We start from the raw sequence: 56,148 nt of genomic DNA, 5'->3' as shown, positions 1-56,148 counted from the left end.
CACCACTGCCGGCAGACAGGCGAAGCCCCCCGCAACACCGCAGTCGCCCACGACACCGGAAGTGGCCAGCCACCTGCAGTCGACCGCGAAGCTGCAGTCACGCGCGACACTGAAGTCGCCGCGGCGCGGAAGACGACAGCACCGCTGAAGCCGGCCGCGGCGCTGGACCAGGTCGCGGCAGCGACACTGAAGTCGCCCGCGGCGCGGAAGATGACGGCACCGCTGTAGCCGGCCGCGGCGCTGGACCAGGTCGCGGCAGCGGCGCTGGAGTCGCGCGCGGCGGGAAGGGGACGGGGTGGGGAGTTCCCGCCCGCAGTGGCCGGCGTCGGGTGGGCAGGACGGCATGAGAGACAGCAGCGCCGGTCCGAGGACGGGGACTTCCCGCCCCGGCACCGACCCACCACCACCCGTAGGCGCTACGCGCACCCCCACCGAAGCCGCGGATGCGCCGCAGGCACACCACGAGAGGTTGGACGACGACCGTGCACGACGATCTCATCGCCCGGGCCCGAGCCTGGCAGACCGAGGACCCCGACCCGGAGACCCGCGACGAGCTGGCCAAGCTCATCGACTCCGGTGACCTCACCGAACTGTCGGCCCGCTTCAGCGGCACGCTCCAGTTCGGCACCGCCGGCCTGCGCGGCGAACTCGGCGCCGGCCCCATGCGCATGAACCGCTCCGTCGTCATCCGCGCCGCCGCCGGCCTCGCCGCGTACCTGAAGACCCACGGCCACGGCGCCGGCACCGTCGTCATCGGCTACGACGCCCGCCACAAGTCCGCCGACTTCGCCCACGACACCGCGGCCGTCATGACCGGCGCCGGCCTCAAGGCCGTCGTGCTCCCCCGCCCCCTCCCCACCCCCGTCCTCGCGTTCGCCATACGGCACCTCGGCGCGGTCGCCGGCGTGGAGGTCACCGCCAGCCACAACCCGCCCCGCGACAACGGCTACAAGGTCTACCTCGGCGACGGCTCCCAGATCGTCCCGCCCGCCGACGCGGAGATCGCGGCCGAGATCGACGCCATCACGAGCCTGAACGACGTCCCCCGCCCCGAAACCGGCTGGCAGACCCTCGACGACAGCGTCCTGGACGCCTACCTGGCCCGCACGGACGCCGTCCTGGCCCCCGGCTCCCCCCGCACGGCCCAGACCGTCTACACGGCCATGCACGGCGTCGGCAAGGACACCCTCCTCGCCGCTTTCGCCCGCGCCGGCTTCCCCGCCCCCGTCCTCGTCGCCGAACAGGCCGACCCGGACCCGGACTTCCCGACCGTCGCCTTCCCCAACCCGGAAGAGCCCGGCGCGATGGACCTCGCCTTCGCGAAGGCCCGCGAGACCGACCCCGACCTGGTCATCGCCAACGACCCGGACGCCGACCGCTGCGCCGCCGCCGTCCAGCAGGACGGCGAGTGGCGCATGCTCCGCGGCGACGAGGTCGGCTCCCTGCTCGCCGCGCACCTGGTCCGCCGCGGCGCCACCGGCGTCTTCGCCGAGTCGATCGTCTCCTCCTCCCTCCTCGGCCGCATCGCCGAGAAGGCGCACCTCCCCTACGAGGAGACCCTCACCGGCTTCAAGTGGATCGCCCGCGTCGACGGCCTGCGCTACGGCTACGAGGAGGCCCTCGGCTACTGCGTCGACCCCGACGGCGTCCGCGACAAGGACGGCATCACCGCGGCCCTCCTGATCACCGAACTGGCCTCGGTCCTCAAAGAGGAGGGCCGCACCCTCCTCGACCTCCTGGACGACCTCGCCGTGGAGCACGGGCTGCACGCCACCGACCAGCTCTCGGTCCGCGTCCAGGATCTCTCCGTCATCGCCCAGGCCATGCGCCGGCTCCGCGAGCACCCCCCGGCGGACCTCGCGGGCCTCCCGGTCACCAGGGCCGAGGACCTCACCCAGGGCACGGACACGCTCCCGCCCACCGACGGTCTCCGCTACACCCTCACCGGCGCCCGGGTCATCGTCCGCCCCAGCGGTACCGAGCCCAAGCTGAAGTGCTACCTGGAGGTCGTTGTCCCGGTGTCCGACCACGCCGCCCTCCCCGCCGCCCGCGCCCAGGCCGCCCGGACCCTGGCGGCGATCAAGCGCGACCTCTCCGCGGCGGCCGGCATCTGACACCCGCAGGGGTGCCTCTCGGCCAGGGGCACCCCTACGGGTGATTTCGCGACGGCGACCGACCCACCCGCCGTACCCCGCCCCGGCTCCCGGGGAACGGTGTTCCGGTACCGCCCGCCGCAGCCGTCGTACTGGAGCCGCCGCCGTGTCCCCCACCGCCTCCGACACCGCCCCCCGCGGACACATCCCGGGCACCCGACGACCCCACCTCCCCACGGCGGCGGCCCCCCGGCACGCCCTGCGCCGGGCGGCCCCCGCACTCACCGCGTACCTCGCGGTACGCCTCACGGGCCTGGTGTTCCTCGCCGTCTGGGCGCACCGGCGCCACCACGGCGTGTGGCCGATACTGGCGACGCAGTGGGACTCCCGCTGGTACCTCGGCATCGCGGACCACGGCTACACCGACACCCTCGGCACCGCCTACGACCACAACAACCTGGCGTTCTTCCCGCTGTACCCGTTCCTGGTGAAGGCCGTCGCGGTGCTGACCCCCGGCACCCGGGCCAGCACCGGCCTGGGCCTCGCGTGGCTGGCCTCGCTCTTCGCGGCCTGGGGCGTGTTCGCGGTGGGCGACCGCCTGGCCGGCCGCCGGGTCGGCATCCTGCTCACGGTCCTCTGGGCGGCGTACCCGGTCGGACTCGTCCAGTGGATGGGCTACACCGAGTCCCTCTTCACGGCGTTCGCCGCGTGGACGCTGTACGCGGTGCTGACCGAGCGCTGGCTGTACGCGGCGGCGGGCTCGGTCCTGGCCGGCCTGACCCGGCCCACCGGCATCGCGGTGGCCGCCGCCGTCACCGTCACCGCCCTGCTCTCCCTCCGCACCCGGTTCTCCCCCCGCGCCCTGGCGGCGGCCCTGCTGGCCCCCCTGGGCTGGTGCGCGTACGTCGGCTGGGTGGGGGTCAGACTCCACCGCTGGGACGGCTACTTCGCCGTTCAGCGGATGTGGCACAACGAACTGGACGGCGGTGCGGAGACGCTGCGCTGGCTACGGCACCTGTTCGGTCAGGTCTCGCGGCCCGAGCTGTTCCTGGTCGTGGTGAGCCTGACGATGCTGGCCTGCGCCGTACTGTTCGGGCTGGCCGCGGCCGACCGGCAACCGCTCCCGCTGCTCGTCTTCAGCGCGGTCCTGCTGCTGATCGTGGTGGCCAGCGGCGGCGTCTACTTCCCGCGCGCCCGCTTCCTCCTCCCCGCCTTCCCGCTGCTGCTGCCGGTGGCCGGTCACCTCGCCCGCGCCTCGGCACGCGTCCGCGTCCTCGCCCTGACGGCGGCGGTCGCGGGCTCGGCGTACTGCGGGGCGTACATGCTCCTGGTATGGCCGAGCGCACCGTGACCACAGCCCCCGCCCGCGCAAGCGCCCCCGCACCCCGTCCCCCGAAGCGTCCGTTCACATAGTCCGAGGACCGCTCCCCCCGGGGGCGCAGGTGACGCCCTCGTGCGGCTCACGGAAGACGTCGAAGAGGAACCGGCCGCTCGCCTCGCCGGATCCCGTACCCACGTCTGGTGCGTCGCCGCGAGCGCATCGTCTCCTGCCGTCGCATGTCCAGACGCGTCCCGAGCCCACCGCTTCGAACGCGTACGCGCAAAAGCGTTCGCGCACCTCCGCGAACCCCGCCGCGGGCACAGCGATCGCCGACCCCGCCAACCGCTCCGCGACCTGCCCCGGCCGCCAGGCGGCCGCCCAGCGAGCGGCCACGGAGACACCTCGGCACCACCGTCTCAAGGGCGGATGGATCACCTTCGCAGGCACAGGGCACCCGCGGGCCACTGACCGACGCTGACGGGCGGCCGCCGCGGGGAACGGCGCGAACGCCCCCACCGGGCCGCACCCGGCCAGAGCACCGCAACCCACCGCAACCCCCGAACAACCCGCACCCGGGCCGACCACCGCACCCCTACGGCGCCCCCGGCCGCCGCCCCCCTACCCCACCGCCAACAAGATCCCCAGCAGCACCGCCCCGGCCACCGCCGGCGCAGCCACCTCGTACGCCCACCGCACCGTGACCTCCCCCTGCGCCGACTCCACCGCCCCCCTGCTCTCCAGCATCTCCCGCAGTTCGTCCATCACCTTGTCGGTCTCCGCACGTGCGGGCCCGGAGGCGTACTCCGGTTCCCCCAGCGCCCCGGAGCTGCCGAACCCACCGAACCCACCGAACCCGCCCAGCGCACGCCCGGCGGCTCCCGCCCCCGGCCCCGTCCGTCCGCGCCGTGCGTCCGACTCCGACCTCGCCTGCCGACGCGCCGCCTTCTTCCGGCTCCGCAGGGACACCGGGACCGCCCACAGCTGGTACTTCGCCCCGGATTTCACGATCACCTCGTTCGAGTAACCCGAGCGCAGCGAGGCGATCTCGCCCCACGGCAGTGTGATCACCCGGAACGGGTTCCGTACGCGCAGCCGGTCCTCGCCCGCGAACACCGCGGGGCGCAGGGTGAAGGCCACGACCAGCGGCACGAGGAGGATGAGCGCGGCGAGGGCCAGCCAGGGGGTGCGGCCGTGCCCCCGGACCAGCGCGTCGATGCCGAGCCAGCCGACGATGGCGAGGAGCAGTACGCCGCTGATCAGCGCCTGGGGCGAGCGGTAGATGCGGTCCTTGACGAGGGGCGTGGTCATGCGCCGATTCTGCCTCAGCCGTGCGCCCGAGCGCCGTGGGGGCGTCATCGCCGTGTGCGAGCGCCGGTGCGCCCGTACTCGCCGGCTCGGCTCCCCGCGCCGCTCAGGGCCCGACGCCGTCCCGCCCCAAGAAGAACCGTTCCCTCGGGGTGTACAGCCGCTACGCGCGTAGATATGCTCGGCTGGTGACCATGCCCACCACCGCACCCCACGCACTTGCTGACGTCACCGCGTCCGACAGCACCCTGCGCCGCTTCCTCCACGGGCTGCCCGGCGTCGACGCGGTCGGCCTGGAGGCGCGTGCCGCCTCCCTCGGCACCCGTTCCATCAAGACCACCGCGAAGGCGTACGCCATCGACCTCGCCATCTCGATGGTCGACCTGACGACCCTGGAAGGCGCGGACACCCCGGGCAAGGTCCGGGCGCTCGGCGCCAAGGCGGTCCACCCGGACCCGACGGACCGGACGACCCCCGCCACGGCCGCCGTCTGCGTCTACCCCGACATGGTGGCCACCGCCAAGGCGGCCGTCGCCGGCTCGTCCGTCAAGGTCGCCTCCGTCGCCACCGCCTTCCCGGCCGGCCGCGCCGCGCTCGACGTCAAGCTCGCCGACGTACGCGACGCCGTGAGCGCCGGCGCCGACGAGATCGACATGGTCATCGACCGCGGCGCGTTCCTCGCGGGGCACTACCTGAAGGTGTACGACGAGATCACCGCCGTCCGCGAGGCCTGCGGCACCTCGGCCCGGCTCAAGGTCATCTTCGAGACCGGCGAGCTGTCGACGTACGACAACATCCGCCGGGCGTCCTGGCTGGGCATGCTCGCGGGCGCCGACTTCATCAAGACGTCGACCGGCAAGGTGGCGGTGAACGCGACCCCGGCGAACACCCTGCTCATGCTGGAGGCCGTGCGCGACTTCCGGGCGCAGACCGGCGTCCAGGTCGGGGTCAAGCCCGCCGGCGGGATCCGGACCAGCAAGGACGCGATCAAGTTCCTCGTCCTGGTCAACGAGACCGTGGGCGAGGACTGGCTGGACAACCACTGGTTCCGCTTCGGCGCCTCCTCGCTCCTGAACGACCTGCTGATGCAGCGTCAGAAGCTGGCCACCGGCCGCTACTCCGGCCCCGACTACGTGACGGTGGACTGATCGATCATGACTTTCGAGTACGCACCGGCGCCCGAGTCCCGCTCCGTCGTCGACATCGCCCCCTCCTACGGCCTCTTCATCGACGGCGAGTTCACGGACGCCGCCGACGGCAAGGTCTTCAAGACCGTCAGCCCCAGCACCGAGGAGGTGCTGTCCGAGGTCGCCCGCGCCGGCGCCGAGGACGTGGACCGGGCCGTGCGGGCCGCCCGCAAGGCGTTCGAGAAGTGGTCCGCGCTGCCGGGTTCCGAGCGGGCGAAGTACCTGTTCCGCATCGCCCGGATCATCCAGGAGCGCTCGCGCGAGCTCGCCGTCCTGGAGACCCTCGACAACGGCAAGCCGATCAAGGAGACCCGCGACGCCGACCTCCCCCTGGTCGCCGCGCACTTCTTCTACTACGCGGGCTGGGCCGACAAGCTCGGCCACGCGGGCTACGGCGCGAACCCGCAGCCGCTCGGCGTGGCCGGCCAGGTCATCCCCTGGAACTTCCCGCTGCTGATGCTGGCCTGGAAGATCGCCCCGGCGCTCGCCACCGGCAACACGGTGGTCCTCAAGCCCGCCGAGACGACCCCCCTGTCCGCCCTCTTCTTCGCGGACATCTGCCGCCAGGCGGGCCTGCCCAAGGGCGTCGTCAACATCCTCCCCGGCTACGGCGACGCCGGCGCCGCGCTGGTCGCCCACCCCGACGTCGACAAGGTCGCCTTCACCGGCTCCACCGCCGTCGGCAAGGAGATCGCGCGCACGGTCGCGGGCACCCGCAAGAAGCTCACGCTGGAGCTGGGCGGCAAGGGCGCCAACATCGTCTTCGACGACGCTCCGATCGACCAGGCCGTCGAGGGCATCGTCACCGGCATCTTCTTCAACCAGGGCCAGGTCTGCTGCGCGGGCTCCCGCCTCCTCGTCCAGGAGTCGATCCACGACGAGCTGCTCGACTCCCTCAGGCGCCGCCTGTCCACGCTCCGCCTCGGCGACCCGCTGGACAAGAACACCGACATCGGCGCGATCAACTCCGCCGAGCAGCTGGCCCGTATCACCGCCCTCGCCGACCAGGGCGAGGCGGAGGGCGCCGAGCGCTGGTCCCCGGCCTGTGAACTCCCCTCCGCCGGCTACTGGTTCGCCCCGACGCTGTTCACGAACGTCACCCAGGCGCACACCATCGCCCGCGACGAGATCTTCGGCCCGGTGCTGTCGGTCCTGACCTTCCGCACCCCGGACGAGGCGGTGGCGAAGGCCAACAACACCCAGTACGGCCTCTCCGCCGGCATCTGGACGGAGAAGGGGTCGCGGATCCTGGCGGTCGCGAACAAGCTGCGCGCGGGCGTCGTCTGGTCCAACACGTTCAACAAGTTCGACCCGACCTCGCCGTTCGGCGGGTACAAGGAGTCGGGCTTCGGCCGCGAGGGCGGTCGTCACGGCCTGGAGGCGTACCTCGATGTCTGACCGCAACGACCGTCTGAGCGTCTTCAAGACCTACAAGCTGTACGTCGGCGGGAAGTTCCCGCGTTCCGAGAGCGGCCGGGTGTACGAGGTGAGCGACTCGAAGGGGAACTGGCTGGCCAATGCGCCGCTCGCCAGCCGTAAGGACGCCCGGGACGCGGTCGTCGCCGCGCGCAAGGCGTTCGGCGGCTGGGCCGGGGCCACCGCGTACAACCGGGGCCAGGTCCTCTACCGCGTCGCGGAGATGCTGGAGGGCCGCCGCGACCAGTTCGTGCGCGAGGTCGCCGACGCGGAGGGGCTCGGCAAGTCCAAGGCCGCCGTGGTCGTGGACGCGACGATCGACCGCTGGGTCTGGTACGCGGGCTGGACCGACAAGATCGCCCAGGTGGTCGGCGGCGGCAACCCGGTCGCGGGCCCCTTCTTCAACCTCTCCTCCCCGGAGCCGACGGGCGTCGTCGCCGTCCTGGCCCCGCAGGAGTCCTCGTTCCTGGGCCTGGTGTCGGTCATCGCCCCGGTGATCGCGACCGGCAACACGGCCGTCGTGGTGGCGAGCGAGCAGGCGCCGCTCCCCGCCCTCTCCCTCGCCGAGGTGCTGGCCACCTCCGACGTCCCCGGCGGAGTCGTCAACGTCCTCTCCGGCCGTACGAAGGAGATCGCGCCGACCCTGGCATCCCACCAGGACGTCAACGCGATCGACCTCGCGGGCGCGGACGAGGTGCTGGCGAAGGAGCTGGAGATCGCGGCGGCCGACAACCTCAAGCGGGTGCTGCGTCCACAGGCTGTGGATTTCACCGGGACTCCCGGCACCGACCGCCTCACGGCGTTCCTGGAGACGAAGACGGTGTGGCACCCGACAGGGTCGCTGGGAGCGTCGGGTTCGTCGTACTGATTCGCCGCCGCGAGTGGGGAACTGCGGGCCGTCCGTGGCTGGTCGCGCAGTTCCCCGCGCCCCTTCGGGGCGTGTTCACCTGCCCGCGCCTCCCAGAAGCTGCCCCAGCACCGGAATCGCCCCGATCGACGGCGCCTGGGCCAGCGGCCCGGTCAGCGTCTGCGAGCTCAGCGGCTTGAAGTCGGCCAGCTGCGTGCCGATCCCGTTGTCCAGCGGGTCGACTCCGGTGCCCGCGAGCGGGTTGGGCTTGAGGCCGGCCACCGGGCCGGTGACGTACGGCAGGACGCCGCCCAGTGCCCGCATGCCCGCCTGCGGGTCGATGTGGCCGAGCGAGGCGGGCCGGGTCCGCACCCCGTCGACCGCGGGCCGGGCGTCCGCGGCGGCCGTCGCGGCGCCCGCGCCGAGCGCCACACCTGCCGTGGCGAGGGCGGCCAGGGCGCGCCGGGCGGTCGGGGTCGGGGAGGACGCGTGTCGGGACATCGCTGGTGCCACCTTCTGGTGCGCAGGGTGATCGGGTCGGCACACAGGGTAGTTGAGGTGTGACTCACGCTCCAAAGCCGACCCGCGGGGTCGGCAGGAGGCTCCCCATGCGTCAAACTGGTGTTCCGTGAGCATTCATCTCCCGTCCCCCGCCCGCGTCGTGCTGCTGTGCGGCCCCTCGGGCTCGGGCAAGTCACTCGTCGCCGCCCGTTCCGGGCTCCCCGTCCTGCGCCTCGACGACTTCTACAAGGAGGGCGACGACCCGACTCTGCCGCTGGTGGCCGGGAGTTCGGACATCGACTGGGACCACCCGGAGTCCTGGGACGCGGCGGCCGCCGTCGAGGCGATCGGCCGGCTGTGCGCCACGGGGTCGGCGCCCGTACCGGTGTACGACATAGCCCTGAGCGCCCGCACCGGCGCCGAGACGCTCGACATCGGCCGCACCCCGCTCTTCATCGCCGAGGGCATCTTCGCCGCCGAGATCGTGGACCGCTGCCGTGAACTGGGGCTGCTGGCCGACGCGCTGTGCCTGAGCCGGGGCCCGGTGAAGACGTTCCGGCGCCGGTTCCTGCGCGATCTGAGGGAGGGGCGGAAATCGGTGCCGTTCCTGCTGCGGCGAGGCTGGCGGCTGATGCGGGCGGAGCGCACGATCGTGGCCCGCCAGGTGTCACTGGGCGCCCACCCGTGCGACCGGGACGAGGCGCTGGGCCGCATGGCGGCGGCAGCGGTGGGCCGCCGGACCAGGGACCGCACACCGGCCGCCTGACCGCGCCGGCGCGTCGGCGGACGAAGAAGCGGGACTGGATGGACCCCCCGGCCCTCCAGTCCCGCTCTCCCCCGTTGCTCCGCCGAACACCCCCGTGTCCCCCGTGGCGGAGCTCCCCCGTGCTTCCCCCCGGGTCCCCCCGGACCCGTTCTCCCCGGGTCCCCCCGGACCCGGCTTCCCCCGTGTTTCCCCCGTGGGTCCTCCCGGACCCTCCCCCGGGCCCCGTCTCCCCCGCTTTCCCCCGTCAGGATCCCCCCGGATCCCCTTACCTTCAGGCGACGAGCTCCCCGAAGGCGTTCTCCTCGTCACGGCCGAAGCTGAGGACCTCGTCCTCGCGCAGCCGGCGGAGCGACCGCCAGATGCTGGACTTCACCGTGCCGACACTGATGTCGAGGATCTCCGCGATCTCCGGGTCCGTGCGGCCCTCGTAGTAGCGCAGGACCAGCATGGTGCGCTGGAGTTCGGGGAGCCGGGCGAGCGCCTGCCACAGGACCGCGCGCAGCTCCGTGCCGCTCATCGCGTCCGTGTCGCCGGGCGTCTCCGGCAGTTCCTCGGTCGGGTACTCGTTGAGCTTGCGGCGCCGCCAGGCGCTGATGTGCAGGTTGGTCATGGTGCGGCGCAGATACCCGCCGACCGCCGCCTTGTCGCTGATCCGCTCCCATGCCCGGTACGTCGAGAACAGCGCGCTCTGCAGCAGGTCCTCGGCCTCGAAGCGGTCACCGGTCAGGTGATAGGCGGTCGCGTACAGGGAGGCGCGGCGCTCCTGGACGTAGGCGGTGAACTCCGCCTCGGTCAGCGAGCGACGCTCCCCCGTGTCCTCCCTGTAGGCGGATCCCCCGACCGGGCCCGCGACGGCGGCCGCCGCGGACTCCCCCGTGCAACCGTCAACCACCGTCATGTACACGGTGTGCTGACGCCCGGTGCCGCGAGCGCACCCCCGCCCGCTCACGGCACCGGACTTCTCGGAACCCCGGTTCACGTCGTGCAGGCGCGTGATCACTGCGCTGGTGCTGTGGCTGATCAGCGTGTTCATCTCGCGCCCCCCGTCGTGGACTTCCGGTAGTTCGGTCTGCTCGGGCCGGCCGCCGCGTTCGGCTCGCCTTGCCCGTGCCGAAAAGACTGCCGGGCCACCTTCACGGCCGTATCCGCCGACTGTCACAGACCTGTCACAGGGGTCAGGCACAGAGCGTCCACAGAACGTGCACAGGTGGTGGCGCTAACGGGCTTCGCCGGGAGCTGCGTGCCGCACAGGTCGTCCGACGGGCCCCGCATGGGCCAGAATGAGCCCGTGCCTTCCCTGTTGCTGATCGAGGACGACGACGCCATCCGTACGGCCCTGGAGCTCTCACTGACGCGCCAGGGACACCGGGTGGCCACCGCTGCGACCGGTGAGGACGGTCTGAAGCTGTTGCGTGAGCAGCGGCCCGATCTGATCGTCCTCGATGTCATGCTGCCCGGCATCGACGGTTTCGAGGTGTGCCGGCGGATCCGGCGCACGGACCAGTTGCCGATCATCCTGCTGACCGCGCGCAGCGACGACATCGACGTGGTGGTCGGGTTGGAGTCCGGTGCCGACGACTACGTCGTCAAGCCGGTCCAGGGGCGGGTGCTCGACGCCCGGATCCGGGCCGTGCTGCGGCGCGGCGAGCGGGAGTCCAGCGACTCGGCGACCTTCGGCAACGTCGTCATCGACCGCAGCGCGATGACCGTGACGAAGAACGGCGAGGATCTCCAGCTGACGCCGACCGAGCTGCGGCTGCTGCTCGAACTGAGCCGGCGGCCGGGGCAGGCGCTGTCCCGGCAGCAGTTGCTGCGGCTGGTCTGGGAGCACGACTACCTCGGTGACTCCCGGCTGGTGGACGCGTGTGTGCAGCGGCTGCGCGCCAAGGTGGAGGACGTGCCCTCGTCCCCGACCCTGATCCGTACCGTGCGTGGTGTCGGCTACCGCCTGGACGCCCCTCAGTGACGGACGTTCAGGGGGGGTTCCGCGGCTGGGCCGCGGATCGCAAGGGGGCCGTGTCCCGGCTGCGCTTCACCAGCCTGCGGCTGCGGCTCGTCGTCGTCTTCGGGCTCGTCGCGCTGACCGCCGCCGTGTCCGCGTCCGGCATCGCGTACTGGCTCAACCGCGAGGCCGTGCTCACCCGTACCCAGGACGCGGTGCTGCGCGACTTCCAGCAGGAGATGCAGAACCGGGCCGGTGCGCTGCCCGTTCATCCCACGCAGGACGAACTGCAGCGCACGGCCGGGCAGATGGCGGTCAGCAGCCAGCGGTTCAGCGTGCTGCTGGTCGGCGAGGACGCCGACCGCCGGACGGTGTACGGCAGTTCGGACGGGCTCAGCGCGTTCGCGCTGGACGACGTGCCGGTCTCGCTGCGCAAGGCCGTCGGCAAGCAGCAGAAGGTGACCGACTCCAACAGGTCGGCGTACCACCTGTACTGGCAGCGGGTCGTCGACCACGGCACGCCGTACCTGGTCGCCGGGACGCGGCTGATCGGCGGCGGGCCGACCGGCTACATGATGAAGTCGCTGGAGCCGGAGGCGAAGGACCTCAACTCGCTGGCGTGGTCGCTGGGGATCGCCACGGGCCTCGCGCTCATCGGTTCCGCGCTGCTGGCACAGGCCGCCGCCACGACCGTGCTCAAGCCCGTGCACCGGCTCGGGGTGGCCGCGCGGCGGCTCGGCGAGGGCAAGCTGGACACCCGGCTGAGGGTGTCCGGGACCGACGAACTCGCCGACCTCTCCCGGACGTTCAACGACGCGGCCGAAGCGCTGGAGAAACGGGTCGACGACATGGCCGCGCGGGACGACGCGTCGCGCCGGTTCGTCGCGGACATGAGCCATGAGCTGCGCACCCCGCTCACCGCGATCACCGCCGTGACGGAGATCCTGGAGGAGGAGCTGGAGGCGGAGTCGGGGTCGATCGATCCGATGATCGAACCCGCCGTCCGGCTGGTCGTCAGCGAGACGCGGCGCCTCAACGACCTCGTCGAGAACCTGATGGAGGTCACCCGCTTCGACGCCGGTACGGCCCGTCTCGTGCTGGACGACGTCGACATCGCCGACCAGATCACCGCCTGCATCGACGCCCGTGCCTGGCTGGACGCGGTGGAGCTGGACGCCGAGCGCGGCATCCACGCCCGCCTCGACCCGCGCCGCCTCGACGTCATCCTCGCCAACCTGATCGGCAACGCGCTCAAGCACGGGGGTTCGCCGGTGCGGGTGTCGGTGCGGATAGACGGAGAGGTTCTGGTCATCGCCGTACGGGACCACGGTCCGGGCATCCCGGAGGATGTCCTCCCGCACGTCTTCGACCGGTTCTACAAGGCCAGCGCCTCCCGGCCGCGTTCCGAGGGCAGCGGCCTGGGCCTGTCCATCGCGACGGAGAACGCCCACATCCACGGCGGCTCGATCACCGCCGCGAACTCCCCCGAGGGCGGCGCGGTGTTCACCCTCCGGCTGCCCCGGGACGCCTCGCTGCTGGCGGCGGAGGGCAAGGACGCCGGCGAGGCCGGGAAAGCCGCGGACACCGGAGATGCCAACGATGCCGGGGAGAAGGGCGCCTGATGCGGGTACGAGGACTGGCGGTACGACGGCGGGGCGCACCGCTGCTGGCCGTCGCCGGGCTGGCGCTGGCGCTCTCCGGGTGCGGGATCCGGGCCACCGAGGTGCCGACCGACTTCGGCGGGGCGCCCTCGCGGGTGCCGTGCTCGATGACGCAGCCCGATCTGCCGACGCAGGACGCGCGCGGGGTGCCGGTGCAGGTGTTCCTGCTGTGCGGGTCCTCGCTGGTGACCGTGGACCGGGAGGTGCGGGTCCCGGACGGCTCGGCGGACGCCAGACGGCGGGTGACCGTCGCCCAGGGACTGCTGGACCAGCTCGCCGAGACGCCGTCGGCCGCCGAGAAGGAGGCGGGCTACACGACGTACGTGCGGGGCGGGATGAGCGTCTGGGGGCCGCGGGCCGGGGATCCCGACGACACGCTGCGACTGAGCACGTCGCCGCCGCAGCTGACGTCGTACGCGCTCGCCCAGATCGTGTGCACGCTGTCCGACTCGGCCGCCGCGGAGGGGGACGGATCGGTGATCCTGGGCGGCCCGGGGACGGAGCCGTTGCGCCGGTACGAGTGCACGGACGCGGTACGGAACGCGCCGAACGGGAACCGACCGCCGTCCAGCGACGTGGCTGCCGGGTGAGGGGTGCGCGGGCGCCTCATGGGGTGCCGGGGCAGGTCGCACGGCGGGTGCGGGCCGGTGGGGGCTGGTCGCACAGTTCCTCCCCCAGCCTTCGGCCGGGGTACCCCCAGCACCCCTGACGGGCACTGGCCGCGTCGCGTGTCGGAACAGCGCCGCACCTCTGACGGGGCACTGACGGCGCCGCGGCCTGTGTGCCGTGTGTTCGAGGCCGCACCGTGGGGTCCGGAACCGATCGCGTGCGCGGGTGCGTCTTGGGGGGCGTGCAGCGTCAAGGCTTCATCGGCGGGAACGCCGGGATTCGCGTCCGTGTGGCAGGGGGTGTCCTCCTCGCCGCGCATCTCGCGCTCGTCGCCTGGCTGATGCTGCGGCCGCTGGACGTGCCCTGGGTGATGCCCGCCAACCTGCACCCCTTCGCCGGTATCCGCGCCGACCTGGCGCTGGGCTGGCGCGAGGCGGCCCACCGGATCGGCGAGGGGCTGGCGCTGCTCGCGCCGCTCGGTGTGCTGCTGCCGATGACCCACGGGAAGCTCCGGGTCTCCCCGCTCGCCTCCCTGGTCAGTTCGGCCACCGCGGGTGCCCTGGTCTCACTGGGCATAGCCCTGCTGCAGACCGGCGTGCCCGGACGGGTGGTGGACGTCGACTCGGTCCTGCTCAACACGGCGGGTGTGGTGATCGCGCATCTGGCCGTGGTTCCGGCGGCCCGCGCCCGGCTCCGCCGACGCGGTGAGCGGCAGCGGCCCGCCGCCGTCCCCCAGGAGGAAGCGGCTCAGGGTCGTACCCCGACGATTCCCAGGGTCGGGATCGCCCCGTAGAGCGACGCTTCGACCCGGTTCGTCTTCGTAACGTGGGGGTGTGGACGAGGGGCCGGAAGGGCCGCCTCGCACCGGACGCTCACGAAGGAGCCGCAGATGTCCAGCCTCGCCCGCCCCACCCATGGCCGCATGATCGGCGGAGTGTGCGCCGCGCTGGCCCGGCGCTTCGGCACCTCCGCCACGACGATGCGGATGGTCTTCCTGCTGTCGTGCCTGCTGCCGGGCCCGCAGTTCCTGCTCTACATAGCGCTCTGGATCCTCCTCCCCGCCGAGGAGAAGGCTTCCGCGGCCTGGTGACCTGACGGTGTGACAACGCCGTCGGGGCACCCCGCAGGTCGCGGGGTGCCCCGACGGCGTCGCCGGTCGGCCGGGGAGAGGTCAGCCGAGCGGAATCCCGTTGACCGGCAGGCCGTGCGTGGGCAGGCCATGCAGCGGCAGTCCGCCGAGGAGACCGGCGACGGGCTTGGCCGGGCCGCCGGCGAGGACCTGCTGGACGGCGGGCTGGGCGGCGGTCAGCCCGGCACCGACGGCGGTCTGCCCCTGCTGGACGGCCTCACCGGCCCCCGGCAGAGCCTTGGAGACCTGCTCGGCCGGCAGCGTCCTGGTGACGGTGTCCAGGGCCTGCGAGGCGGCCGGGGCGGCCGGAGCCGCGTTGGCCGCGCCCGCGCCGACGGCGGCGAAGGCGGCGCCGAGGGCGGCGACGCCGAGGGTCTTGGCAGCAGACTGCTTCATCGTAAACGCGTCCTTGGAATGCGGTGACGGGGATCGATAACACGCTGAGCGGTCCACGACCGTAAACATGCCGGACAGCCCGCCGCAAACACCGAAATGCGGACGGCCGGTGAAGACCCGTCCGCATTCCGATCCCCGTCCGTTCGCCCTATCAGTCCGCCGCGTCGAGAGAACCGCTGGTGGAGGCGGTCTGCTGGAACAACCATTCGGATTTCAGCTCCGCATAACCCGGCTTCACGACGTCATTGATCATCGCGAGTCGTTCATCGAAAGGAATGAACGCTGATTTCATCGCATTGACGGAGAACCACTGCAGGTCGTCGAGCGTGTAACCGAACGCGTCGACGAGATGCTCGAATTCCCGGCTCATGCTGGTCCCGGACATCAGCCGGTTGTCGGTGTTCACGGTGGCCCGGAAGTGCAGTCGGCGCAGCAGCCCGATGGGGTGCCCGGCGTAGGAGTCGGCGGCCCCGGTCTGGAGGTTGGAACTGGGGCACAGCTCCAACGGGATCCGCTTGTCGCGGACGTACGACGCGAGACGGCCGAGCTTGACCGTGCCGTCCTCGTGGACCTGGATGTCGTCGATGATCCGCACCCCGTGCCCGAGCCGGTCGGCGCCGCACCACTGCAGCGCCTGCCAGATGGACGGCAGCCCGAAGGCCTCGCCGGCGTGGATGGTGAAGTGGTTGTTCTCGCGCTTGAGGTACTCGAAGGCGTCGAGGTGCCGGGTGGGCGGGTAGCCGGCCTCGGCGCCGGCGATGTCGAAGCCGACGACGCCCAGGTCCCGGTAGCGGTTGGCGAGTTCGGCGATCTCCAGGGAGCGGGCCGCGTGCCGCATGGCGGTGAGCAGGGCGCCGACCCGGATCCGCCGGCCGTTCTCCCGCGCCAGGGCCTCGCCCTGACGGAAGCCCTCGTTGACGGCCTCGACGACCTCTTCGAGGGTCAGCCCCCGCTCCAGGTGCTGCTCGGGGGCGTACCGCACCTCGGCGTAGACGACGCCGTCCTCGGCGAGGTCCTCGGCGCACTCGCGGGCGACCCGGACCAGGGCGTCCCGGGTCTGCATGACACCGACGGTGTGCGAGAACGTCTCCAGGTACCGCTCCAGCGAGCCGGAGTCGGCGGCCTCGCGGAACCAGATGCCGAGCTTGTCCGGGTCGCTCTCGGGGAGGCCCGGGTACCCGGTCTCCCGGGCGAGATCGGCGACGGTGCCCGGACGCAGGCCGCCGTCGAGGTGGTCGTGCAGCAGAACCTTCGGCGCCCGGCGGATCTGGTCCGGCGTCGGGGTGTTCGCGGTGCTCTGGCTCGTCATTTCCGCACTGTAACTCCTACGCGCGTAGATCGCTCGGTGCTCAAGGATTTCCGTCTCCGTCGATACGCAACGGTGACCGCACGGACGGGTCGCGTACACCGCGTCTTCTGACACTGTTCTGTCATGGCACAGCAAGCGACGCCGGTCCGAACGGCCAGCCTGAGCAGGGCAGTCGGCCAGGAGCCGACGACGGTGAGCGGGGTGGTCCTGCTCCTTCCCGGCGGGGAGGAGGTCTCCGCGCGCAGGCCGTCCCCCGTATGGGCGACGGGCTTCGTCCGCGCGCTCGGCCGGCGGCTCGCCCGGGACGGCCGGGACGAGGGGCTGGCCGCACACGTGGTCCACTACCGCTATCGCGGCTGGAACGGCAGCGAGGCGCATCTCGCGGGGGACGCCACCTGGGCGGCGGACGAGGTGGTACGGCGGTACGGCGACGTGCCCGTGTGCCTGCTCGGCGTGGGGATGGGCGGCCGGGCCGCGCTGCGCGCGGCCGGCCACGAGGCGGTCAACTCCGTCGTGTCCATCGCCCCTTGGCTGCCGGAGGAGGATGTGGCGGCGCCCGAGGAACCGGTCCGGCAGTTGGTGGGGCGGCGGGTGCTGATCGTGCACGGCACGAACGACGAACGGACCGATCCGGAGCTGTCGTTCCGGCTGGCGGCGCGGGCGAAGAAGGCGAACCGGGAGGTGTGCCGGTTCGAGGTGCACTCGGACGGGCACGGGCTGCATCAGCACCGGGACGAAGTGCTGGCGCTGGCTTCGGACTTCGTGATGGGGGCGTTGTACGGGCGGGTGGTGTCGCGGCCGGTCGAGGACGCGCTTGCCGCGCCGCCGCCGATCGGGCTGCGGATGCCGTTGGCTGCGGGGTTCGGCCGGTCGTTGAGGCGGTAGGGGGCGGGGAGAGCGGTCGTGCTCGGGGCGCGGGTGCGTGGCGGCCGGTCGCGCAGTTCCTCCCCCAGCCTTCGGCCGGGGGTACCCCCAGCGCCCCTATGGGGCGCGCTGCCGTCAGGCGGGGAGCAGGTTGCCCCTTCGCGACAGAAGGAATTTCTTGAAAGCCGCTACCGGCGGGGTGTCCGGGTGGCCGTCGAGCCAGGCCACGCCGATCTCGCGTGCCGCCCGTGGCGCGGTGACCGTCAGTTCCACGACTCCCGGGCGGGGGAAGGCGGGCGGGGGGAGCAGCGCCACGCCGAGTCCCGCCGCCACCAGGCCCCGCAGGGTCTCCGCCTCCTCGCCCTCGAAGGCCACGCGCGGGCGGAAGCCGGCCTGCTCGCACAGGTCGTCGGTGATGCGGCGCAGGCCGTAGCCCGGTTCCAGGGTCACGAAGGTCTCGTCGGCCGCTTCGGCGAGGCGGACGCGCCGGCGGGTGGCCAGGGGATGGTCCGCGGGCACCACCAGGCGCAGTTTCTGTTCGTCGAGGCGGCGGGCGACCAGATCGGGGGCGTCCGGGACCGGAGAGGTCAGGCAGAGGTCCAGCTCGCCCGCGCGCAGCTTCTCGATCATCGCCTCCCCGTAGGTCTGGACGAGGCCGAAGCGGATGCGGGGGTGGTCCGCGCGGAAGGCCTGGAGGAGGCCCGGGACGGTCTCCGCGCCCATCGTGTGCAGGAAGCCGAAGGCGACCTTGCCGGTGGTGGGGTCGGCGTCGGCGCGGACCTCGTCGGCGGCGCGCCGGACCTCGGCGAGGGCCCGCTCGACCGAGGTGAGGAAGGTCCGGCCGGCCGGGGTGAGGGAGACGGTGCGGCCGTGCCGGGTGAACAGGTCGACCCCCAGGTCCTGCTCCAGGCGGGCCACCGCTCGGGACAGGGTGGACTGGGGGACGTCGAGTTCCTGGGCGGCCCGGGTGACGTGCTCCGTGCGGGCCACGCCGGCGAAGTACGCGAGGCGAGGCGCCAGCACCGTCGTCATGTCTTCTGTGTCACTGGACGGTGACAGGCGCCCCACCGACCTCTGCTGATGCTTCACGGGAACGATTATGGCGATTTCGCGCATTGGACGGATGAGCGGCGGGTCCGTACGTTCGAAGCATGTCTCCTGCCAGTACCGGGGCGTCCACCGTCGTGGGCGCCGCCACGCCCGTCCCCGCCGAGGACTCCCGGCTGACCCCGGGCGGTCCCGGATACCGGCGGATGAGCTTCGCGCTCTTCCTCGCCGGTGTCGCGACCTTCGCCCTCCTCTACTCCACGCAGGCCCTGCTCCCGCTGATCTCGGACGGCTACGGCGTGTCCGCGAGCGACGCGAGCTGGACGGTGGCGGCGGCGACCGGCGGTCTGGCGCTGTTCGTCGTCCCGATGAGCGCCCTCTCCGAGCGCTTCGGCCGGCGTGCGGTCATGACGGCGTCGCTGGCGGTCGCGGTGACCGTCGGTCTGCTGGTCCCCTTCGCGCCCTCCCTGGGCGTGCTGGTGGTGCTGCGGGGCGTCCAGGGCGCGGCGCTGGCCGGTCTGCCGGCGTCGGCGCAGGCGTATCTCGCGGAGGAGGTCCGCCCGAGGGCGCTGGTCACGGCGATCGGCCTGTTCGTCGCGGGGAACAGCGTCGGCGGGATGAGCGGCCGGGTCATCACCGGCTGGGTCGCGCAGGAGTGGGGCTGGCGGGTGGCCGTGGGCGCCATCGGTGTGATCGCGGTCGGCTGCGCGGTCGCCTTCCGCCTGCTGCTGCCCGCGCCGCGGCACTTCAAGGCGGGTTCGCTGCACCCGCGCCGGCTGCTCGGCACGGTCCGCGACCACCTGGCCGACCCGCTGCTGCGCCGCCTGTACGCGATCGGCGCGCTGTTCATGACCGTCTTCGGCGGCGTCTACACGGTGATCGGCTACCGCCTGACCCAGGAGCCCTTCTCGCTCCCGCAGGGCATCGTCGGCTCGATCTTCCTGGTGTACCTGGTCGGCACGGTGTCGGCGTCGACGGCGGGCCGTCTGGTCGGCCGCCTGGGCCGCCGCGGGGCTCTCTACCTGGCCGGCGGCACCACCGCCGGCGGCCTCCTGCTCTCGCTGGCGGACTCGCTCCCCCTGGTCCTGCTCGGCCTGGTCCTGATCACCGCGGGCTTCTTCGCGGGCCACGCGGTGGCCTCCTCGGCGGTCAGCAAGACGGCGACCCACGGCAGGGCGCAGGCGTCGGCCCTCTACCAGTCCGCGTACTACATCGGCTCCAGCACCGGCAGCACGGTGGGCGCCCTGGCCTTCCACGCCGAGGGCTGGTCCGGCACGGTCGGCGTGGGCCTGCTCGCGATCCTCGGCGTCGTGACCATCACGGTCCTGGGCTCCGTGGCCGCCCACCGCCAGATCCCGGCCGGCGCCCACTGACCGACGCCCCCGCACCGCGGCGCCCCGTCAGGGGCGCTGGGGGTACCCCCGGCCGAAGGCTGGGGGAGGAACTGCGCGACCGGCCACGACGCACCCGGCACCGCCGCCTCACCGCGCACCCCCGCCCCCTTGGGTGCACCCCGTCTCACCTGCACATTTCCCCACTCCGGACGTCGTTGTCAGTCCCCTGCGGTAGCTTCCGAAGTGCTGGAGCGCAACGTCGCGCGAACAGGAACGGCCACAGGGGTGGGTGGACGGAAGATGACCGACGGCACGGCGACGGCAGAGCTGGACGTCGCACTGGAGAAGCACCGGACCGAGCTGACCGGCTACTGCTACCGCATGCTCGGCTCGTCGTTCGAGGCCGAGGACGCGGTGCAGGACACCCTGGTGCGGGCCTGGCGGAGCTACGACAGGTTCGAGGGCCGCTCCAGCCTCCGGTCGTGGCTGTACCGGATCGCGACGAACGTCTGCCTGGACATGCTAGACGCGGGCAGCAAGCGGGCCCGCCCGATGGACCTCAGCGAGTCGACGCCGCTCGCCCAGGCGGCGCTCTCCCCCCGGCCCGACAACACCTGGCTGGAGCCGGTGCCCGACGCGCGCGTGCTGCCGACCGTGGACGACCCGGCGGAGGCGGCCGTGGCCAAGGAGTCGATCCGGCTGGCCTTCATGGCGGCGCTCCAGCAGCTGCCGCCCAAGCAGCGGGCGGTGCTGATCCTGCGCGAGGTGCTGGCCTGGCGGGCCACCGAGGTGGCCGACCTGCTCGGCACCACCGTCGCCTCGGTCAACAGCGCGTTGCAGCGGGCTCGGGCCACGCTGGCCGAGCAGCGGCAGTCGGGCGCCGCGGCCGAGGTCTCCGACCCGCTCGACGAGGAGCAGCGAAAGCTCCTGGAGCGCTATGTCGCGGCCTTCGAGGGCTACGACATGACGGCGCTGACGGCGCTGCTCCACGAGGACGCCATCATGACGATGCCGCCGTTCGACCTGTGGCTCACCGGCCACGACGACATCACCGGCTTCATGACCACCATCGGCTCCGCCTGCGAGGGCTCGCGGCTGTTCCCGGTCCAGGTCAACGGCCTGCCCGGGTTCGCCCAGTACAAGCCCGACCCGGAGACCGGCGGCTTCAGCCCCTGGTCCGTGCAGGTCCTGGAGATCTCAGACGGCCGGCTGACCGGGTTCCACTTCTTCCTCGACACCAAGCGGTGGTTCCCGCTCTTCGGCCTCCCCCTCCACCTGGATGCGGAGCCCGACGAAACGGAGGAGGGAGCGTAGGGCCGGGTCGGGGTCACGGAGCCGTATCCGCCCGCCGGCCCGCCGTGCCGCCAGCTCCAGCCGCGCCAGCAGGTCGACGGCCGCGAGGCCCGGCGTTCCGAGGCCGCCGACGTCGCAGACGACGACCCCGGGCCCACCGGCCACCAGCAGCGCACGCACGTCATCACAGAGCCCCGGCACCTCGTCCCTGGCGACGGGGCCCGACAGCACGAGCACGGCGGGGGTCACGGCATCCACGACCGGTAGACCCGCCCCGGCCCGACAACTCATCGGCAACCGCGGTGCACCCCGCGTCGCCGCACAGCGGTGTCGGTGGTGGCGGCGCTGCTGGGGTGACCCACTCGGGCCGAGGGGAACATGCCCGTGTCGCGTTCCGCGGTGTCGTTGTGTTCCTCGGACGGTCGGGGCGACACGGTGACGATCCCTGGTCAGGCGATACGTTCCAGTACGACGGGGGACGCCGTGAACTCTGTACCGGTCGTCGCGATGTCGTACGAACCCTCGACCGCCTGGAGCGCGTACTCGAAGCGTTCCGGGGTGTCCGTGTGGAGGGTGAGGAGGGGCTGGCCGGCGGTGACGGTGTCGCCGGGCTTGGCGTGGAGTTCGACGCCGGCACCCGCCTGCACCGGGTCCTCCTTGCGGGCCCGGCCCGCGCCGAGGCGCCAGGCGGCGACGCCGATGCCGTAGGCGTCGAGGCGGGTCAGGACGCCCGAGGAGGCGGCCTTCACCACGTGCTGCTCCTTCGCCACCGGCAGCGTCGCGTCCGGGTCGCCGCCCTGGGCCGCGATCATCCGGCGCCAGACGTCCATCGCCGAACCGTCGGCCAGCGCCTTCGCCGGGTCGGCGTCCTTCACTCCGGCCGCGTCGAGCATCTCGCGGGCGAGCGCGAGGGTCAGTTCGACGACGTCGGCGGGACCGCCGCCGGCCAGCACCTCCACCGACTCGCGGACCTCCAGGGCGTTGCCGGCCGTCAGGCCGAGCGGGGTGGACATGTCGGTGAGGAGGGCGACCGTCTTCACGCCGTGGTCGGTGCCGAGGCCCACCATCGTCGAGGCCAGCTCACGGGCGTCCTCGACGGTCTTCATGAAGGCGCCGGTGCCGACCTTCACGTCCAGGACCAGGGAGCCGGTGCCCTCGGCGATCTTCTTGGACATGATGGAGGACGCGATCAGCGGGATCGCCTCGACCGTGCCGGTGACGTCGCGCAGGGCGTAGAGCTTCTTGTCGGCGGGGGCCAGGCCGTCGCCCGCCGCGCAGATCACCGCGCCGGTCGAGTCCAGCACCGACAGCATCTCCTCGTTGGAGAGCAGGGCACGCCAGCCGGGGATCGACTCCAGCTTGTCCAGGGTGCCGCCGGTGTGGCCGAGACCGCGGCCGGAGAGCTGGGGGACGGCCGCGCCGCAGGCGGCGACGAGGGGCGCGAGCGGGAGGGTGATCTTGTCGCCGACGCCCCCCGTGGAGTGCTTGTCGGCCGTCGGGCGGGACAGCGAGGAGAAGTCCATGCGCTCGCCGGACGCGATCATCGCGGCGGTCCAGCGGGCGATCTCCCGGCGGTTCATGCCGTTCAGCAGGATGGCCATCGCGAGCGACGACATCTGCTCGTCGGCGACCTCGCCGCGGGTGTACGCGTCGATGACCCAGTCGATCTGCGCGTCGCTGAGTTCACCGCGGTCCCGCTTGGTGCGGATGACGGAGATGGCGTCCATGGTGGCCATGGCGTTCCCTTCGAAGAGGTGCGAAGCGTACGGCCCCTCCGGGCGACGGGCGGGGAGGGGCCGTACGGGAGTTACTTGGTGAGATGGGCCGGGCCGAAGGCCTGGGGCAGCATCTCGGAGAGGGGCAGGACGCCCTCGGGGGTGTCCAGGAGGAGCTCCGGGCCGCCGAACTCGTAGAGCAGCTGGCGGCAGCGGCCGCACGGGACGAGCAGGCCGCCCGTGCCGTCCACGCAGGTGAAGTGCGTGAGGCGGCCGCCGCCCGTGCGCTGGAGCGCGGAGACCAGTCCGCACTCGGCGCACAGGCCGAGGCCGTACGACGCGTTCTCCACGTTGCAGCCGGAGACCGTACGGCCGTCGTCCACCAGGGCGGCGGCCCCGACCGGGTAGCCGGAGTACGGCGCGTAGGCGTGGGACATGGCCTCCCGCGCCTCCGCGCGCAGGGTCTCCCAGTCGAAGGCGGCCGCCGCGCCGGTCACTTGCCCTGGCCCTTCCGGTACGGCAGTCCGTCCGCCTTCGGCATCCGCAGGGACTGCGCGGACAGCGAGAGCACCAGCAGGGTGACGATGTACGGGGTCGCGGTCACCAGCTGACGAGGGACCTCGTTGGTGGAGGCGTACCAGACGAACATCAGGACCGAGATCACGAGGGTGATCACCGCCGGGACGTACCTCTTGCGCCAGGCCAGGTAGGCCGCGCCGAACACCAGCAGGATCGCGATCAGCAGGATCAGCGCGTGGACGTTCACCGTGCCGCCGCGCAGGTTGAGGCTGTCGGTGTAGCCGAACAGGCCCGCGCCGAGGGCGAGGCCGCCCGGCATCCAGTTGCCGAAGATCATCGCGGCGAGACCGATGTAGCCGCGGCCGGCGGTCTGGCCGTCCAGGTAGACGTTCGAGGCGACGATCGAGAGGAACGCGCCGCCCAGGCCCGCGAAACCACCGCTGATGATCACCGCGATGTACTTGTACTTGTAGACGTTGACGCCGAGGGACTCGGCCGCCACCGGGTTCTCGCCGCAGGAGCGCAGCCGGAGCCCGAAGGCGGTGCGCCACAGGACCCACCAGGTGACCGGGACCAGGGCGGCCGCGACGACCGTCAGCGGGGACAGGTCGGTGAGCAGACCGCCGACCAGGCCCGCGATGTCGGAGACCAGGAACCAGTGCTTCTCGTTGATCGTGTTCAGCCAGTCCGACAGGCCCGGGACGCTGAACGTGCCGAGCGAGTCGATCGGCGGGGACTGCTTGGAGGAGCCGCCCTCGGCGTTCTCGAAGGTGAACTTCGAGAGGTAGCGGGTGGCGCCCAGGGCGAGGATGTTCAGGGCCACACCGGAGACGATGTGGTTGACGTTGAAGGTGACGGTGGCGACGGCGTGCAGCAGGGCGCCGAGCGCGCCGCCGAGGATGCCGAAGACGACGCCGACCCAGGGGCCCCACTGGTAGCCGGCCCAGGCGCCGAACCAGGTGCCGAGGATCATCATGCCTTCGAGGCCGATGTTGACGACGCCCGCGCGCTCGGCCCACAGACCGCCGAGGCCGGCGAGGCCGATCGGGACGGCGAGGCGCAGCGCGGTGGACATCTGGCCGGTCGAGGTGATGCCGTCGGCGCCGGTGATCAGGCGCACGGCCGAGGTGAGGACCAGTACGCCGGCGATGACCAGCAGGAGTACCGGGAGCGACATTCGGCGGCCGCCCTTGCCGGGCTGGGTCGCCTGCGGCTTGGCGATGGTCGCGGTGGACATCAGGCCGCCACCTCCTTCTTGGTGTTCTGGGCGGCGGCCGCGGCGAGCTCCGCGCCGACCTGGCGCTGCTGGCGGCGCAGACCCCACTGCCGCACGGCTTCGTAGGAGATGACCACGGAGAAGACGATCAGGCCCTGCATGATCGTGGCGATCTCCTTCTCGTACGCCACGGGGGTCGCGTAGTCGAGGGCGGGCGAGGCCTTGTCGAGGAAGGCCCAGAGCAGGGCGGCGAAGGCGATGCCGCCGGGGTTGTTGCGGCCGAGCAGGGCGATGCCGATGGCGGTGAAGCCGAGGCCGGCCGGGAAGTCGAGGCTGTAGGTGTGGGAGTCGCCGAGCAGCAGCGGGAGGCCCGCGAGGCCGGAGACGGCGCCGGAGATCAACATGGAGACGAGGACCATGCGCTTGGCGTCGACGCCGGAGGCGGCCGCGGCGGACTCGGAGGCGCCGGTGGCGCGCAGGTCGAAGCCGAAGCGGGTGCGGTTGAGGACGATCCAGTAGCCGATGCCGAGGGCGATGGCGACGAAGACCATGCCGTAGATCTCGCCGACGTCGGAGCCCAGGTTGATGCCGGGGAACCAGCCGGACTTCTTCATCACGCCGGTCGTCATGTTGTTGCCGACCTGGACACCCCACACGTTCGAGAGGGTGACGTAGCCGATGACGCTGGTGGCGATGGCGTTCAGCATGATCGTGGCGACGACCTCGCTGACCCCTCGGGTGACCTTGAGGACGCCCGCGATACCGGCCCAGAAGGCGCCGGTGAGCATGGCGACCAGGAGCAGCATCGGGATCTGCAGGAAGGCGGGCAGGCCGACGTTGGCGCCGACCACGGCCGTCATCACGGCGGCGAGGCGGTACTGGCCGTCGACGCCGATGTTGAACAGGTTCATGCGGAAGCCGAGGGCGACCGCGATGGCCGCGATGTAGTACATCGCCGCCTGGTTGATGATCAGGACCTGGATGTCCGAGTACGGCAGCTGCTGGAGCATCAGCACGTACGGCTCGAACGGGTTGCGGTTCGAGGCGAGCAGCACGACCGAGGTCAGGGCGATCGCCAGGACGAGCGCGATGACCGGGCCGGCCAGCGCGAGGAGCACCCGCTCCTTGTCGAACTTCTTCATCGGGCCTCGTCCTCCGGACCGGCGGCGCCTTCGTTTCCTGCTGAGGCGGTGTCTACGTGTTCCAGGTGGCCGGTCGCGGCACCCGTCATGGCGGAGCCCAGCTCCTCCGGGGTGATGGTGGCCGGGTCGGCGTCCGCGACCAGCCTTCCGTCGAAGATCACCCGCAGGGTGTCCGACAGGCCGATCAGCTCGTCCAGGTCGGCGGAGATCAGCAGCACGGCCAGGCCCTCGCGGCGGGCCTCCCGGATGCGGTCCCAGATCTGCGCCTGGGCGCCGACGTCCACACCGCGGGTGGGGTGGGCGGCGATCAGGAACTTCGGGTTGTGGCTCATCTCGCGGCCGACGATCAGCTTCTGCTGGTTGCCGCCGGAGAGGGAGGCGGCGGTGACGTCGATGCCGGGGGTACGGACGTCGTACTCCTCGACGATCCGGCGGGTGTCGGCCTGGGCGCCCTTGATGTCCAGCCAGAAGCCCTTCGCGTTGGGCTTCTCGGTGACGTGGCCGAGGATCCGGTTCTCCCAGAGCGGGGACTCCAGGAGCAGGCCCTGGCGGTGGCGGTCCTCGGGGATGTAGCCGACGCCGGACTCGCGCCGCTTGCGGGTCTGCCAGCCGGTGATGTCCTCGCCGAGGAACTCGATGGTGCCGGAGTCGGCGTGCCGGGTGCCGATGAGCGCGTCGATCAGCTCGGTCTGGCCGTTGCCCTCGACACCGGCGATGCCCATGACCTCGCCGGCGTGGATGGTGAAGGAGACGTCGTCGAGGACGCGCTTGGCGGCGCCGGGGGTGGTGGCCTCGTCGAGGACGTCGCCGCGCGCGGCGGCGCCGGCGGAGCCGGCCGTGGCGGTCTCGGGCTGGGCGCCGACCTCGCCGAGGGAGGCGCCGCTGGCGTAGACGGTGAGGTTGCGCACCGTGACGACGGCCTGGTCGGTGACGGTGGACTCAGCGGTCTCCGGGGTGGGCAGTTCGCTGCCGACCATCAGCTCGGCGAGCTGGCGGGGCGTGGTCTGCGACGGGATCGCGGTACCGACCGTCGTGCCGCGCCGGATGACGGTGATGTCGTCGGCGACGGACAGCACCTCACCGAGCTTGTGGGAGATGAAGATGACCGAGAGGCCCTCCGACTTCAGCTCGCGCAGGTTGTCGAAGAGCGCGTCGACCTCCTGCGGGACGAGGACGGCGGTGGGCTCGTCGAGGATCAGGGTCCTGGCACCGCGGAAGAGGACCTTGAGGATCTCCACGCGCTGCCGGTCGGCGACGCCGAGGTCCTCGACCAGGGCGTCCGGGCGGACGCCGAGGCCGTACCGGTCGGAGATCTCGCGGATCTTCTTCCGGGCGTTGCCGCCGATGCCGTACAGCTTCTCGCTGCCGAGCACGACGTTCTCCAGGACCGTCAGGTTGTCGGCGAGCATGAAGTGCTGGTGGACCATGCCGATGCCGCGCGCGATGGCGTCGGCCGGGGACGAGAAGGAGACCTGCTCGCCGTCGATCGCGATGGTGCCCTCGTCCGGCTTCTGCATGCCGTAGAGGATCTTCATCAGGGTCGACTTGCCGGCCCCGTTCTCGCCGACCAGGGCATGCACGGTGCCCTTGCGGACGGACAGGTGGATGTCGTGGTTGGCTACGACACCCGGGAATCGCTTGGTGATCCCCGCCAGCTCGACCGCGGCTGTCGTCTCTGCGGTGAGCGGAGGGCTGCTGGACGCGTCGATGGCGCACTCTCCTCGGGAAAGGGGTCGCTCTACGCGCGTAGCGCCCCTGCTTTAAATAGTGCCCGGACCTGACCGAGCTTTTTCGACTCTCGATCCGTTCCGAGCATTCTGCCGCGCGGACGAGGGTTGTCCCTGCCGCTGTTCCGGGATCTCCCAAGGATCTCCCGGCCCCCGCCCCCGGGTCACCGACCGGCCGCCCCGACGCTCGCCCGAGATTCCTGACCGACTCTCGGACGCCGCCAGGGCTCCCGCCCCGGATCCCCGCCCCCGGGCCCGGAACCCCGACCGGCGCCCCGGACCCCAGACCGGTCTCCCGGCCCCGCGCCCGGACCACCGTCCGGCTTCCCGGACCGCTGACCTACGCTCCGGACTCGCGCCCGGGGCCACCGCCCTCCCCCGGTCCGAAGCCCGGAACCGGCGGCCGATCATCCGGACTCGCGCCCGGAACCCCGGAGTGCCGGTGCTACGGCAGGGGCACGGGAAGGACATCCTTCCCGCACCCCGTTCCGTGGCCGTAACGCTGCCATTAAGGCGCGTCTTTGACCATGCCTACGGCACGGTCATGACTCCTGGGTCAGGAGGTCTTGACCGTGATGGAGCCGTCCTTGATGCCCGCCTCGGCCTTCTTGAGCGCGGCCTGCAGCTTGGCGTTGTTCTTGAACACCGGGTTGGAGTCGGCCAGACCGACACCGCCGTTGTTCAGGGACCCGCGGATCTCGCCGGACAGCGGCTTCTTGTCCTTGATGACCGACTTGGCGAGGTCGTACACCGCGCCCTCGACGTTCTTCAGGGCCGAGGTCAGGATGTAGTTCTTGTACTTCGACAGCGCGGCCTGGTTGTACTGGTCGGAGTCGACACCGATCGCCCACACCTTGTGCGCGGCGGCGGCCTTGATGACGCCCTGGCCGGAGAGGCCGGCGGCGGCGTAGACCACATCGGCGCCGCCGCCGATCTGGCCCTCGGCGGCAGCCTCACCCTTGTCGGGGCTGGAGAAACCGCCCTCCTGAGCCGTCTGGGTCAGGTACTGGGCCTTGACCGTGACGTTCTTCTTGGTGTCCTTGACGCCCTGCTCGAAGCCCGCCTCGAACTTGTGGATCAGCGGGACGTCCACGCCGCCGATGAAGCCGACGGTGTTCGACTTGGTGGTCAGCGCGGCGGTGACACCGGCCAGGTACGAGGACTGCTCCTCGTGGAAGACCATGTCGGCGATGTTGCTCGCCTGGTCCTGGTTGTCGTCAATGATGCCGAAGGTGACCTTCGGGAACTTCGCGGCGGCTTCCTTGACCGCGGGCGCGTAGGCGAAGCCGACGCCGATCACGGGGTTGTAGCCGGACTTGGCCAGGGTCTCCAGCCGCTGGACCTTGTCCGCGTCCGACTCGCCGTCCTGCGGCTCGATGTCGCGGCCGGTGACGCCGAACTCCTGGTTGGCCTTCTGGAAGCCGGCGTACGCGGCGTCGTTGAAGGACTGGTCGCCCTTGCCGCCGACGTCGTACGCGAGGCCGACCCCCTTGGACGCGCCACTCTTGCCAGTGGACGAGCTGGACGAGCTGCCGCACGCTGAGACGGTGACAGCAAGGGCTGCGGTTGCAACGCCCGCAACGGCGATTCGGGACACCCGGCGCATGGAACGAGACTCCTTCGTGCAAGCGCCCAAACCAGGCGCTGGTTCCGCGGCAGCGTAACGCGCGTAGACCAGACGGAAAACCCCCAATGTCCGGTCCGTTATCTAGCTGTGGCCACAGTCACGGCCAAGGTGACGGACAGCATTGCGCCCCTTGCGGCAGGCAAGGGGCGTGCGGACCCGCGACGGCACCGTGAGCGGCCGTACCCGTGGGTACGACCGCTCACCCGGCGCTTTATATATGTCGCATTACTTCGTGTTGACGGTGACCTTGCCGTCGATGATCTCCTGCTTGGCCTTCTCCACGGCGGCGACGACCTTCGTCATGGCCTTGTACTTCGGGTTGGTGTCCGCGAAGCCCACGCCGCCGGTCTTGAGGGTGCCCTGGACGACACCGCTCTCCGGCTTGCCGTCGTAGACCGACTTCACCAGGTCGTACACGGCGCCGCCGACGTTCTTCAGGGCCGAGCCGAGGATGTAGTCCTTGTACTTGGCGAGGGCGCTCTGGCTGTACTGGTCGGAGTCGACGCCGATCGCCCACACCTTGGCGGTGGCGGCGGCCTCGATCACGCCCTGGCCGGAGAGGCCGGCCGCGTGGTAGATGACGTCGGCGCCGGCGTCGATCTGGCCCTGCGCCGCGGCCTTGCCCTTGTCGGGGCTGGAGAAGCCACCCTCCTGAGCCGTCTGGGTCAGGTACTGCGACTCGATCTTGATCTTCGGGTTGACGGACTTGGCGCCCTGGTCGAACCCGGCCTCGAAGGTGTGGATCAGCGGGATGTCCACGCCGCCGATGAACCCGATGTGGTTCTTCTTGGTCGCGGAGGCGGCGGCGACACCGGCCAGGTACGAGGACTGCTCGGCCGCGAAGACCATGTCGACGACGTTGCTGGCCGTCACCTCGTTGTCGTCGATGATGCCGAAGGTGATCTTGGGGTACTTGGCCGCGACCTCCTTGACGGCGGGCGCGTAGGAGTAGCCGACCCCGATGATCGGGTTGTAACCGGCCTTGGCGAGCGTGTCGAGGCGCTGCACCTTGTCGGCGTCGGACTCGCCGTCCTGCGGCTCGATGTCCCGGCCGCCGATGCCGAACTCCTTCTCGGCCTTCTGGAAGCCGGCGTACGCGGCGTCGTTGAAGGACTGGTCGCCCTTGCCGCCGATGTCGTAGGCGAGGCCGATGCCCTTGCCGTTGTACTTGCCGGACGAGTTGGTGCTGGTCGCACCGGTGTCCGAGCTGGATTTGCCGCACCCGGCGGCCGCGAGGGCGATGACGGCAACGGTCACCGCAGCTTGGGAGAACCGAGTCCTACGACCCGAGATAGTACGCACAGCAAGCACCCTTCGTCCCCACGGCACCGTCCCCGGCCCGCTTCCCCAACCGTCCACCCTCGGTGGCGATTTCGGCGCACAGTAACGCGCGTAGAAGGGGAGGGGAACGGGGTTTCTCCGGGCCGTTATCGAACCGTGCCGACTCCGGGTTACAAGCGGAGACCAACGGTTACGACGGGGTGACACAAGGGGGCGAAGGGGTACCGAACGGGCACCTCTTCGCCCCCTGCGGGACCTGTGTCACTCGCGTGCGCGACCGGCCCGCACGCGTCGCGTGCGCCGGGCCGGAAGCTGACCGTTTCTCCAGGCTGCCGAGCGGACCGTCGTTCGGTACGACTACATGGTCGCGTCGATCAGGGCGGCGGCCGTGAACAGCTCCACCCCGACGGTGATGGCCCGCTCGTCGGCGTCGAAGTCACCCTGGTGCAGGTCGCGCGCGGTGCGCTCGCCTGGCGTGCGCACCCCGAGCCGCGCCAGCGCGCCCGGGACGTGCTCCAGGTACCAGGAGAAGTCCTCGCCGCCGAGGCTCTGCTCGGTGGTCTCGATGGATTCGGTGCCGCGCCGGGCGGTCATCGCGTCCCGCAGCAGTTCGGTGATCACCGGGTCGTTGACGACCGGCGGCACCCCGCGGACGTAGTTGATCTCGGACTTGGCCCGGTGCATGGTGGCGACCTCGTCGATCGCCGCGTGCACCACGTCCGGGGCCTGCCGCCAGGCCTCCAGGTCCAGGCAGCGCACCGTCCCGGACAGCTCGGCGTGCTGCGGGATCACGTTCGGCGCGTGCCCGCACTCGATCCGGCCCCAGGTCACGGCGAGCCCGCTGCGGCTGTCCACGCGCCGCCCGATGAGCGCCGGCACGTCGACGGCGACCCGGGCGGCGGCGGTGACCAGGTCGGTCGTCAGGTGCGGCCGGGCGGTGTGCCCGCCGGGGCCGTCCAGGGCCACCTCGATCCGGTCGCAGGCGCTGGTGATGGCCCCGGTCCTGAGTCCGATCCGCCCCACGTCGACCCGGGGGTCGCAGTGCACGGCGATGATCCGGCCCACCCCGTCCAGCACCCCGGCCTCGATGGCGTCGGCGGCGCCGCCGGGCAGCACCTCCTCCGCGGGCTGGAAGAGCAGCCGCACGGGCCGCGGCAGCTGCCCCCGCTCGTGCAGCTCGGCGAGAACCAGTCCGGCGCCCAGCACCACGGTCGTGTGCACGTCGTGCCCGCAGGCGTGCGCCCGGTCCGGCACGGTGGACCGGTAGGCGCACTCGGTCTTCATGTCCGGGATGGGCAGGGCGTCGATGTCGGCGCGCAGGGCGAGCACCGGGAGCCCGTCCCCGACCGGCCCGATGTCACAGACGAGGCCGGTCCCCGACGGGAGGACCCGCGGCCGCAGACCGGCCTTTTCCAGCCGTTCCTTGATGGCGGCCGTGGTGCGGAACTCCTGATTGCCCAGTTCGGGGTGCATGTGCAGGTCGCGGCGGAAGGCGACGAGTTCGGCATGCAGTTCCTCGCTGAGCACGCCGGGGAGCACATCCCCTGGAAGGTCGGCCTCGGTCTCTTGGGACATCAATTGGTTCACCCTCTGAAGGGTAGGACGCCCGATGGGTCAACTGCCCCGAGATCAACAAAAGTTCAGCCCGTTAGGGGAAGAAAATCTGACCGCGGACGCATGACCTCGGACGTGGCTGGGTAACACATATGTTTCCTCATCCACGGATACCACGCCTGGCGACGATCACGCCCGTCCTGTCCACCCACCGAAACGGGACCGAGCCGCAACCGGGACTTCGCCACGCGGGCCGCGCCCGCCCGGTAGCGTGCGCGACCGTGACGGAATCGGAGACACCCGACTTCATAGAAACCACCCGTACGTCCTACGACGCGTTCGCCAAGGACTACCGTGCCGCCTTCCCCGGCCTCCCCGAACGGCCGGTGGACATGTCGATGATCGCCGCCTTCGCCACGCTGGTGAAGGCGAACGGCAGCGCCCCCGTGGCCGACCTGGGCAGCGGCCCCGGCGCCGTCACGGCCCACCTGAACGACCTGGGTGTCCAGGCCTTCGGCATCGACCTCTCCCCCGCCATGGTCGCGCTGGCCCGCGAGGCCCACCCCGCCGTCCGCTACCACCTGGGCTCCATGACCTCCCTGGACCTGCCCGACGAGACCCTCGGCGGCATCCTCGCCCTCTACTCGATCATCCACATCCCCGACGACCACCTCCCGGCGACCTTCGCCGGCTTCCACCGCGTCCTGGTCCCCGGCGGCCACGTCCTGCTGGCCTTCCAGAAGGGCGACTCGCCCGGCCTCCACCTCACCGAGCGCTTCGGCCACGAGATCGACCTGCGCTACTACTGGCGTCCGGCGTACGCGGTGGGCGACATGCTCGCCAAGGCGGGCCTGGAGGTGGCGGCGACCCTGATCCGGGAGCCGGTGGGGTCGGAGAAGTGGCCGCGGGCGTTCGTCCTGGCCCGCAAGCCGGGCTGAGCCGGGGTGCGGGACCGGAACCAGGACCGGGCGTCACTCCTGGGTGCGGCGCACACACTCCGTGACGACGTCCCGCAGGCTGCCGGTCTCCGCCAGCAGCGCCCGCTGCTCGTCCGCCCCGTTGCCGCGCTCCAGCAGCCGCTCCACGGCCTCCTCCACGGCCGCGAGGTCACCACTGCCGACGAGCGCGTCCCGGGTGTGCGCGAGCAGTGACTCCAGCACGGCGTTCGCCGCCCGGGGACGCAGGGTGCCGGGATCCAGCAGCTCCCCGTCGAGTCCCGACCTCGCGGCCCGCCAGGCGGCCAGCCGGTGCAGCGCCACCCCGTGGTCGACCGGCTCCCGCCCGGCCCGCCACTCCCGGGCGGCCGTCTCCACCAGCGCGCGGGCGAGGGTGGCCACGAGGACGGCGGTCCCCGCGCGCAGGCAGACGTCCGCGACCCGGATCTCCACGGTCGGATAGCGCCGGGCCAGCCGGGCGTCGAAGTAGGCCATCCCCTCGTCCAGGATGACGCCGGTGTCCACCATGTCCGCCACCAGCCGGTGGTAGCGCTCGGGAGTGCCGAACAGCTCCGTCGGACCGGCGGACGGCCAGCGCGTCCACACCCGGCTGCGGTAACTGGCATAGCCGGTTTCGTTGCCCTGCCAGAAGGGGGAGTTGGCGCTGATCGCGGTGAGCACCGGCAGCCAGGGCCGGATCCGGTCCAGGACCCCGACCCCCTCGTCCTCGGACTCCACGGCAACGTGCACATGGCACCCGCACACCAGCTGCTCCCGGGTGGCGATGCCGTAGTGCTCGGCCATCCACTGGTAGCGCCGGTTCACGCTGACGGAGGGGCTGACCGGCAGCGGCGAGGTGGCGAGCGCGACCACGGCCGACCCGAGCTCCCCGGCGAGCCGGGCGGCCTCCTTGCGACACCGGACGATCTCCTCGCCCAGCTCCGCCATGTCCGACTGCGGATGGGTGGCGAACTCCAGCATCTGCCCGTAGAGCTCCTTCTCGAACACGTCCTGTGCCGGATCGGCCAACGAGGCCCGCGCCAGCACGGCCGCGGCCGATGCCTGCGGCTCACCCGTCCCCGGGTCGACGAGCAGAAGCTCTTCCTCCACTCCGACGGTACGCACCTGAGGCCACCCTCCATCCACACCACGCCCCTGCCCAGGCAGGCTGTTTACCCCCGACTTCCCAGGCCTGGCCGACGGACACCTGCCACAGCCCGAGGGCGGCACGGACGTTCACTCCTCAACGAACAGCTCCGCGGCGTCGGTGACGTGCACCGCACGCTGAGCCCAGATGTCGAGCTGGTCGAGATCGGCACAGGCGTTCACCCGCTCACGCACCGGGTCGCTCACCGGGACACCACGCCATTCCAGAACCCGCAGCACCATCTCGGCACGCTCCTGAATCCGCCCCTGCTCCCGGCCTTCCTCGCGCACCTGCTCCGCCAGCGGGTGCCGCCAGAAGTACTGGATCGCCGTCATCAGGTCCCTCCACATCTGCTTCGCCTGGGGATCGACCAGGCATGAATCGACGAACTGCACGAAGACCGCGGCACTGTCGCGGTCGATGGTCTTCAGGGCGGCTGCCAGCGATTCCAGTATGGCCGGGGCCTGCCTGCCCCGCCCATGTGTCATGGCCGAAAGCACCGCAAGGGGTACGTCCCGTACCGCCTCCCGCTCATCCGCGATCAACGGAACGTTGTCCGGCCCCAGCACCAGCGGCCGCACCGTCAGCGACTCCCGCCCTCGCAAGCCGAGCTGGATCGGCTGCGCCGCCCACTTCGCCGTCGCACTGCTCTGCGTCGTCACGATCAGTACCGGCTCGCACCGGTACTTCTCGTACAGGAAGGCCAGGTAATACGGCCAGCTCCCCCGCTTCCGCTCGTCCGGCTTCCCCTGCGACTCGACGGCCAGGAGGTACGTCCCCTCGTCCGTCTCCGCCCGCAGCAACGTGTCCACCCGGCGCTCGACCGGCTCGATCTCCGTCAGGTCCACGTTCATCGCCGCGATCTCCCGCGGCTCCGGAAACGGGACCTCCAGCACCCGCTGTAACGCCTTCGTCAGCAACGTCGGATCCTTCTGGAAGATCCGGTGCAACGCCTCATGCGTCGACCCCACCATCACGCCACCCCCAAGGTGCACCACACGTACTTGCCGCGCTCCCCGAACCGGGACGACGGCTGCCAGCCCCAGCAGTCCGCACACGCCACCACCAGCCCCAGCCCCCGCCCCGCCTCGTCGAACTCCGTCACCACTCCCAACGACCGCGGCGGCTCGGGAGGCACGGGATCCGCATCCCACGCCCCGATCCACACGACGCCCTCCGGGGAACGCCGCACCCTCAGCGCGGCCGGCCCCTTCGTGTGCCGTACGGCATTGGAGACCAACTCCGCGGCAAGCAGCTCCGCAGTGTCGGCGAGGCCGATCAACCCGTGCATCGTCAGGACCAGACGCAGGGTGCGACGGCAGATCGTCACCGCTCTCAGATCGTTGGGGATGGAGAGCGTGTAGTCCCAGGCTTCGGACATGCGTCATCAACTCCGCTCGGCTGAAGGGGATTTCACGCACGGTGGCATCGCCGCACGAGAACGATGCGGTGCACTTCCGCAGCGTGTGCATTGCGTCACCGACGGTAGGGCTAATTGTTTATGCATCGCAAGCCGCTCCCGTAAAGTGACGCCGAACGAGCCACGCGCTCAAGCGCTTTGGGAGGGCAGTCGATGGCACTGAGGAGCGAACCGACAGCGCGCCAGTTGCGACTGGCGGTCGAGCTGCGCAGGCTCCGAGACGCGGCAGGGCTCACGGCACGGGAGGCAGCAGCTCTGCTCGGGGTCACCGCTCCGGTCATCAGCCAGATCGAGTCCGGCATCGCGGGCGTGAGCGAGAAGCGGCTACGCCGCCTCGCGACGAACTACTCCTGCACGGACGCCGAGTTGATCGACGCCCTGGTGACCATGGCGACCGACCGCACCAAGGGCTGGTGGGAGGAGTACCGGGGACTGCTGCCGACACCGTTCCTCAACCTCGCCGAGCTTGAGCACCACGCCACGTTCCTGCAGGAGGTCCAGTTCCTGTTCATCCCCGGTCCCCTTCAGACAGCCGACTACGCGCGTGCCGTCTTCTCCGACCGCGTTCCGGAACTCCCGGTCGAGGAGATCGATTTGCGGGTCCGGCATCGGATGCGTCGTGCGGCAACCCTGGCGCACACCCCGTACGAGGCGGTCATCCACGAAGCCGCGCTGCGCATCATGGTCAGCGACCGCAAGACCGCACGGACTCAACTTGCCCATGTCGTGGAGTCGTCGGAGGCGAAACACGTCACCGTCCGCGTCATCCCCTTCCGCTTGGAGGGGTTCACCAGCGCCGCGAGCGCCATGACCTACGCGGGAGGCGCCGTGCCGAAGCTGGACACCGTCGTGCGCGACGGCCCGCACGGCGCCGCCTTCATCGATTCCGAGGCTCAGCTGGGCGCCTTTCGAACGCTCTTTCATAAGGTGGAGGCCGCGTCGCTCGCCCCCGAGCGCTCACGTGACTTCATCCGCAAGCTGACGAAAGAGCTGTGAGGCACCCCCATGGACACCTGGCGGAAGTCGTCGTACTCCGGACCCGGCGACGGCGACTCCTGCGTAGAGATAGCGAACTCCCCCACCCGCATATCCGTCCGCGACTCCAAGGACCCCACCGCCGGCACCCTCACCTTTCCGCCCGCGTCCTTCGTCTCCTTCGTCGAGGCCCTGAAGGACGCGGGCGGGACTCGCTCACGGGTACGACGCCCGCACAGCCGGGGTCAGGTCACTTCCACTGCGCGTTGAACGCCCGCCCCGGCCCGCTGCTGCGGAGCGCCGCGGCCGGTCCTCCCCCGCGGTTGCGGACGGACCGGCCGGCACGGCCGCGGGCGTCCGGCACCCGGAGCAGGGGCACGCCCGCGGCAAGGCCGTGATCAGGGTGGCGTGAGGAGGGGCTGGGCCGGGCTCGTCACCGCTGCCAGGCGGTGGACGTCCTTCGCCGTTCCGGTGACGCCGGAGAGGAAGCCCTGGGCCCTGGGCGACGCGTTCTGGGTCAGCCACGTCGGGTCGATGTCGCAGACGGCGACGCGGACGCCCGTGCCGACCAGGGCGAGGGGCAGGGTGTGCACGACCGTCGAGGGGAAGCTGAGGATGGTCCGGCCGATGGGGCCGCGGCGGGCGATGAGTTCCAGCGGGAGGTCCGGGCGGACTATCTCCAGGCCCGTCTCGGCGGCCAGGCGGTGGAGTTTCTCGGTGCTCTCGCGGCGGTGCGCGAAGTAGCGGGTCGCGCCGTGCGCCTTGGCCAGGGTCTGGACGGCCTCCAGGTAGCGGTCGCCGTCGACGACGCCCGTCTCCACCAGGGAGGTGCCGACCATGTCGGCGCCCTTGGTGATGCGCGGCGGCCCGAAGCGGGCCCGGGTCCAGCCGAAGTCGTTCGCGGTGACCGTCACCCCGGTCGGCGTCTCCGTCATCGGCATGGAGGAAAAGACCTCCACCCGGCGCTGGGCGCTCGGGGTGAGGCGGCGGCGGGCGGAGGAGGAGACCGGCGCGAAGAGCAGGTCCCGGGCGCCGGGCCGGCCGCCCTTGCGGTGCCAGCGGACCAGGCGTTCGCCGCGCGCCAGCTGGGCGACGAACTCCATCGTGGCCGTGCCGTCGTCGACCACGACCAGGTCGCGGGCGCGGGTGATGGTGAGGAGCAGTTGGACGTAGCGGGAGAACGGGTCTCCCATGACGACGCGGTCGGCCCGGCGGAGCGAGCCCGCCAGGCCGCCGATCGTCTGGAAGGGGGCGGCGGTGCCGCCCCGTGCTTCCTCCCAGCGGACCCGGTGTCCCTCGTCCCGGGCCAGGTCCGCCATGCGGCGCAGCTGGCCCCGGGTCATGGGGTCCGTCGGGGACAGGACGACGATCGTGAGTTCCGCGCCGGGTGCAGATATGCCGGGTGCCGGGCGCCGTACCTGGCTGGGTACGGTCGGCAGCGGCTCCGCCGAGCCGCTCACGGCGTGGACGTGCGCCCACTCCAGCACGTTCAGCAGCTGCACCGGACTCTCGACGAAGGCGAGGGTGTGGGGGCCGGGCTTCCCGGCGCGGGGGCTCATCGACGTACGACCGTCCCGTCGTCGTAACACATCAATCAGGCTCGGACTCAGACCTGGACCGGCTCGCCGGCGGCCGCGGCGATCTCCGCCTCGGCGACGACGCCGCTGACGCGGCGCAGCTTCTTCATCGGGCCGAGCTCGGAGTCGTAGACCTTCTTGACGCCGTCGCCGAGGGACTCGGAGATGATGCGGATGTCGCGGACCAGGCGCTGAAGGCCCTGCGGCTCCACGGAGGCCGCCTGGTCGGAGCCCCACATGGCGCGGTCGAGGGTGATGTGACGCTCGACGAAGGTGGCGCCGAGGGCGACGGCGGCGAGGGTGGTCTGCAGACCGGTCTCGTGGCCGGAGTAGCCGATCGGCACGTTCGGGTACTCCTTCTCCAGCGTGTTGATCACGCGGAGGTTCAGCTCCTCGGCCTTGGCCGGGTAGGTCGAGGTGGCGTGGCAGATGAGGATGTTCTCGGAGCCCAGGACCTCGACCGCGTGGCGGATCTGCTTCGGCGTCGACATGCCCGTGGAGAGGATGATCGCGCGGCCGGTGGCGCGCAGCGCCTTCAGCAGCTCGTCGTCCGTGAGGGAGGCGGAGGCCACCTTGTGGGCGGGGACGTCGAACTTCTCCAGGAAGGCGACGGCCTCGGTGTCCCACGGGGAGGCGAACCAGTCGATGCCCCTGGTCCTGCAGTACTCGTCGATCTGACGGTACTCGTCCTCACCGAACTCCACGCGGTGGCGGTAGTCGATGTAGGTCATGCGGCCCCAGGGGGTGTCGCGCTCGATGTCCCACTGGTCGCGCGGGGTGCAGATCTCCGGGGTGCGCTTCTGGAACTTGACGGCGTCACAGCCGGCCTCGGCGGCGACGTCGATCAGCTTGAAGGCGTTCTCCAGCTCACCGTTGTGGTTGATGCCGATCTCGCCGCAGATGTAGACGGGCTTGCCGGGACCGACCTCACGGGAACCGAACTGGCGCAGGCGGGAGTTGCTCATGACTGTGGGGTGTCCTTACTTCGGGAGGGAATCGAGAGAGGGGCCGAGGATCCAGCTGGCGATCTCTCGGATCGCGCCGTCGCCACCGGGCAGGGTGGTGACCGCGCGTGCGGCGCCGCGTACGACGTCGTGGGCGCTCGCGACCGCCACGGGCCAGCCGGCTACGGCGAAGCACGGGAGGTCATTGACGTCGTTTCCGACGTAGAGCACGCGCTCGGGAGCGATGCCCTGCTCCTCGCACCACTGCTTGAGTGCGAGGTCCTTGCGGTCGATGCCGTGCAGGACCGGGATCTTCAGCTTCCGGGCACGGGCGGCGACGACCGGGTTCTGCTCCGTGGAGAGGATCAGCATCTTCAGCCCGCTCTTTCGCAGGGCGGCGATGCCGAGCCCGTCGCCGCGGTGCACGGAGACGAACTCCTTTCCATCGGCGTCGATCAGCACCCGGTCGTCGGTCTGGGTGCCGTCGAAGTCCAGTACGACCGCGTCGACGTCGTCGGCGGTCGGCAGCGCGCCGGGGCGGTCCGCGTCGAAGAGCGGGGCCAGGGCGCGGGCGCGCGCGAGGTCGTGCGGGTCGTCGATCTCCAGCACGCGCGCGGGGTCGGTGCGCACCAGCTCGGTGTGGCCGAAGAAGCGGTGCTGGTGCTCGCGGAAGCCGTCGGCGCGCATCGCGTAGGCGGCGCCGGTCTCCAGGAAGTCCTGGGGTCGGTCCTGCCGGCGCGGGCGGAACGACTTGTCGTGGTTGACCCCGAAGCCGCCACTGGCCGAGGCCTGGTCGGCGCCCACCGGCACCGGGGCGTGCACCTCGTCGCGCCAGACGAAACCATGGAAGGTGGCCACGGTCAGGGCGGTGTCGGCGCCGTTCTCGACGACGGCGGCGGCCACCCCGTCGAGGTCCTCGCGGACAATGAACGGGCTGGTGCACTGCACGAGGAGGACCACGTCGACCGAGGCGCCGTGCAGCGCCTCGTGGGCGTCCATGGCATGCAGGACGGCGGCCTCGGAGGTGGCGGTGTCACCGGCGATGGCGGCGGGGCGCAGCACGACCTCGGCGCCGGCCGAGCGGGCGGCGGCGGCGATCGCCTGGTCGTCGGTGGAGACGACCACGTCGGTGACCAGGCGGGAGGCGACGCACTCGCGGACCGCGCGGGCGACCAGTGGGACGCCGCCGACCGGGGCGAGGTTCTTCGCGGGCACGCCCTTGGAGCCGCCCCGGGCGGGGATCACGGCGAGGACGCGGGGCACTACGGCCGCTTCGGGGTGGGACATCGGCTCTGTTCCTTCGGCAACTGACGCTTGGCGGGGGATCCGGTCGCTCACAGCTCTCCCATTCGTCGGATCACGGGAGCCACCCGCTGGACGCCGTGGCGGTAGGCGCCGCGGGCGGCCCGGCGCACGATCTGGCGGACGGGGCCCGGGGCCCGGTCGGCGGCGGGCGCGCCCGGGAGCGGGACGCCGTCGGGGCCGAGGTGGTGGCGGGCCAGGATGCCGGGCAGGTAACCGGACGCGGTCTCGGGTGTGTAGTACGGGTTCAGGGGCGGCAGCCCGCCGGGCCGTGCCAGCAGCTTCGCGATGCGTTCGCGGGCCGCGTCGAAGGCGGTGGCGTAGCTTCCGTCGGCGGCGACGCCCTGCCGGGAGACCCACTCGGCGTCGGGCGCCGGGCGGTGTCCGGCGTCGAGCTGGTCCCAGGAGGCGAGGCAGCCGGAGCCGACGAAGTGGTGGTTGCCGAGCGCCTCGCGGATGCCGAGGTCGGTGAGGACCACGGTGGGGATCCGGCGGTGCAGGGACTCCAGGGCGGCCGTCGAGCTCATCGTGACCAGGAGGTCGGTGCGGTCGAGCACCTCGCCCATGTGGCCGTAGACGAGGCGGAAGTTGGCGGGCACGTCCTTGCCCTGGACCAGCTTCTGGTACGGCAGTTCCTCGATGTGGGTGGTGTGCTCGCCGGGCTTGGAGCGCAGCTTGAGCAGCACCTCCCGCTCGGGGTGCCGGCGGGCGTGCTGGATCAGCCGGTCGAGCAGGTAGGCACGGTCCTTGCGGCTCTCCGGGACCGAGGGCTGGGCGGCGAACACCACGGTGTAGGGGTCGTGTTCACCTTCGTACGGCTCACCGCCGAGGAAGGGCAGCGCGACCTCGGTCACCGACGAGGAGTCGGCGCCGACCCCGTCGTACACCGCCCGGAACCGCTCGGCGTCCTGGCGGGAGTTGGCGAGGACGAGGTCCGCGCCGTGCCGCAGCAGCAGACCGTCGGCCAGCTTCTCGTAGACGACGCCGACGTAGCCGGTGACGACGACGGGCCGCTTCTCCCGGCCGGCCCAGGTGCTGCGCAGCCCGTGCAGCATGGCCTGCGTCCCGCCGCCGACGAGGGAGAGGACGAGGATGTCGTACGACTGCTGGTCCATCTCTCTGAGGAACTCGACGGCCGTCACTTCGCGGAGCGAGTCCGCGTGGACGCCGACCTCCTGGAGCTGGCGGGCGGTGGGGGTGGCACGGCCCCGCAGGAGATAGCCGTCGAGCCGGACGTCCGGACTGCCGGTTTCATCGGGGATCAGGCGCTTCGCGGTGAGCGCTCCCCACTTCCACCGGGTGTCGGAATCCGCCAGGACGGCCACCCGCAGGGACTTCGTTGCACTTACTGGCACACCGAAGACGCTAGGAAGCCATTCCGAGAATCTCCCGAACCCGAATCCAACAAAAGGTTAACAACACGTCGCCGAATGGCGAATCAGCCCGGGATTGCAGAGCAAAAAGCCCTGGTTCACAGCTTCGCCACGCGTCGTTCACCTGGAATCAAGACAGCGGTCAAGACGGATCGCGGGCGCCCGCCTAACGTCCTCCACGTGGTCAAGCTCTCCGTCATCGTGCCGTTCTACAACGTGCAGCAATACGCGCCCGACACCCTGAGGAGCCTGCGTGCGAACGCGCGTGAGGACTTCGAATTCATTCTCGTCGACGACTGCTCGTCCGACGGGACACCAGAGATTCTCGCGCGAGCAGAGCGCGAGCTCCAAGGCGCGGTCCATGTCAGACACGAGCGGAACGGGGGGCTGGCCACCGCGCGCAACACCGGCATCGACAAAGCGCGCGGCGAGTACGTCACCTTCCTGGACGGCGACGACTGGCTGGCACCGGGCTACTACCCGCAGCTGGTCGACGCGATCGAGTCACTGGGCTGCGACTTCGTCCGCACCGACCACGTCCAGTGCACCGGGCGCGCCCGGGTCGTGCACCGGGTGCCGGTCGGCCGCCGCAACGTGGTGACGAACCCGCGCGACGCCATCCTGCCCGCCGACCGGTCCACCTCCGTGGACTACGCCTACGCCTGGGCGGGCGTCTACCACCGACGCCTGGTGGACAAGGGGCTCGTGCATTTCACGGACGGACTGCGCACGGCCGAGGACCGGCCGTGGATCTGGAAACTGCACCGGGAGGCCGAGTCCTTCGCCGCGGTGAACCTGCTCGGCGTCTTCTACCGGCGTGGCGTAGCCTCGTCACTCACACAGATCGGCGACGTCCGTCAGCTCGATTTCATTCGCGCGTTCGACCAGGTGATCGAGGAAACGGCACAGGACGCCGACGCGAAGGAACTCCTGCCGAAGGCCGTCCGCACGTATTGCGCCATCATTTCCCATCACCTGGGATCCATCGAAAGGTTCGAGCCCGCGGTGGCGAAGAAGCTGAAATCCATGAGTGCCGCTGCCCTGCGGCGCATGCCGCAGGACGTGCTGGACGAGGCCCTGGACTCCATGGACCTCCAGCGCGCCACCAAGCTGCGCCGGCTGCGCCGCCGTCCCGCCCCCGCGGGAGCCGCCGCGTGACCACCCAGATCTTCCAGGCGTCCACCCTCTACGGCACGGCCACCCTCGCCGCCGCCCTGGACTCCGGCGCCTTCCGCCCGGCCGACCGGCGCATCCTGCTGGTCTGCAACAACGCGGCGACCCCCGAGACCACCCCGGGCCTGGACGAGGCGCCCGGCTTCGAGCGGCTGCGCGACCGCTTCGACGACGTGATCTCGTACAACGAGACGATCTCCCCGTTCCACCCGGGCGGCTGGGCCCCGCGCGTCGACGACATGCCCCTGTGGGAACGCTTCCTGCGCCACGAGTGGCGGCTGGGCGACGACGACGTCGAGTTCGCCGTCGAGTCGATCCAGGTGAACCCCTCGCTCAGCCTCACCCAGATCTTCACCGGCGCCCCGGTCACGGTCTACGCCGACGGCCTGATGAGCTACGGCCCGACCCGCAACAAGATCGACCCGCTGGTCGGCACCCGCGTCGACCGGGTCCTCCACCTCGACCTGGTGCCGGGCCTGAAGCCGATGCTGCTCACCGAGTTCGGCGTCGAGAGCGAGACCGTGCCGACCGCGGCGTTCACCAAGGTGCTGGCCGAACTCGCTCCCAGCGGCGACGAGTTGCCCGAGATCGAGGAGCCGGCCCTGCTGCTGGGCCAGTACCTCTCGGCGCTGGAGATCCTCACCCCGGAGCAGGAGGAGGACCTGCACGTCCGGATGTTGCGCGGCGCCGTCGCACTCGGCCGCACCAGGGTCGTGTTCAAGCCGCACCCCTCCGCGCCGGCCCGGTTCGCCCGGACCCTGGAGCAGGAGGCCGAGAAGCTCAAGGCCGACCTCACGGTCCTGGACACCGCCGTCCTCGCCGAGGTGCTCTACCAGCGGATGCGTCCGGCCCTGGTCGTCGGCTGCTTCTCCACCGCGCTGCTCACCGCGTCCGCGCTGTACGGCCTGCCGACCGCCCGCGTCGGCACCGACACCCTGCTCGACCGGCTCACCCCGTACGAGAACAGCAACCGCGTCCCGGTCACCATCGTCGACGCCCTGGTGCCCGACCTGACCGACCGCAAGGCGGTCGAGGCGCAGCGGCCGCGGATGAGCGTCGAGGCGCTCGGCGAGCTGGTCCGCGCGGTGGGCTTCGCCATGCAGCCGAAGATCTATCCGCAGCTGCGCGCGGAGGCCGTGCGGTACCTGGCGAAGCATCTGAACGACACCACCATCCGTTATTTCAAGCGCAAGCGGCTGACCTCGCTGGCGCTGCCCGGCGGGGTGCCGGCGCAGCTCGCGTTCCTGCCGCGCAACGCGACGGTGCGGCGGGTGGCCCGCAAGGCACGCAGCCTGCGGCGGGGTGTTCGTCGCTAGGCGCTTCGCCGGGAGCGGCGCGTCTGCCGTCACTCGTCTGCCGCGCCGTCGTGGCTGGTCGCGCAGTTCCTCGCGCCCCCAGTGCGGCGGCTGCGCCGCCGATCAGGGGCGGGTCCCGATCGAGGGGACCCGCCCCTTCGGCGTCACCGGCCCAGGATCTTCCTGATCGTGGCCTGGTTCTCCTGGGTGACCTTCCAGAGTTGTTCCTGTCGGTCGTGTACGTCGGCGACAGTGCGGCTGTGGTTGTCGAGGATGCCGATCGCGCGCTCGGTGAGGATGTCGCCGAGGTTCTTCTCGTGCACCGAGACGCCCCACTCGGGCCGCTCGATGTCGTTCAGGAAGTACGCCATCTTCGGGTGCGAGATCAGCGAGACGATGGGCGTGCCGACCCCGAACGGGATCATGCCGGCGTGCCCGCGCATGCCGATGACCAGGCGGGTCTTGGCGTACGTCTCGCGGATCTCGTCGTTGGAGAAGTCGTACATCGGGATCACCGGCAGCGAGATGCCGTGCTCGCGGCGCAGGTCGAAGGCGATCTTCTCGTCGTCGAGGGAGTGCGCGACGCACCGGACCTCGGTGTGCTCGCCGATCCTGCGGACGGCCTTGGCCATCTGGGCGAGGAAGTGGCCGTAGTCGTGGCCGAAGCGCAGCCCCGCGCGGTCGTAGGCCGCGTTGAGCAGCACCGTGTCCTCGCGGTACGCCGGGTCGGTCCAGCCGGCCACCAGCCGGCGCATGACGGTGGTGGGACAGGGCTGGAAGACGACCTTGTCCTGGAGCTCCGGCGGGAGCATGCCGCGGACCTTGGCGATGGAGCCGTGGTTGCGCAGGCCGAAGAAGGAGGACTTCTCGACCAGCAGACGCAGGCTCTCGTTGAACCGCTGGGCGCGGTAGGACTGCCCGTCGAAGGCGTTGAAGCCGACCGCGTAGATCATGATCGGGACGTCGATGGCGCGCAGGTGCTCGTCCGGGACGTTCCACTGCCAGGCGCTGTTGCCGTTGGGCATGGTGTCCGGGATGAACAGCCCGCCGCCGCCGATGACCAGGCCCCGGCGGGCGTTGACGCGCTCCAGGGCGGCCTTGTCGAAGTAGCGGTGGGCGTGCACGGAGTGCCAGCGCCGGGAGGTCGCGTCCGGGCCGAAGCCGAGCCGGACGGTCTCCGGGAGCAGCTTGTCGCCCGCGTTGCCCTGCCGGTCCATGTAGAAGGCCACGTGCGCCAGCTGGTCCTCGGCACTGCCCTGCTCCTGGGAGGGGACGGCTGCGGCGCGCTGGGCCCACAGGCGGCTGGAGCGGTGGGTGGGGTCGACGGTGAGGCCGGCGGTGGCGTACCGCAGGGCCTCGGTGTTGTCGCCGTGCACCCAGGCGATCTGGGCGAGCCGCGCGAAGGCGGTGGCGGCCCGGTTGGGGGCGGCGGTGGCGAGCAGCAGCTGGGTCCTGGCCTCCTCGTAGCGGGAGACGCTCATCAGGGCGTGGCCGAGCACCTCGTGCGGCCAGGCCTCGTCCAGCGGGATGTGGACGCTGCTCAGGACGTCGACGGCGTCCTGGTAGTCGCCGGCCCCGATGTGCGCGGCGGCCACCTTGCGGGCGATCTCGACGTCACCGGTGCGCTTGACGTGCGGGGTGCCGAAGTGGACGACCAGGTCGTGGTGGAGGCCGCCGGAGGAGGCGAAGTAGGCCGCGTGGAACTCGGCGTCGGTCATCTCGAACGCGCGCCAGCGCTCCTCGGCCTGTGCGTATCCGGCCTCACCGCCCTGCCAGGGCTTGTGGCGCCCGGTGAAGTGCAGGATCTTGGTGTCCTCCGGGACCGGGAGGTCGCCGGAGAGCCGCCGCTTGACGAAGTTGTACTTGGCGTCGAGGCGGACGAAGTCGCCGTCCAGGACGGCGTTGAGGATGCCCTGGTCGTGCTTGTCCAGTTCGTACTCGCCGCTGCGGCCGGTCTTGTCGATCTTCGCGCAGAACTCGTCGGACAGGTACTCCTTCTGGATCACCAGGAGACCGGAGTTCAGCTTGTGCTGCCCGTAGAAGAACTGCGGGACGGCCGCGAGGCCCTCGCGCAGCTCCAGGAGCTCGCCGAGACCACCGAGGACGACCATGTCGGTGTCCAGGGTGATGATCGTGTCGTAGTCGCGCAGCCGGAAGATGTCGAGGATGAAGTACGCCTTGCGGACCAGGTAGTTGTCCTGGTCGCCCTTGACGTACGAGTCGTAGTGCGTGTCGTTGACCCGCTGCAGCACGATGCGCGGGTGCAGGGCGCGGATCCTGGCGATGGAGGCCGGGCGCAGGTCGTCGTAGAGCACGACGAAGTCCTCGCAGACACCCGGGTTGGACAGGGCGAGGCTGCGCAGCAGGACCAGGAAGCCGGGCAGGTAGTTCTCGTCCACGTAGGACGCGAACGCGATCCGGCGCTTCTTGGTGAGGGCGCTGGCGTCGGTGTTCGGTATCGCCGAGGTGAAGGTGGTCGTCATCGCAGGGAGATCCTCATGTCGGTCACGCTCTGGGCCCGCTGCATGACCCAATCCTTCTCACTGGTGTATTCGTGCACGGAGGTGATGGCCAGCTTCATGGCCTCCGGCACGCGGTAGGCGCCGCTCTCGTAGAAGTCGAAGCCGATCAGGTCCAGGGTCGGGCTGACGTCCAGGAAGTCCAGCAGCCAGAGCATGTTGAACCCGGAGGTCGGGATGCCCGACCAGGTGTCGGTGCCGATCTGCCCGATGTTGCGCATCGGCCAGCGCAGCGACTCGTCGCCGAGGTACGTCTGGGCGCCGGGCACCAGCTTGTTGCGCAGCGAGTGCTTCCAGTCGCCCGAGACGCCGCCGAAGACCAGCCGGGTGGTCACCGGCTTCTCCCAGTTGAAGGCGTGCTTGTGGATGCTGACGTGGATGTCGGTGCGCTCACCGGTGTGCTGCGGGTCGATCTTGTACGAGTTGAAGCGTACGACCAGGTCGTAGTCGTCGATCTGCTTGCCGATGCCGCTCGCGCCCACCCGGCCCGAGTTGGCGATCAGGCAGACCGACTTGCCGGCGATCTGGTTGCGGAACTCGCCGAGGCTGATCCACTGCACGCCGCCGACGGTCGGGTCGGCGACCGGGCCGCGCATCCGGACCCGGCGCTGCTCGGCGTAGAGCGCGACGGCCTCGGCGAGGCCGGCGTCGTTGCCCTCGGCCAGGCGCAGGTCCAGGTACTGGCTGAGCAGCTCCTGGCGGTCGTTGACCGGCGCCTCGTCCTCGGCGAGGGCGAGCAGCGCGCCGACCAGGCGAGGCTCGGCGGCCCGCCAGTCCCCGGCGCCGTGCAGGGCGAGGCCCTCGGCCCAGGTGGCGGTGGCGGGCCCCCGGACGTGGTCCGTGGCCGCGGGCACCTGCCGCTTGAGGAGATCGAGCAGTTCGCCTTCGCGTTCGGCGGCGCGGCGCATGCCGGAGATGCGGTTGGCCACACCGAAGCCGTCGTCGGTGGTGAGTTCCAGGTAGCGCTCGTAGGCCTCGACGGCCTCGCGCTCCTCGCCGAGGCCCTCCAGGATGCGGGCGCGCAGCCGCCAGCCGGCGCGGGAGTTCCTGCGGTGGGCGAGGACGGTGTCGCTGATCACCAGGGCGAGGTTCAACTCGTCGTGGTACCCGCACTCCAGGGCCTTGTTGGCGACCGCGAGCAGAGCGTCCAGCAGGTCGTTGTTGATCCCGCCCGAGGGGCTCGCCGCGCCCTTGACGGCGCGCTTGATGAGCGCCGTCGCGCCGCCGGCCGAGGCGGGGGCGGGCGCGGTGGTGCCCTCCGTGGCGACCACCACCAGCAACTTGCGCAGCTGCTCCGCCAGTTCCGCGCGCCGGCGGTCGAGGCTGCCGACCACCTTTCCGCTGTGCACGGCGCAGGCGTGCAGGCAGTCGTCCAGCTCCCCTCCGCGCGCAGGTGTCCGCCTGTTCTGGACCCTCGTCATAGCTCTCCTGATTTTGCCAAGCAAAGCTTGTGTCATGGCTGTGTGTGGTGAGGTGAACCGCACCGGGGGGATGGATGGAGAAGCTAGGAAGTCAAAACGACTGTATGGTTAACGAACCTCAAAGGGTAAGAGAATGGTTAGCAGGTTCACCGCGGACTTCCTATGATTCCCCCAGGTGACGGTATGGGGACTCCCACGTCCCGGGGAGCGGCGCACAGATCTGATGATTAACGGGCCGGCCTCGGGTAGGCGTCTCGGACCATGTCTCTCGCGACCCCCACCCTGGCGCCCTCGCCTGCGAAGATCCCGGTCGTCCCGGCTCCGTCCGGGCACCCCCGCCCCCGACTTCTCGCCCTCGACGGACTGCGGCTCGCCGCCGCCCTGATGGTCTGCCTCTACCACTACGCCGGACGCGGCGGAGTGGTCTCCGCGTCCTGGCACCAGAACCCCGAGCACGTCTTCCCGACCCTGTCCCGGGCGGCCGTCTACGGCTGCCTCGGTGTCGAGTTCTTCTTCGTCATCAGCGGTTTCGTGATCTGCATGAGCAGTTGGGGCCGCTCGCTGGGCGACTTCTTCCGCTCCCGCGTCGCCCGCCTCTACCCCGCCTACTGGGTCGCCCTGGTGCTGGTCACCGGGGCGTCCCTGGTCCTGCCTGCCGTCGTGCACGCCGTGCGGCCCGACGAGTTCCTGGTCAACCTGACCATGCTGCAACAGCCCCTGGGCGTCCCGCGGGTGCTCGGCGTCTGCTGGACGCTCTGGGTCGAGGTCCGCTTCTACGCCCTGTTCGCGCTGGCCGTCGTCCTGCCGGGCGTCACCTACCGCAGGGTGGTGCTGTTCTGCGCGGTGTGGACCCTGGCCGCCGTCCTGTCCACCGCGGCCGGCGACGGTTCGTGGGCCCAGCTGATCGTGATGCCCCAGTACGCCCCGTACTTCGTCGGCGGCCTCGCCCTCTACCTCGTCCACCGCTTCGGCAACCACCTGCTGCCCTGGGGCATCGTGGCGCTCTCCTGGATCCTCGGGCTGCGCACGGCCACCGAGGGCCTGTGGCACCCGGGCTCGCCCCGCGACCCGTACGTCGTGATGGTCGTCGTCACCCTCGCGTACGCCGCGGTCGCGGCGGTGGCGGCGGGCTGGACCCGCTGGGCGGCCTGGCCCTGGCTGACCACGGCCGGGGCGCTGACCTACCCCTTCTACCTGGTCCACGAGCACCTGGGCTGGTTCGTGATCCGGGTGCTGCACCGGGGCTGGGGGCTGCCGCCGTGGCCCACCCTGGCGGTCACGGTGCTGGGCATGCTGGGCCTGGCCTGGCTGATCCACCGCTATGTGGAACGGCCGTTCGGGCGCCGACTGAAAACGGCGCTGAAGGCCGGCCCCGCCACCGCTCGCGGCTGAGGCGCCGCACGGACACGCCCCCCGCTGAACCCGACCCGGCGATCCTGTTTTCGGGCGGTCTCGCGACCGCCCGAAAACAGGATCTTTCTGTGCCGGTCAGCAGCCGCGCCGGGCCTCGATCCCCGCGAGGACGATCTCCAGGCCGGTCTCGAAGTGGCTGTCGTAGTCGGTGAAGATCTCCCGGCCCGCCGCCGCCGACAGCGGGAAGTCGGCGAGCATGCGGGCCCGTTCGTCCACGTCGTAGCCCTCCCGGCGGTGCCCGGGGACGGGTTCCACACCCTGCTCCTCGATGACGAAGCCGATGGTGTAGGCGTACACCGTCGTGCCCGCCCGAGCCGCCTGCGCCAGGGTGAAGCCGGCCTCGGTCATGGCGCGCAGGTACGCCTCCTGCTCCGGGGCGTGGTCGATGCCCGTGAAGCGCGCGCCGCTGTAGACCCGGGCGCCGTCGCGGTAGCCGAGCAGGGCCGTGCGCAGCCCCCGGCTCGTGGTGCGCAGCACGTCCTGCCAGCCGGCGGCCGGGTCGAGCCGGGTGACCGCGGCCATGCGGCGGTACATCTCCGTCGCCATCTCGTCGAGCAGCGCCTGCTTGTCCTTGAAGTGCCAGTAGAGCGCCGGGGCCTTGACGTCCAGCTCCTTGGCGATGGCCCGCAGGGTCAGCCCTTCGAGGCCGGACTCGTTCAGCAGGCGCAGGGCCGTGTCGGCGACCCGGCGGCGGTCGAGAGGGGCGCGTCGTTCCGTAGTCACGCTTGACAGCTTAACAGCGTTAAGGGCAGCCTTGTCGCCGACGGCACTTAACGGCGTTAAGGGGAAAAGAGATGAATGCGCAGGATGCGCTGGATGCAATGGACGTTCTGGTCGTGGGCGCCGGGCCCGCCGGGCTCGCTCTCGGCATCGACCTCGCCCGGCACGGGGTGGACGCGCTGGTCGTGGAGGCGGGCGAGCGGCTGTCCCCCGGCTCGCGCGGCAAGGGGATCCAGCCCCGCACCCAGGAGGTCTACGCCGACCTCGGCGTGCTCGACGCGATGCGCGCGGCCGGCGGCCCCTACCCGCCCCGGCAGTTCTGGAAGAACGGCGAGCCGGTCGAGAGCAGCCCGATGTTCGACGCGGTGGCCGCGGACGAGGGCACCCCGTACACCGAGCCGCTGATGGTCGCCCAGTGGCGCACGCTGGAGGTGCTGTACGCACGGCTGCGGGAGCTGGGCGGCCGGGTCGGGTTCGGGCGTGCCGTGACGGGCCTGGACCAGGACGAGCGGGGGGTGACGGTCCGCTTCGCCGACGGGACGACGGCTCGCGCACGGTACGTGGTGGCGGCGGACGGCGGGCGTTCGACCGTGCGGCGCGCGGTGGGCGTCGGGATGACCGGCGAGTCGGTCGACCCGGGCGCGTTCCTGGTGGCCGACCTGCGGGTGCGCGGCCTGGACCGCGACCACTGGCACACCTTCCTCGACGACGACGGCCACGGCGTGGCGCTGTGCCCGCTGGCCGGCACCGACGACTTCCAGCTGGGCGCGCGGCTGCCCGAGGGCACGGAGGTCGACCTGTCCCTGGCGGGGCTGCGCCGACTGGTGGCGGCGTACAGCCGGCTGGACGCGGCGGACGTCACCGAGGTGCGCTGGGCCTCCGACTTCCGCCCCCGTGCCGCGCTGGCCGACCGGTTCCGGGTGGGCCGGGTCTTCCTGGCCGGAGACGCGGCCCATGTGCACTCGCCGGCCGGCGGCCAGGGCCTGAACACCAGTGTCCAGGACGCCTACAACCTGGGCTGGAAGCTGGCGGCCGTGCTCGCGGGCCGGGCGCCGGAGACGCTCCTCGACACCTACGAGGAGGAGCGGCGCCCGAACGCGGCCGCCATGCTGGGCCTCTCCACGAGCGTCCACCGCGGCGAGGTACGGCGGGGTGAGGCGACGATCCAGCTGGGCATCGGCTACTGGGAGTCCTCACTGACCGAGGAGACCCGGGCCGAGCCGGGACCGGTGCGGGCGGGCGACCGCGCGCCCGACGGGCGGAACGCCGACGGGGTCCGGATGTTCGACGCGTTCGGCGGGCCGCACTGGACGCTGCTGGCCCCGGCACCGGTCGCCGGCCTCGGCGGCCTGCCGGCCCCGGGGTCGTACGGCCCGGGTGTGTTCCTGGTCCGCCCGGACGGCTACGTGGGCTGGGCCGGCGAGACGACCGAGGGGCTGCGCGCGTACGCAGCGCGCGCCGGCGCCCTGAACGCCGACGCGACCTGAGGCCGGGAGCCCGAACCGACACCGGACGCCGCGCGGCGCTTGGCGGACGGCGGACGGCGGACGGCGACGGTGCGCGGTGCACGGTGCGCGGCGCGCCGTGCGTGGACCGTCACGCCAGGGCCTGCGCGGCGCGGGCTCTGGCCCGTGCCGCGTACCGGCCGCCGACGGCGAAGGGCAGGACGAACGCCAGGATCTGGGCGGTGACCAGCGGCACCGTCGCGGAGTGGTCGTAGCCGACGACGGCGGCGCAGGCCAGCGCGCCGAGGGTGAACCCCGCCGCCCAGATCGAGGTCAGCACCATGTTGACACTGAGGAACCGCGGGGAGTCCCAGAACTCCCGGGGCACCTCGGCGCGCGCGAAGACCAGGGTGAACGGGCGGCGGACGGCGAGGGAGGCCAGGGCGGTGGTCGCCAGGGTGGCGTTCGCCAGGGCGCAGATCCAGTGCTGGAGCGCGGCAGCTGGGTCGGCCAGCGCGACGCCGGCCATCACCACGAAGAACCCGCAGGTGGCCGCCCCGAGGAGGTCGACCGTGCGGTCTCGGAGCTGCAGGACCAGCAGGTACAGCGCGGCCAGGGCGGCGGCGCTCGTGCCCAGTCGCCAGTCGACCGGGCTCAGGGCCGCGTAACACAGCCAGGGCGCGAAACCGCGGACGTAGTTCACCGGTGTCTCCTTCGGGGCGACCGAGAGTCCACTATTGGACGGTCCAAGAATGACCGGTCGATCTTGCTCTGTCCACCCGTGACCGGTGAAATCCGGAAGGGTAGGGTGGGGCCATGAGCTTGCCCCACGCCCTACTCGGTCTCCTGGCCGAGCAGCCCGCCAGTGGATACGACCTGCTCAAGCGGTTCGAGTCAGGTCTGGCCGCCGTGTGGCCGGCCCAGAAGAGCCAGATCTACGGCGAGTTGGCGAAGCTCAGCGAGAAGGGACTGATCGAGGTCACCGGGACCGGCGCACGCCAGCGCCGGGAGTACGGCATCACCGACGCCGGGCGCGCGGAACTGCGCGGCTGGCTCACCGAACCCGGCACCGACCTCGCCTTCCGCAGCGCCGCCCTGCTCCGGGTCTTCTTCCTGTGGACGCTCAGCCGCGAGGAAGGCGTCGAGTACCTGGAGAACTTCGCCCGCGTCAACCGCGAACGCCTCGCCGTGCTGGAAGCCGTGCGGGACAACGCCGAATGGGTCGGCGACCCGGTCCAGGTCTGCGCCTGGCTGATCCTCGAATACGGCCTGCGCGGCTCCACGACCTCGGCGGAGTGGGCGGACTGGGCCGCCGGTCAGCTCAGCGAACGTCTGTGAGCACGGTGCTCAGGCGCTGGCCAGCGTCAGCTTGACCGCGAATCCCAGGAACAGCACTCCGGCCGCCGACGTGGCCGTCGCGGACATCCGCCTGCGGCGACGGAACGCGTCGGCCAGCCGCGTCCCGCTGAATATCAGGGCGCTCAGGTACAGGAAACTGGCCAGCTGCGCGAACGCGCCGAGCACCACGAAGGACAGGGCCGGATAGGCGTACCCCGGATCCACGAACTGGACGAAGAAGGCGACGAAGAACAGGATCGCCTTGGGGTTGAAGAGGCTGATCACCAGGGCCCGGCGGTACGGCCGCTCGTGCGCCGGGGCGGTGGCCGCCGGAGTCCGGTCCGCCGTCTGCTCCCGCCGTGACCGCCACATCCCCCAGGCCGCCCGCAGCATGCCCACGGCCAGCCACGTCAGGTACCCGGCGCCCGCGTACTTCACGATCCCGAACAGCACGGCGTTCGCCTTGAGCAGGGAGGCCACCCCGGCCGCCGACAGCGTCATCAGGACGGTGTCCCCGCACCACACCCCGGCGGCGGCCGTGTACCCCGCCCGGATCCCCTGCCGGGCGGCGACGGAGAGCACGTACAGGGAGTTGGGGCCGGGCAGCAGGACGATCAGGACGAGTCCTGCCAGGTAGGTGGGGAGATCGATGACACCGAACATGTGCGGAAGTCTCGCACGTGGGTCTGACACCACCGCCCCCGCGGGTCAGAACGCGTCCGCCGGCTCGTAGGTCCCCCACACCTCCCGCAGCGCGTCGCAGACCTCGCCGACCGTGGCGCGGGCCCGCAGCGCCTCCTTCATCGGCGGCAGGACGTTGTCGTCGCCCGCTGCCGCCTTGCGCAGGGCGGTGAGGGCCGCGGCGACGGCCGTCCGGTCGCGGTCGGCGCGCAGCAGGGCGAGGCGTTCGGTCTGCCGGGTCTCGATGGCCGGATCGACCCGCAGCGGCTGGTACGGCTCCTCCTCGTCCAGCCGGAAGCGGTTGACTCCGACCACCACCCGCTCCCCCGCGTCGGTCTCCTGCGCGATGCGGTAGGCGTTCCGCTCGATCTCCGCCTTCTGGAAGCCGTGCTCGATGGCCGCCACCGCGCCGCCGAGGTCCTCCACCCGGCGCATCAGGTCCAGGACCGCCCCCTCCACGTCGTCCGTCATCCGCTCCACGGCGTACGAACCCGCGAAGGGGTCCACCGTCGCCGTGACGTCGGTCTCGTGGGCCAGCACCTGCTGGGTGCGCAGCGCCAGCCGTGCGCTCCTGTCCGTCGGCAGCGCGATCGCCTCGTCGAAGGAGTTGGTGTGCAGCGACTGGGTGCCGCCGAGGACCGCGCCGAGGGCCTGGACCGCCACCCGGACCAGGTTCACCTCCGGCTGCTGGGCCGTCAGCTGGACGCCTGCCGTCTGGGTGTGGAAGCGGAGCATCAGCGACCTGGGGTTCTCCGCGCCGAACTCCTCCCGCATCACCCGGGCCCAGATCCTGCGGGCCGCACGGAACTTGGCGACCTCCTCCAGGAGCGTCGTACGGGCCACGAAGAAGAAGGAGAGGCGGGGTGCGAAGTCGTCGACGTCCATGCCGGCCGCGATCGCCGTGCGCACGTACTCGATGCCGTCGGCGAGCGTGAAGGCGATCTCCTGCGCGGGAGACGCCCCCGCCTCGGCCATGTGGTAGCCGGAGATGGAGATCGTGTTCCAGCGGGGGATCTCCGTCCGGCAGTACCGGAAGATGTCGGCGGTCAGCCGGAGGGACGGCTTGGGCGGGAAGATGTACGTGCCCCGCGCGATGTACTCCTTCAGGACGTCGTTCTGGATCGTGCCGGTCAGGGCGGCCGCCGGTACGCCCTGTTCCTCCGCCACCAGTTGGTACAGCAGCAACAGCACGGCCGCCGGGGCGTTGATCGTCATCGAGGTCGACACCCTGTCCAGCGGGATCGAGTCGAACAGCACCCGCATGTCGTCGACCGAGTCGATCGCCACCCCCACCTTGCCGACCTCACCGTGCGCGAGGGGGGCGTCGGAGTCGTGGCCCATCTGGGTGGGCAGGTCGAAGGCGACGGAGAGGCCGGTGGTGCCGTGCGCGATGAGCTGCCGGTAGCGGGCGTTGGACTCCGCGGCGGTCCCGAAGCCGGCGTACTGGCGCATGGTCCAGGGGCGGCCGGTGTACATCGTCGGGTAGACGCCCCGGGTGTAGGGGTACGACCCAGGGTCGCCGAGACTCCGGGCGGGGTCCCAGCCCGCGAGGTCCCCGGGCCCGTAGACCGGTTCGATGGGCAGTCCGGACTCCGACTCACGGGCCATGGTGGGTGACCTCCGCGGTGCGTACGCCAGTACGGCGACATGTCTGTGTTCCGGTACCTCTGTCAGTTCCCACCATGCCCCCTTGTTCGGCGGCGGTCACGCGGGGAAGCATCCCTCGCATGAAGGTCTCGGGGCACTCAGGGATCCTGGCCGCCGCGCTCTCCGTGCTCGCCGTGCCGGCGGTGCTGGCCGTACTGTGCGGGTGCACCGTGCGGTCACCGGACGGCGGGGACGGCAGGGGGCACTCACCCGTCCACATCGACCTCCCGCACCGCTCCGGCTCCGCCTCGGCCCCCGCTGCCACCCCGACGCCGTCCGCCGTGGAGACCGTTCCGCCGCACATCGTCTTCACCCGCGGCGACACCGGCACCGGCGTCCGCGAGCTCCAGGCCCGGCTGCGCCAGGCCGCCTGGCTCTTCGACGGGCCGACGGGGACCTACGACGACCTCACCGCCCAGGCCGTCGAGGGCTTCCAGGGCAAGCGCGGGCTGCCGCGGACGGGTGAGACCGACGCCGTGACCTGGCGGCGGCTGGTGCGGATGACGCACCGGCCGGGGAAGTGGGAGCTGTACCTGATGGGCGGTCAGCCGGCCGCCGCGCCCGATCCGCGGTGCCTGACCGGGCGGGTGCTGTGCATCAGCAAGACCAGCCGGACGCTGCGCTGGATGATCGACGGACGTACGGTGTCGACGATGTCGGTGCGGTTCGGGGCGCAGTACACCCCGACCCGTGAGGGTGTTTTCCACATCTACTGGAAGTCCCGCCACCACGTGTCGACGCTCTACCACTCCCCCATGCCGTACGCGATGTTCTTCAGCGGCGGCCAGGCGGTGCACTACTCGTACGACTTCGCGGCCCGGGGTTACGCGGGCGGCTCGCACGGCTGCGTCAACGTGCGGGACGAGGCGGCGATCGCGGACTTGTTCGCGCAGGTGCGCAACGGCGACAAGGTCGTCGTCTCCTGGTGAGCGAAGGGACGTGCGGGGCGGGGGGGGGGGCCGGGGGGGGGGTGGGCGCCCCCCCCCCGCGCCCCAGCCCGGGGTGGGGGGGGGGCCCCGGCT

Annotated in this window: 51 protein-coding genes and 1 pseudogene; 23 read left to right on the top strand and 29 right to left on the bottom strand. The window is 71.4% G+C overall.

The features are described 5' to 3' along the window. Positions 1-482 precede the first annotated feature (482 nt). Positions 483-2,114, top strand: a complete 1,632-nt coding sequence (locus AB0M11_RS24815) for a phospho-sugar mutase (RefSeq protein WP_365709002.1) — start codon at positions 483-485, stop codon at positions 2,112-2,114. Positions 2,115-2,298: 184 nt separating this feature from the next. Next, positions 2,299-3,444, top strand: coding sequence for a hypothetical protein (locus tag AB0M11_RS24810; protein WP_365709023.1), 1,146 nt, complete (start codon positions 2,299-2,301; stop codon positions 3,442-3,444). Between the two features lie 90 nt (positions 3,445-3,534). On the opposite strand, the pseudogene AB0M11_RS24805 reads toward AB0M11_RS24810, so the two are convergent. Further along, positions 3,535-3,849 (bottom strand): annotated as a pseudogene (locus AB0M11_RS24805) (hypothetical protein); the annotation flags it as partial. Positions 3,850-4,032: 183 nt separating this feature from the next. After that, entirely contained in the window at positions 4,033-4,722 is a 690-nt protein-coding gene (locus tag AB0M11_RS24800) for a PH domain-containing protein (RefSeq protein WP_365709000.1), read from the bottom strand. Between the two features lie 191 nt (positions 4,723-4,913). On the opposite strand from AB0M11_RS24800, the gene deoC reads away from it, so the two are divergent. From deoC to AB0M11_RS24785, 3 genes are read left to right on the top strand one after another with little or no spacing between them, the layout of a single operon-like run. Next, on the top strand, positions 4,914-5,867 hold the full coding sequence (gene deoC, locus AB0M11_RS24795) for a deoxyribose-phosphate aldolase (RefSeq protein WP_365709021.1): 954 nt from the start codon (positions 4,914-4,916) through the stop codon (positions 5,865-5,867). A 6-nt stretch (positions 5,868-5,873) separates the two neighbouring features. Further along, positions 5,874-7,304, top strand: a complete 1,431-nt coding sequence (locus AB0M11_RS24790) for an aldehyde dehydrogenase family protein (protein ID WP_365708998.1) — start codon at positions 5,874-5,876, stop codon at positions 7,302-7,304. Continuing rightward, positions 7,297-8,190 carry an aldehyde dehydrogenase family protein gene (locus AB0M11_RS24785; RefSeq protein ID WP_365708996.1) on the top strand — a complete coding sequence of 298 codons (894 nt, stop codon included), beginning with the start codon at positions 7,297-7,299 and terminating at the stop codon, positions 8,188-8,190. The genes AB0M11_RS24790 and AB0M11_RS24785 overlap by 8 nt, the downstream gene beginning before the upstream one ends. A gap of 75 nt (positions 8,191-8,265) precedes the next feature. On the opposite strand, the gene AB0M11_RS24780 is transcribed toward AB0M11_RS24785, so the two are convergent. Further along, positions 8,266-8,670, bottom strand: coding sequence for a hypothetical protein (locus AB0M11_RS24780; protein WP_365708994.1), 405 nt, complete (start codon positions 8,668-8,670; stop codon positions 8,266-8,268). A 127-nt stretch (positions 8,671-8,797) separates the two neighbouring features. Here AB0M11_RS24780 and AB0M11_RS24775 point away from each other — a divergent pair, with 127 nt between their 5' ends. Further along, a complete protein-coding gene (locus AB0M11_RS24775) occupies positions 8,798-9,436 on the top strand; it encodes a uridine kinase (RefSeq protein WP_365708992.1) in 639 nt (212 codons plus the stop codon). Between the two features lie 271 nt (positions 9,437-9,707). Here the strand turns inward: AB0M11_RS24775 and AB0M11_RS24770 are convergent, their stop codons facing one another. After that, positions 9,708-10,469: a SigE family RNA polymerase sigma factor gene (locus tag AB0M11_RS24770; RefSeq protein ID WP_365708990.1), complete on the bottom strand. Its 762-nt coding sequence runs from the start codon at positions 10,467-10,469 to the stop codon at positions 9,708-9,710. A gap of 255 nt (positions 10,470-10,724) precedes the next feature. Here AB0M11_RS24770 and afsQ1 point away from each other — a divergent pair, with 255 nt between their 5' ends. The 5 genes from afsQ1 to AB0M11_RS24745 all read left to right on the top strand — a co-directional run bounded on the left by afsQ1 (position 10,725) and on the right by AB0M11_RS24745 (position 14,738). Continuing rightward, positions 10,725-11,402, top strand: a complete 678-nt coding sequence (gene afsQ1 / locus AB0M11_RS24765) for a two-component system response regulator AfsQ1 (protein WP_181923142.1) — start codon at positions 10,725-10,727, stop codon at positions 11,400-11,402. Beyond that, positions 11,399-13,000, top strand: a complete 1,602-nt coding sequence (locus AB0M11_RS24760; protein WP_365708987.1) for a HAMP domain-containing sensor histidine kinase — start codon at positions 11,399-11,401, stop codon at positions 12,998-13,000. Before afsQ1 ends, AB0M11_RS24760 begins: the two co-directional genes overlap by 4 nt. Next, a complete protein-coding gene (locus AB0M11_RS24755) occupies positions 13,000-13,629 on the top strand; it encodes a hypothetical protein (protein WP_365708985.1) in 630 nt (209 codons plus the stop codon). The genes AB0M11_RS24760 and AB0M11_RS24755 overlap by 1 nt, the downstream gene beginning before the upstream one ends. Positions 13,630-13,889: 260 nt before the next feature. After that, a complete protein-coding gene (locus AB0M11_RS24750; protein WP_365708983.1) occupies positions 13,890-14,441 on the top strand; it encodes a VanZ family protein in 552 nt (183 codons plus the stop codon). A gap of 96 nt (positions 14,442-14,537) precedes the next feature. Next, entirely contained in the window at positions 14,538-14,738 is a 201-nt protein-coding gene (locus AB0M11_RS24745) for a PspC domain-containing protein (protein WP_365708981.1), read from the top strand. Positions 14,739-14,819: 81 nt separating this feature from the next. Here AB0M11_RS24745 and AB0M11_RS24740 read toward each other — a convergent pair whose 3' ends face one another. Continuing rightward, the gene (locus AB0M11_RS24740; protein WP_365708979.1) at positions 14,820-15,173 is read right to left on the bottom strand and encodes an ATP-binding protein; all 354 of its coding nucleotides are present in this window, start codon (positions 15,171-15,173) and stop codon (positions 14,820-14,822) included. A 151-nt stretch (positions 15,174-15,324) separates the two neighbouring features. Further along, positions 15,325-16,482 (bottom strand): adenosine deaminase, encoded by a 1,158-nt coding sequence (locus tag AB0M11_RS24735; protein WP_365708977.1) that lies wholly within the window; start codon positions 16,480-16,482, stop codon positions 15,325-15,327. Positions 16,483-16,605: 123 nt separating this feature from the next. Here AB0M11_RS24735 and AB0M11_RS24730 point away from each other — a divergent pair, with 123 nt between their 5' ends. Continuing rightward, positions 16,606-17,367, top strand: coding sequence for an alpha/beta hydrolase (locus tag AB0M11_RS24730; RefSeq protein ID WP_365708975.1), 762 nt, complete (start codon positions 16,606-16,608; stop codon positions 17,365-17,367). Between the two features lie 114 nt (positions 17,368-17,481). On the opposite strand, the gene AB0M11_RS24725 is transcribed toward AB0M11_RS24730, so the two are convergent. Further along, complete coding sequence (locus AB0M11_RS24725; protein ID WP_365708973.1) at positions 17,482-18,435, bottom strand: LysR family transcriptional regulator; 954 nt, start codon at positions 18,433-18,435, stop codon at positions 17,482-17,484. Positions 18,436-18,497: 62 nt separating this feature from the next. On the opposite strand from AB0M11_RS24725, the gene AB0M11_RS24720 reads away from it, so the two are divergent. Both AB0M11_RS24720 and AB0M11_RS24715 read left to right on the top strand, forming a co-directional pair. Beyond that, complete coding sequence (locus tag AB0M11_RS24720; RefSeq protein WP_365708971.1) at positions 18,498-19,766, top strand: MFS transporter; 1,269 nt, start codon at positions 18,498-18,500, stop codon at positions 19,764-19,766. A 261-nt stretch (positions 19,767-20,027) separates the two neighbouring features. Next, positions 20,028-21,041 (top strand): sigma-70 family RNA polymerase sigma factor, encoded by a 1,014-nt coding sequence (locus AB0M11_RS24715; protein WP_365708969.1) that lies wholly within the window; start codon positions 20,028-20,030, stop codon positions 21,039-21,041. On the opposite strand, the gene AB0M11_RS24710 is transcribed toward AB0M11_RS24715, so the two are convergent. The 9 genes from AB0M11_RS24710 to AB0M11_RS24670 form a co-directional block, all read right to left on the bottom strand. Then, positions 20,925-21,311 carry an STAS domain-containing protein gene (locus tag AB0M11_RS24710; protein ID WP_365708967.1) on the bottom strand — a complete coding sequence of 129 codons (387 nt, stop codon included), beginning with the start codon at positions 21,309-21,311 and terminating at the stop codon, positions 20,925-20,927. The two genes, AB0M11_RS24715 and AB0M11_RS24710, sit on opposite strands and share 117 nt — an antisense overlap. Before the next feature lie 158 nt (positions 21,312-21,469). Next, on the bottom strand, positions 21,470-22,747 hold the full coding sequence (locus AB0M11_RS24705) for a thymidine phosphorylase (RefSeq protein WP_365709019.1): 1,278 nt from the start codon (positions 22,745-22,747) through the stop codon (positions 21,470-21,472). A gap of 80 nt (positions 22,748-22,827) precedes the next feature. After that, the gene (locus tag AB0M11_RS24700; RefSeq protein WP_365708965.1) at positions 22,828-23,232 is read right to left on the bottom strand and encodes a cytidine deaminase; all 405 of its coding nucleotides are present in this window, start codon (positions 23,230-23,232) and stop codon (positions 22,828-22,830) included. Beyond that, positions 23,229-24,491: an ABC transporter permease gene (locus AB0M11_RS24695; RefSeq protein WP_365708963.1), complete on the bottom strand. Its 1,263-nt coding sequence runs from the start codon at positions 24,489-24,491 to the stop codon at positions 23,229-23,231. The genes AB0M11_RS24700 and AB0M11_RS24695 overlap by 4 nt, the downstream gene beginning before the upstream one ends. Continuing rightward, positions 24,491-25,612, bottom strand: a complete 1,122-nt coding sequence (locus AB0M11_RS24690; protein ID WP_365708961.1) for an ABC transporter permease — start codon at positions 25,610-25,612, stop codon at positions 24,491-24,493. The genes AB0M11_RS24695 and AB0M11_RS24690 overlap by 1 nt, the downstream gene beginning before the upstream one ends. Beyond that, positions 25,609-27,321 carry an ABC transporter ATP-binding protein gene (locus tag AB0M11_RS24685; protein ID WP_365709017.1) on the bottom strand — a complete coding sequence of 571 codons (1,713 nt, stop codon included), beginning with the start codon at positions 27,319-27,321 and terminating at the stop codon, positions 25,609-25,611. Before AB0M11_RS24685 ends, AB0M11_RS24690 begins: the two co-directional genes overlap by 4 nt. 574 nt (positions 27,322-27,895) lie before the next feature. Then, entirely contained in the window at positions 27,896-28,945 is a 1,050-nt protein-coding gene (locus AB0M11_RS24680; protein ID WP_365708959.1) for a BMP family ABC transporter substrate-binding protein, read from the bottom strand. A gap of 246 nt (positions 28,946-29,191) precedes the next feature. Beyond that, positions 29,192-30,223, bottom strand: a complete 1,032-nt coding sequence (locus tag AB0M11_RS24675) for a BMP family ABC transporter substrate-binding protein (RefSeq protein ID WP_365708957.1) — start codon at positions 30,221-30,223, stop codon at positions 29,192-29,194. Between the two features lie 381 nt (positions 30,224-30,604). Further along, complete coding sequence (locus tag AB0M11_RS24670) at positions 30,605-31,822, bottom strand: M20 family metallopeptidase (protein WP_365708955.1); 1,218 nt, start codon at positions 31,820-31,822, stop codon at positions 30,605-30,607. Positions 31,823-32,082: 260 nt separating this feature from the next. On the opposite strand from AB0M11_RS24670, the gene AB0M11_RS24665 reads away from it, so the two are divergent. Next, on the top strand, positions 32,083-32,739 hold the full coding sequence (locus AB0M11_RS24665) for a class I SAM-dependent methyltransferase (protein WP_365708953.1): 657 nt from the start codon (positions 32,083-32,085) through the stop codon (positions 32,737-32,739). Positions 32,740-32,772: 33 nt separating this feature from the next. Here AB0M11_RS24665 and AB0M11_RS24660 read toward each other — a convergent pair whose 3' ends face one another. From AB0M11_RS24660 to AB0M11_RS24650, 3 genes are all read right to left on the bottom strand, one after another. Then, on the bottom strand, positions 32,773-33,861 hold the full coding sequence (locus AB0M11_RS24660; protein WP_365708950.1) for a glutamate--cysteine ligase: 1,089 nt from the start codon (positions 33,859-33,861) through the stop codon (positions 32,773-32,775). Positions 33,862-33,972: 111 nt separating this feature from the next. Next, positions 33,973-34,857: a hypothetical protein gene (locus tag AB0M11_RS24655; RefSeq protein WP_365709014.1), complete on the bottom strand. Its 885-nt coding sequence runs from the start codon at positions 34,855-34,857 to the stop codon at positions 33,973-33,975. Continuing rightward, the gene (locus tag AB0M11_RS24650; RefSeq protein WP_365708948.1) at positions 34,857-35,264 is read right to left on the bottom strand and encodes an ATP-binding protein; all 408 of its coding nucleotides are present in this window, start codon (positions 35,262-35,264) and stop codon (positions 34,857-34,859) included. Before AB0M11_RS24650 ends, AB0M11_RS24655 begins: the two co-directional genes overlap by 1 nt. A gap of 192 nt (positions 35,265-35,456) precedes the next feature. On the opposite strand from AB0M11_RS24650, the gene AB0M11_RS24645 reads away from it, so the two are divergent. Together AB0M11_RS24645 and AB0M11_RS24640 are read left to right on the top strand one after the other, a co-directional pair. Beyond that, a complete protein-coding gene (locus AB0M11_RS24645; RefSeq protein WP_365708946.1) occupies positions 35,457-36,299 on the top strand; it encodes a helix-turn-helix transcriptional regulator in 843 nt (280 codons plus the stop codon). 9 nt (positions 36,300-36,308) lie between these two features. After that, the gene (locus AB0M11_RS24640; RefSeq protein ID WP_365708944.1) at positions 36,309-36,548 is read left to right on the top strand and encodes a DUF397 domain-containing protein; all 240 of its coding nucleotides are present in this window, start codon (positions 36,309-36,311) and stop codon (positions 36,546-36,548) included. A gap of 128 nt (positions 36,549-36,676) precedes the next feature. On the opposite strand, the gene AB0M11_RS24635 is transcribed toward AB0M11_RS24640, so the two are convergent. Genes AB0M11_RS24635 through AB0M11_RS24620 form a run of 4 tightly spaced genes read right to left on the bottom strand, consistent with a single transcriptional unit; the run spans position 36,677 to position 41,456 of the window. Beyond that, the gene (locus AB0M11_RS24635) at positions 36,677-37,837 is read right to left on the bottom strand and encodes a hypothetical protein (RefSeq protein WP_365708942.1); all 1,161 of its coding nucleotides are present in this window, start codon (positions 37,835-37,837) and stop codon (positions 36,677-36,679) included. A 47-nt stretch (positions 37,838-37,884) separates the two neighbouring features. Next, complete coding sequence (locus AB0M11_RS24630) at positions 37,885-38,820, bottom strand: N-acetylneuraminate synthase family protein (protein ID WP_365708940.1); 936 nt, start codon at positions 38,818-38,820, stop codon at positions 37,885-37,887. 15 nt (positions 38,821-38,835) lie between these two features. Further along, positions 38,836-40,086 (bottom strand): N-acylneuraminate cytidylyltransferase, encoded by a 1,251-nt coding sequence (locus tag AB0M11_RS24625; protein WP_365708938.1) that lies wholly within the window; start codon positions 40,084-40,086, stop codon positions 38,836-38,838. A 47-nt stretch (positions 40,087-40,133) separates the two neighbouring features. Continuing rightward, positions 40,134-41,456: a DUF6716 putative glycosyltransferase gene (locus AB0M11_RS24620; RefSeq protein WP_365708936.1), complete on the bottom strand. Its 1,323-nt coding sequence runs from the start codon at positions 41,454-41,456 to the stop codon at positions 40,134-40,136. Between the two features lie 198 nt (positions 41,457-41,654). Between AB0M11_RS24620 and AB0M11_RS24615 the strand changes: the two genes are divergently transcribed. After that, on the top strand, positions 41,655-42,632 hold the full coding sequence (locus tag AB0M11_RS24615) for a glycosyltransferase family 2 protein (protein ID WP_365709012.1): 978 nt from the start codon (positions 41,655-41,657) through the stop codon (positions 42,630-42,632). Continuing rightward, on the top strand, positions 42,629-43,963 hold the full coding sequence (locus AB0M11_RS24610; RefSeq protein ID WP_365708934.1) for an alpha-2,8-polysialyltransferase family protein: 1,335 nt from the start codon (positions 42,629-42,631) through the stop codon (positions 43,961-43,963). Before AB0M11_RS24615 ends, AB0M11_RS24610 begins: the two co-directional genes overlap by 4 nt. Before the next feature lie 143 nt (positions 43,964-44,106). On the opposite strand, the gene AB0M11_RS24605 is transcribed toward AB0M11_RS24610, so the two are convergent. Both AB0M11_RS24605 and AB0M11_RS24600 read right to left on the bottom strand, forming a co-directional pair. After that, on the bottom strand, positions 44,107-46,425 hold the full coding sequence (locus tag AB0M11_RS24605) for a glycosyltransferase (protein WP_365708932.1): 2,319 nt from the start codon (positions 46,423-46,425) through the stop codon (positions 44,107-44,109). Beyond that, positions 46,422-47,882 (bottom strand): glycosyltransferase family 29 protein, encoded by a 1,461-nt coding sequence (locus AB0M11_RS24600; RefSeq protein WP_365708930.1) that lies wholly within the window; start codon positions 47,880-47,882, stop codon positions 46,422-46,424. Before AB0M11_RS24600 ends, AB0M11_RS24605 begins: the two co-directional genes overlap by 4 nt. 261 nt (positions 47,883-48,143) lie before the next feature. On the opposite strand from AB0M11_RS24600, the gene AB0M11_RS24595 reads away from it, so the two are divergent. Next, positions 48,144-49,274, top strand: coding sequence for an acyltransferase (locus tag AB0M11_RS24595; RefSeq protein WP_365708928.1), 1,131 nt, complete (start codon positions 48,144-48,146; stop codon positions 49,272-49,274). 96 nt (positions 49,275-49,370) lie between these two features. Here AB0M11_RS24595 and AB0M11_RS24590 read toward each other — a convergent pair whose 3' ends face one another. Next, a complete protein-coding gene (locus AB0M11_RS24590; protein ID WP_365708926.1) occupies positions 49,371-50,018 on the bottom strand; it encodes a TetR/AcrR family transcriptional regulator C-terminal domain-containing protein in 648 nt (215 codons plus the stop codon). Positions 50,019-50,089: 71 nt separating this feature from the next. On the opposite strand from AB0M11_RS24590, the gene AB0M11_RS24585 reads away from it, so the two are divergent. After that, the gene (locus AB0M11_RS24585) at positions 50,090-51,502 is read left to right on the top strand and encodes an FAD-dependent monooxygenase (RefSeq protein ID WP_365708924.1); all 1,413 of its coding nucleotides are present in this window, start codon (positions 50,090-50,092) and stop codon (positions 51,500-51,502) included. A gap of 109 nt (positions 51,503-51,611) precedes the next feature. Here the strand turns inward: AB0M11_RS24585 and AB0M11_RS24580 are convergent, their stop codons facing one another. Next, the gene (locus tag AB0M11_RS24580; protein ID WP_365708922.1) at positions 51,612-52,163 is read right to left on the bottom strand and encodes a hypothetical protein; all 552 of its coding nucleotides are present in this window, start codon (positions 52,161-52,163) and stop codon (positions 51,612-51,614) included. 113 nt (positions 52,164-52,276) lie between these two features. Between AB0M11_RS24580 and AB0M11_RS24575 the strand changes: the two genes are divergently transcribed. After that, positions 52,277-52,798 (top strand): PadR family transcriptional regulator, encoded by a 522-nt coding sequence (locus AB0M11_RS24575; RefSeq protein WP_365708920.1) that lies wholly within the window; start codon positions 52,277-52,279, stop codon positions 52,796-52,798. A 9-nt stretch (positions 52,799-52,807) separates the two neighbouring features. Here the strand turns inward: AB0M11_RS24575 and leuE are convergent, their stop codons facing one another. Then, the gene (gene leuE / locus AB0M11_RS24570) at positions 52,808-53,461 is read right to left on the bottom strand and encodes a leucine efflux protein LeuE (protein ID WP_365708918.1); all 654 of its coding nucleotides are present in this window, start codon (positions 53,459-53,461) and stop codon (positions 52,808-52,810) included. 45 nt (positions 53,462-53,506) lie between these two features. Continuing rightward, on the bottom strand, positions 53,507-55,087 hold the full coding sequence (locus tag AB0M11_RS24565; protein WP_365708916.1) for a methylmalonyl-CoA mutase family protein: 1,581 nt from the start codon (positions 55,085-55,087) through the stop codon (positions 53,507-53,509). 119 nt (positions 55,088-55,206) lie between these two features. Between AB0M11_RS24565 and AB0M11_RS24560 the strand changes: the two genes are divergently transcribed. After that, positions 55,207-56,055, top strand: coding sequence for a L,D-transpeptidase family protein (locus tag AB0M11_RS24560; RefSeq protein WP_365708914.1), 849 nt, complete (start codon positions 55,207-55,209; stop codon positions 56,053-56,055). The last annotated feature ends 93 nt before the right edge of the window (positions 56,056-56,148 follow it).

The sequence above is a fragment of the Streptomyces sp. NPDC051987 genome (assembly GCF_040680735.1).
Taxonomy (GTDB): Bacteria; Actinomycetota; Actinomycetes; order Streptomycetales; family Streptomycetaceae; genus Streptomyces.
This window is presented reverse-complemented; position numbering and strand designations above follow the sequence as displayed.

Coding starts and splice junctions, on each gene's coding strand:
- AB0M11_RS24800 (WP_365709000.1), bottom strand. CDS start 4,722: ATGACCACGCCCCTCGTCAAGGACCGCATCTACCGCTCGCCCCAGGCG.
- deoC (WP_365709021.1), top strand. CDS start 4,914: ATGCCCACCACCGCACCCCACGCACTTGCTGACGTCACCGCGTCCGAC.
- AB0M11_RS24790 (WP_365708998.1), top strand. CDS start 5,874: ATGACTTTCGAGTACGCACCGGCGCCCGAGTCCCGCTCCGTCGTCGAC.
- AB0M11_RS24785 (WP_365708996.1), top strand. CDS start 7,297: ATGTCTGACCGCAACGACCGTCTGAGCGTCTTCAAGACCTACAAGCTG.
- AB0M11_RS24780 (WP_365708994.1), bottom strand. CDS start 8,670: ATGTCCCGACACGCGTCCTCCCCGACCCCGACCGCCCGGCGCGCCCTG.
- AB0M11_RS24770 (WP_365708990.1), bottom strand. CDS start 10,469: ATGAACACGCTGATCAGCCACAGCACCAGCGCAGTGATCACGCGCCTG.
- AB0M11_RS24755 (WP_365708985.1), top strand. CDS start 13,000: ATGCGGGTACGAGGACTGGCGGTACGACGGCGGGGCGCACCGCTGCTG.
- AB0M11_RS24745 (WP_365708981.1), top strand. CDS start 14,538: ATGTCCAGCCTCGCCCGCCCCACCCATGGCCGCATGATCGGCGGAGTG.
- AB0M11_RS24740 (WP_365708979.1), bottom strand. CDS start 15,173: ATGAAGCAGTCTGCTGCCAAGACCCTCGGCGTCGCCGCCCTCGGCGCC.
- AB0M11_RS24735 (WP_365708977.1), bottom strand. CDS start 16,482: ATGACGAGCCAGAGCACCGCGAACACCCCGACGCCGGACCAGATCCGC.
- AB0M11_RS24730 (WP_365708975.1), top strand. CDS start 16,606: ATGGCACAGCAAGCGACGCCGGTCCGAACGGCCAGCCTGAGCAGGGCA.
- AB0M11_RS24720 (WP_365708971.1), top strand. CDS start 18,498: ATGTCTCCTGCCAGTACCGGGGCGTCCACCGTCGTGGGCGCCGCCACG.
- AB0M11_RS24715 (WP_365708969.1), top strand. CDS start 20,028: ATGACCGACGGCACGGCGACGGCAGAGCTGGACGTCGCACTGGAGAAG.
- AB0M11_RS24710 (WP_365708967.1), bottom strand. CDS start 21,311: ATGAGTTGTCGGGCCGGGGCGGGTCTACCGGTCGTGGATGCCGTGACC.
- AB0M11_RS24705 (WP_365709019.1), bottom strand. CDS start 22,747: ATGGACGCCATCTCCGTCATCCGCACCAAGCGGGACCGCGGTGAACTC.
- AB0M11_RS24695 (WP_365708963.1), bottom strand. CDS start 24,491: ATGTCCACCGCGACCATCGCCAAGCCGCAGGCGACCCAGCCCGGCAAG.
- AB0M11_RS24690 (WP_365708961.1), bottom strand. CDS start 25,612: ATGAAGAAGTTCGACAAGGAGCGGGTGCTCCTCGCGCTGGCCGGCCCG.
- AB0M11_RS24680 (WP_365708959.1), bottom strand. CDS start 28,945: ATGCGCCGGGTGTCCCGAATCGCCGTTGCGGGCGTTGCAACCGCAGCC.
- AB0M11_RS24670 (WP_365708955.1), bottom strand. CDS start 31,822: ATGTCCCAAGAGACCGAGGCCGACCTTCCAGGGGATGTGCTCCCCGGC.
- AB0M11_RS24655 (WP_365709014.1), bottom strand. CDS start 34,857: ATGGTGGGGTCGACGCATGAGGCGTTGCACCGGATCTTCCAGAAGGAT.
- AB0M11_RS24650 (WP_365708948.1), bottom strand. CDS start 35,264: ATGTCCGAAGCCTGGGACTACACGCTCTCCATCCCCAACGATCTGAGA.
- AB0M11_RS24645 (WP_365708946.1), top strand. CDS start 35,457: ATGGCACTGAGGAGCGAACCGACAGCGCGCCAGTTGCGACTGGCGGTC.
- AB0M11_RS24640 (WP_365708944.1), top strand. CDS start 36,309: ATGGACACCTGGCGGAAGTCGTCGTACTCCGGACCCGGCGACGGCGAC.
- AB0M11_RS24635 (WP_365708942.1), bottom strand. CDS start 37,837: ATGAGCCCCCGCGCCGGGAAGCCCGGCCCCCACACCCTCGCCTTCGTC.
- AB0M11_RS24630 (WP_365708940.1), bottom strand. CDS start 38,820: ATGAGCAACTCCCGCCTGCGCCAGTTCGGTTCCCGTGAGGTCGGTCCC.
- AB0M11_RS24625 (WP_365708938.1), bottom strand. CDS start 40,086: ATGTCCCACCCCGAAGCGGCCGTAGTGCCCCGCGTCCTCGCCGTGATC.
- AB0M11_RS24605 (WP_365708932.1), bottom strand. CDS start 46,425: ATGACGACCACCTTCACCTCGGCGATACCGAACACCGACGCCAGCGCC.
- AB0M11_RS24600 (WP_365708930.1), bottom strand. CDS start 47,882: ATGACGAGGGTCCAGAACAGGCGGACACCTGCGCGCGGAGGGGAGCTG.
- AB0M11_RS24595 (WP_365708928.1), top strand. CDS start 48,144: ATGTCTCTCGCGACCCCCACCCTGGCGCCCTCGCCTGCGAAGATCCCG.
- AB0M11_RS24585 (WP_365708924.1), top strand. CDS start 50,090: ATGAATGCGCAGGATGCGCTGGATGCAATGGACGTTCTGGTCGTGGGC.
- AB0M11_RS24575 (WP_365708920.1), top strand. CDS start 52,277: ATGAGCTTGCCCCACGCCCTACTCGGTCTCCTGGCCGAGCAGCCCGCC.
- leuE (WP_365708918.1), bottom strand. CDS start 53,461: ATGTTCGGTGTCATCGATCTCCCCACCTACCTGGCAGGACTCGTCCTG.
- AB0M11_RS24565 (WP_365708916.1), bottom strand. CDS start 55,087: ATGGCCCGTGAGTCGGAGTCCGGACTGCCCATCGAACCGGTCTACGGG.
- AB0M11_RS24560 (WP_365708914.1), top strand. CDS start 55,207: ATGAAGGTCTCGGGGCACTCAGGGATCCTGGCCGCCGCGCTCTCCGTG.